Genomic DNA, 56,520 nt, shown 5'->3' with positions numbered 1-56,520 from the left:
TCGTCCGGGCTGGCGGTCACCGGGTTGGTGATCATGCCGGACTCGGAGCGCTTGACCAGGTCGACCTGGAGCGCCTGGTCCTCCAGGGACAGGTTGCGGTGCAACACGCCGATGCCGCCCTGGCGGGCCATGGCGATCGCCATCCGGGCCTCGGTCACCGTGTCCATCGCGCTGGAGAGCAGCGGAATCGACAACTCGACGTTGCGGGTGAGCTTCGTCCGGGTGTTGACCCGGCTGGGCACCACGTCCGACTCGCCCGGCTGCAACAGCACGTCGTCGAAGGTGAGGCCGAGCGGAACCACCCGGGCGGAGCCGGCCGGCAGCTCGGGCAGGTGGCCGCCCAGGTCGGCGTGCTCGGCGCCGGCCGGAAGATCGGTGCTGGGCGAATTTTCCACGATTGCTCCCCTGAGCTGCTCGGATGGGCTTCAGCGAGGTGGCGCGGGCGGGCACCGGAGCGCGCCACGGTGCCGGCACGTCGCCTCATCGTACCCAGTGAGCTGGGCGACCCGTCCGTGGCGGCCCGGCCCGGCGCGCGGCCGGGGGGCGGACGTCCGCGCCGCGTTGGGTCTACGGTGAAGGGGTGCACGACGAGCCCATCGACCCGTTCAATGGCGACCCGGCCGATCCCACAGCGGATCTGGACGACCCGGGCGATGACGCGACGCCTGATCCACTGACCGACGTCGAGCGGCAGGATGTGCTGGAAGACCTCGCCGACCTGGAGATCTACCAGGCCCTGCTGGCCCCGATCGGGGTTCGCGGGCTGGTGATCGAATGCGAGGACTGTCGAGAGCCGCACTACTTCGACTGGGACCTGCTCCGGGGCAACCTGCGCCACCTGCTCAACTCGGGTCGCCCCCGGGTGCACGAGCCCGCCTACGACCCCGACCCGGACCACTACGTGACCTGGGACTACGCCCGGGGGTACGCCGACGGCGTGCACGACACCCTCTCCGAGGGCACCGAGGACGAGCCGGGCACCCCGACCGCCGCCGGGTGACGCCGCCGTTCGGTCAGGCGACCAGGCCGGCGCGGAAGCCCGCCGCCACCGCGTGCGCCCGGTCCCGCGCGCCGAGCTTGCGGAACAACCGCCGGGCGTGGGTCTTGACGGTGTCCTCCGAGACGAACAGCTCCCGGCCGATCTCCGCGTTGCTCTTGCCCTCGGCCATGCCCAGCAGCACCTGAAGCTCACGCTCGGTGAGGCCGATCGACGCACGGCTCGGGCGGGCGTTCGGGGCGGGGCGGGGCGGATCGGTCTGGTCCGTCGACGACTCGCCGGTGGCCGACTCGGCCTCGTCGTCCCCCCGCTGCACCGGTACCGACGGCACTCCCGCCGCCCCCTCGCCGGGCGTGGCCGCCCAGCCGGGCTCACCGGAGCCACGCGGCGACGGCCCGGAGCGACCGGACCCGCCCACCGCCGCGGCGTTGCGGGCCGGGTCGGTGATCCGCTGCCGGGAGGCCCGACCGGGCGCGGTGAGCAGCAGCAGGGCCTTGGCCACCGCGCTGGTCAGGTCGTGGTCGACGTTCTGGATGAGGCCCCGGGCACCGGCGCTGATGGTCGCCGCCGCCGCCTCGGGCTCCTCGGTACCGAGCAACAGCACCGCGGCCTGCGGCGCCCGGGCCAGGACCCGACGAACGAAGCCGGCACTGTCCGGCCGCGTGAGGGCCGTGTCGGCCAACACCACGTCCGCCGGCCGCTCGGCCAACCGCAGCATCACCTCAGGATCGGAGACGGCGGTACGAACGATTGCTGACAACCCCAGCCGCGCGGCAGCAGAAGTAAGGTGCTGGGCCGCGAGTGGTGTCCGAACGCACACAAGGACGCTACGCACTGTGGTCTCCTCTCCGCCAACGAGCAGACCATGACGGGGTCGGCTGGGGAGGGGGTTCCCGGCAATCCTTCGAACTTTTCCGACAGATGGGGCAAAAGCCGCAATTTGCGGGACGTTTTCGATCACACACGTGTGAGGTGACGACAGCCCGGGTACCGGGAGGTCCAGGCCGGGAACGGTGCGCCTGCGCGGCCCGCCGCCCGGACACCGGCCACAAGGATTTCTCGCGGAGCCGCGCGGGAGGAGGGGTGCTGATGTCGAACGTACGTAGACTGCCCGGACCCATCGTCGATCTCTGGGACTGGCAGCGGCTCGGTGCCTGCCGAGGGCGGGACAGCGCCCAGTTCTTCCACCCCGACGGCGAGCGGGGCTCCTCCCGACTGCGTCGCGAATCCGCCGCCAAGTCGGTGTGTCGCGCCTGCCCGGTCCGGGCCGAATGCGCCGCGCACGCACTGTCGGTTCGCGAACCGTACGGCGTGTGGGGCGGCTTCAGCGAGTCGGAGCGCCTGCGACTGCTCGCCGTCGGCTGGGAGGACCTGGCAGACCGCCGACACGCCCGGGTCGACGTCGCGCGGCTGGAGGCCCGACTGGGCCACCCGCACAAGTCGACCATTCCGATCCAACGCAACGTGGCCTGACCGACACACACCCGACACACGGAACGCGCCCCCGGTTCGGGGGCGCGTTCCGGCGTTTCCGGGTGCATCGTGCGGCGGGGTTTCGCCGGCACCGGCGCCTCGGGCTGACCTGGATCGCGGCACTCGTGATCGCTGTCCGTTATGTCCGGTCTGACGCGCTCCGTTCTGTCTGATGCGCTCGGGCGTGGGTCCCGCGCATTCACGTCCGGCCGCCGGTCGCGTTTGCGGGGTTCCGGCAACCTCGTCCTGTGACCGGTCGCACCCGTGGGCCGGAATCATGGCCGGGCCGGAGTCGTTACATAACCTGACGATCGCAGTACCAGGGCCCGCCGGCCGAACCCCAGGGTTGGAATGGCGGCCACCGGGCGGTCGTTACAGTCCCCACGAGCGATCCCCACGGAGGCGCCTCAGCGCCCCACCCGGCCCCAGGCACCACCTCCCGATGGTGCCGACGGATCGGCCCGGGAATGGGCCCCGGCCCCCGGTCGTTACACACGGACCCGGCACCCACCGCCTGGTAGGTCGCCGATCCCGGCACCACGGGCCCCGCCCGCAGGTAGCCGAACGAGCGCCGCGAGCAACCCCCGCCCGCAGGCGCGACCCCCTGAAGACTTCCCCCTTTAGCAGCGCCGGACGAGGTGCTCACACCCGCGGCATCACTGCGGGTGTCCTTACCCCCGAAGGAGCTACCCCCATGAACACGATCATGCGTAAGAGCGTGCTGTCCGTTGCTGGTCTCGCGTTCGCCGGTGGTGTGTTCGCCGGCCCGATCGCCGCGCACAACATCCACGACGCCAAGCCTGTCGCGGTAGCGGTGCAGGCCGACAAGCCGGACACCGCCAAGCTGATCCCGCACGGCACCCAGGGCAACCAGTCCCACATCGACCTGAACGACGAGCAGACGGCCAACGTCAAGGCGATCATCGCCGCGACGAAGAAGGCCGGTCTCCCGGAGCGCGCCGCGGTGATCTCGATCGCGACGAGCTTGCAGGAGTCGAAGCTGGAGAACCTGGGCCACCTCGGCGACATGAACGACCACGACTCGCTGGGCCTGTTCCAGCAGCGCCCGTCCAGTGGTTGGGGTACGCCGGAGCAGATCACCGACCCCGAGTACTCCACGACCGCGTTCCTCAAGGGCCTGCGTCAGGTCGACGGGTGGCAGGACATGCCCCTGACCGAGGCCGCGCAGACCGTGCAGGTCTCCGCCTACCCGGACGCGTACGCCCAGTGGGAGCAGCAGGCTGCCGACCTGGTCGGCCAGTACTGGAACAGCTGACCCCACCGAACAACCCGACCGATGGCCGGCACCCCACCCGGGGTGCCGGCCATCGTTGGTGGTCGGCTCGTAGATCTTGGACAGTTTCCGTTCAGGCAGGACGGAAACTGTCCAAGATCTCCACGATCGGACCCGCACAGGTCAGGCGGACGGCCGTGCGCTGGCCAACCGAGGCCGTCAGCGGACGGTGACGGTCACCGTGTGCCAGCCGGTCGCGCCGTCCGGGACGACGCCCTGCGTACGCTCGGTCTGGGTCTCGCCGGTCGCGTCCGTCGCCCGGACCTGGAGGCGATGCTCGCCCGGCGTGGCGTCCCAACTCCACGACCACTGCACCCAGGTGTCCACCGACACCGTCGGAGCCAGTGTCGCCTCCTGCCAGGGCCCGCCGTCGACGCGTACCTCGACGCGGCGGATGCCCCGGTGCTGCGCCCACGCCACCCCCGCGACGGTGATCGGGCCGGGGGTCAACCGGTTGCGTCGGCGGGGCGCGTCGATCCGGGACTGGGTCTTGATCGGGCCCTGGGCGGACCAGCCGCGCGGCACCCAGTACGCGTCGAAGTCGGCGAACCGGGTCAGCTCCAGCTCGGTCACCCACTTGCACGCCGACACGTAGCCGTAGAGGCCGGGCACCACCATCCGGACCGGGAAGCCGTGCTCGACCGGCAGCGGCTCGCCGTTCATGCCGACCGCCAGGAGGGCGTCCCGCCCGTCGCGCAGCGCGGCGGTGGGGGTGCCGCAGGTCCAGCCGTCGACCGACCGGCCAACCACCTGGTCGGCGTCCTCGTCCGGGTCCACCTCGTCGAGCAGTTCCCGCAGGGGTACGCCGAGCCAGCGGGCATTGCCGATCAGGTCCCCACCCACCTCGTTGGAGACGCACGCCAGCGTGACGTACCGCTCCACCAGCGGCCGGGCCAGCAGGTCGGCGTACGTGTAGGTGCGCTCGGTGCCGACCCGACCGTGGATCCGCAGCCGCCAGGTGTCCGGATCGACCTGCGGTACGACCAGCGCGGTGTCGATCCGGTAGAAGCCGAGGTTCGGAGTGACGTACGGCGCGAGTTGCGCCAGCGAGAGGTCCGCGCCGGCCGGCACGGCCGGCGCGGGGGCGACCGGTGCGGGTAGTCGGATCGCGTCCCGGGCGGCGGAGACGCCGCGTCGTCCCGCCAACCAGCGCCCACCGAGACCGGCCACCACTGCGGTGCCGAGCAGCACCCCACTGCCGGTGAGGAACCGTCGCCGGGACTCGGGGTCGACCTCGGCAGGGCCGTCCGCCCCGACGGGGGCCACCGGCACGGGCGCGGCGGGCGGCACGGTCGGGGTGGGTGGCGACCAGGGCCACGGGTCCAGTTCGAACGGCCCGTCGATGAACAGCCAGAGCACCAGGGCGCCGAGGCCGGCGCCGACCAGCGACGGCAACGCGTCGAAGGCGTCCGCACCGGAGCGGGTCACCGCGGCGGCCACGCCGATGACACCGAACGCGGCGATGCCGGCCAGGCCGAACGCCAACCGACGGACCGCCAGCACACCGAACAGCGCGGCGAACCCTGCCAGCAACAGGCCCGTGCCGACCAGCAGCGCAATCTTGTCGGCGGTGCCGAAGATGTCGATGGCCAGTTGCTTCAGCGACTCGGGGACGGCGTCCACGACCGCCCCGCCGACCGCTACCAGAGGCGCCGACCGGGGACCGGTCAGCACCGCCACCGGTTCGGCGATCCCGATCGCGACGGCGGCGGCGGTCACTCCGGCCAGCGCGGCGTAACGCCGCGACGTGGTGCTCATCGGCCCAGTGTGCGCGATCATCTCGCCCCGTCGCCAACAACGTCAGCGTTCGGTAATGACCTGGAAAGCGCGAGAACGGACCGGGGCACACCGCCGTACGACGGTGTGCCCCGGAACAGGTGTCGCTACCGGGTCAGAAGCCCGGGCCGTGCTGGTGGCCGTGACCGTGGCCGTGCCCACCGGCGGCGGCCGGCTCGGCCTGCTCCGGCTTGTCCACCACGAGGCTCTCCGTGGTGAGCAGCAGACCGGCGATCGAGGCGGCGTTGGTGACCGCGTTGCGGGTCACCTTCACCGGGTCGATGATGCCGGCCTTGACCAGGTCGACGTACTCGCCCTTGGCGGCGTCGAGGCCGTTGCCCCAGTCGAGGTCGGCGACCTTCTGCGTCACGACGTAGCCGTCGTGACCGGCGTTCTGGGCGATCCAGCGCAGCGGCTCGACGAGCGCCTTGCGGACGACCGAGACACCGACCTTCTCGTCACCGGTGAAGCCCAGGTCGTCGTCGAGCACCGAGAGGATCTGCACCAGAGCGGCACCGCCGCCGGGGACAGTGCCCTCCTCGACCGCTGCCTTGGTCGCCGCGATGGCGTCCTCGATGCGGTGCTTGCGCTCCTTCATCTCGACCTCGGTGGCCGCACCAGCCTTGATGACGGCGATGCCACCGGAGAGCTTCGCCAGCCGCTCGGCCAGCTTCTCCCGGTCCCAGTCGGAGTCGGAGGCCTCGATCTCCTTGCGGATCTGGGACACCCGGTCGGCGACGTCGGCCTTCTGGCCGCCGCCGTCGACGATCGTGGTGTTCTCCTTGTCGACCACGACGCGCCGAGCGGTGCCGAGCACCTCCAGGCCGACCTGGTCGAGCTTGTAGCCCAGCTCCGGGGCGACCAGCTCGGCACCCGTGGAGATCGCGATGTCCTGGAGCATCGCCTTGCGCCGGTCACCGAAGCCGGGGGCCTTGACCGCGCAGACCTTGAGGGTCTTGCGCAGCGAGTTGACCACCAGGGTGGAGAGCGCCTGGCCGTCCACGTCCTCGGCGATGATCAGCAGGGGCTTGCTGTTCTGCAGGACCTTCTCCAGCAGCGGCAGCAGCTCCTCGATCGCCGAGATCTTCTGGGTGGTGACCAGGATGTAAGCGTCCTCGAGGACGGACTCCTGGCTCTCCAGGTCGGTGACGAAGTTCGGCGAGATGAAGCCCTTGTCGAACTGGAGACCCTCGGTCACGTCCAGCTCGGTGGTCAGCATGGAGCCTTCCTCGACGGTGATGACACCGTCGCGGCCGACCCGCTCCATCGCCTCGGCGATCAGGTCGCCGATCGTGGCGTCCTGCGCGGAGATCGTCGCCACGTTCGCGATCGACTCCTTGCTGGTGACCTCGGCGGCACGGCCGAGCAGCGCCTCGGAGACCTTGACGGCCGCCGCGTCGATGCCCCGCTTGAGGCCGGCCGGGTTGGTCCCGGCGGTCACGTTGCGCAGACCCTCGCGAACCATCGCCTGGGCCAGCACGGTCGCGGTGGTGGTCCCGTCGCCGGCGACGTCGTTGGTCTTGGTCGCCACCTCCTTGACCAGCTGCGCGCCAAGGTTCTCGTACGGGTTGGTGAGCTCGATCTCCTTGGCGATGGTCACACCATCGTTGGTGATCGTCGGCGCACCGAATTTCTTGTCCAGGACGACGTTGCGCCCGCGCGGGCCGAGGGTGACCTTGACCGCGTCCGCGAGGGCGTTGACACCGTGCTCCAGCAGGTGCCGGGCGTCGTCCGAGAAGCTCAGGATCTTCGCCATTAATGTCCCTTCGAAGCGCCATTGCCCCGGCCCGGCGAGCCGGACCGGGGCAATGGAACTGATCGGTTGCTTACTTCTCGATGACCGCGAGGACGTCGCGGGCGGAGAGCACCAGGTACTCCTCGCCGGCGTACTTGACCTCGGTGCCGCCGTACTTCGAGTAGAGGACGGTGTCGCCGACCTGCACGTCAACCGGAACCCGGTTGCCGTTGTCGTCGACGCGCCCCGGGCCCACAGCGAGGACGGTGCCCTCCTGCGGCTTCTCCTTGGCGGTGTCGGGGATCACGATGCCCGACGCCGTGGTGGTCTCAGCCTCGTTCGCCTGGACCACGATGCGGTCCTCGAGCGGCTTGATCGCAACCTTGGTCGCGGTAGTCACGGGCATACCCTCCTGGGGTACTGGTTTCGTTGCTGGCCGGCGGGGCCGACCAGCGTCAATCTGCCTCATGCCACCGGGCGGGGCCGTCGTCGCGGGTGCCGGTCCGCCTGGCGTTGCGCACCCGGGTCGTGAGACCCGGAAGCTGGCACCCTCAGGGTGAGAGTGCTAATCGCAGGTTATTCCGTGGCTAGCACTCCGTCAAGGAGAGTGCCAGCGCGTCGCGCCCCGCCAGCCAGGATTCTTGGTTCGACCGGGAGAATGACCGGGTGGATCTCGATCAACTGGCGGCGCTGCGTACCCCCGAGGGGTCGGCCGCGCTCACGGCGGCGGCCGGTCTTGCCGGCGGTGATCCACTGGCCGCGGCCTCGGCGTTGCGCGCCGCCGGAGTGCCGCCGACGCTGGCCGCTGCGGCGCTCACCCAGGCCGAGCTGCGTCACCGGGCGGTCGGCAAGTTCGGCCCGGCCGCCGCCGGGATGTTCCTCACCCGCCCCGGCCTGGAACAGGCCACCCGCCGGGTCGTCGCCGACCGTCGGGCCGCCCGGCTGCACGCCGCCGGTGTGCGCACCCTGGCCGACCTCGGGTGCGGCCTCGGCGCCGACGCACTGGCCGCCGCCCGCGCCGGCATCCGGGTGTACGGGGTGGAGGCGGACCCGGTGACCGCCGCGATGGCCGCCGCCAACGCCGCGGCGGCCGGCCTGGCCGACCTGTTCACCGTCGAGTGCGGAGATGCCACAGCGTTCGACGTCTCCCAGGTCGACGGGGTCTTCTGCGACCCGGCCCGCCGCACGACCGGCACCGGCCGACGGATCTTCGACCCGCGCGCCTACTCGCCGCCGTGGGATTTCGTGACGGGGTTGGCCGAGCGGGTGCCGCACACCGTCGTGAAGGTGGCACCGGGCCTGGACCACGGGCTCATTCCAGCTGGCGCGGAGGCGGAGTGGGTAGGTGTGGACGGCGACCTGGTCGAGGCCGCGCTCTGGTGCGGTGAGCTAGCCGAGGTGCCCCGCCGCGCCACCCTCTACCGGCAGCAGGGCGGCGAGACCCGCCGCTACCAGCTCACCGGCTCGGGCACCGACGAGGCACCTGTCGGGCCGACGCGTCGCTACCTGTACGACCCGGACCCGGCGGTGGTCCGGGCGCACCTCGTCGCCGAACTCGCCGCCGAGCTGGACGCCACCCTCGGCGACCCGAGCATCGCCTACCTCTATGCCGACCGCCCCACCCGCACCCCGTACGCGCGCTGCCTGGAGATCACCGACGTGCTGCCGTTCTCGCTCAAGCGTCTGCGGGCGCTGTTGCGCGATCGCGGGGTGGGTCGGGTGGAGATCCTCAAGCGGGGTTCCGCGCTTACCCCGGAGCAGCTTCGGCGGGACCTGCGGCTGACCGGCGACGCCTCGGCCAGCCTGGTGCTCACCCGGGTCGCGAACGCACCGACAGTGCTGATCGGGCAGCCGGTGGTCTAGCGTCGTCGGTGTGGCGGGACAAGGCACTCCGGCAACGGCACTGTTGGTCAAGCGCGGGATCGCGCATCGCACCCATCCGTACCGGGTGTCGCCGGACGCCCCGAACTACGGCGCGTTGGTGGCGGTGGCGCTCGGCGTGGCACCGGAGCGCGTCTTCAAGTCGCTGGTGACCGAGGTCGACGGTGGGCTCACCGTCGCGGTCGTCCCGGTCACGGGTGAGGTGGACCTCAAGGCGCTCGCGGCGGCGGTCGGCGGCAAGCGGGCGACGCTCGCCGAGCGGGCGGTCGCCGAGCGGGCCACCGGCTACGTACGCGGGGGGATCAGCCCGCTCGGGCAACGCCGCCGGTTGCCGACCGTGCTGGACGAGTCCGCGCTGGACCTCCCGACGATCTACGTCTCGGCTGGTCGGCGTGGCCTGCAGCTCGAACTGGCCGCGGCCGATCTGGTGGCGCTGACGGACGCGCGCACCGCGCCGCTGCAGACCCGCTGACGACATCCATGACGGCCGACCCGTTCCGGGATGGCCGGGGAGTAACAGTCGCGTTGCTGAATTGTTATCGCTCCCAACAAACTTGGCACCTGCGCGGTCTTGTGGAGCCGGTGTGACGCGAAATACGTTGCCGGACACAACAAAACGACACCTCCCCCACCCGAAAGGACCCTGCACATGCGTAAGGGGCTCCTCACCATCGCCGCCGTGGGCCTGCTCACGACCGGTGGATTGACCGCCTGCGGCGACGACGCCGGCTCTGGTTCGACCGACTCCAAGAAGACCCCCAAGATCGGCGTGATCCTCCCGGACAGCAAGTCCTCCGCCCGGTGGGAGACCGCGGACCGTCGCTTCCTGGAAGAGGCGTTCAAGGCCGCCGGCGTCCAGTACGACATCCAGAACGCCCAGAACGACAAGACCGCCTTCCAGACCATCGCCGACCAGATGATCACCAGCGGCGTCACCGCCCTGATGATCGTCAACCTGGACTCCGGTACCGGCAAGGCCGTGCTCGACAAGGCCAAGTCGCAGGGCGTCGCCACCATCGACTACGACCGGCTCACCCTCGGCGGCTCCGCCCAGTACTACGTCAGCTTCGACAACGAGACCGTCGGCAAGCTCCAGGGCGAGGGTCTGTCGAAGTGCCTGACCGAAAAGGGCGTCAAGAACCCTGTCGTGTCGTACCTGAACGGCTCCCCCACCGACAACAACGCCACCCTGTTCAAGGCCGGCTACGACTCGGTGCTCAAGCCGAAGTTCGACTCCAAGGAATACGTCAAGGGCCCTGAGGACGCGGTGCCGGCGTGGGACAACGCGCAGGCCGCGACGATCTTCGAGCAGCAGCTGACCAAGGCCAACGGCAAGATCGACGGCGTGCTCGCCGCCAACGACGGTCTCGGCAACGCGGCCATCTCGATCCTGAAGAAGAACAAGCTCAACGGCAAGGTGCCGGTGACCGGGCAGGACGCCAGCACCGAGGGCCTGCAGAACATCCTCGCCGGTGACCAGTGCATGACCGTCTACAAGGCCGTCCGGGAAGAGGCCAAGGCCGCGTCCGACCTGGCCATCGCGCTCGCCAAGGGCGAGAAGAAGGACACCGGCCAGTCGGTGAAGGACGGTGACCGGGACGTCCCCTCGGTCCTGCTCACCCCGAAGGCCATCTACAAGGACACCGTCAAGGACGTCATCGCCGACGGCTACGTGACCAAGGAAGAGGTCTGCGCCGGGGCGTACGCCAAGCTCTGCGCCGACGCCGGCATCAGCTGACCGACGCCGCAGTACCCGCCGGGACGACAATCGCCGCCCGGCACGGGAGCACCTCTCCCGTGCCGGGCGGCGCCCGCCGGACGGGCCCCGACACTCCCTTAAGAAGGAGACCCCCGTGTCCGCGACCCCCCTGCTGGAACTCCGCGGGATCGACAAGAGCTTCGGTCCCGTCCAGGTGCTCCGCGACGTCGCCCTGACCGTCCACCCGGGCGAAGTCACCGCACTGGTCGGTGACAACGGCGCCGGCAAGTCGACCCTGGTGAAGTGCATCAGTGGCATCCACCCCACCGATGCCGGTGAGTTCCTGTTCAACGGTGAACCAGTGCACATCGGCAGCCCCCGCGACGCCGCCGCGCTCGGCATCGAGGTCGTCTACCAGGACCTCGCGCTCTGCGACAACCTGGACATCGTGCAGAACATGTTCCTCGGCCGGGAGAAGCGCAGCGGCATCGTCCTCGACGAGCCGACCATGGAACAGCTCGCCGCCGAGACGCTCGCCGGGCTATCCATCCGCACCGTCACCTCGCTGCGCCAGCACGTGTCCAGCCTCTCCGGTGGTCAGCGTCAGACCGTGGCCATCGCCAAGGCCGTGCTGTGGAACAGCAAGCTGGTCATCCTGGACGAGCCGACCGCGGCACTCGGCGTGGCACAGACCGCCCAGGTGCTCGAACTGGTCCGCCGTCTCGCCGACAACGGCCTGGCCGTGGTGCTCATCTCGCACAACATGAACGACGTCTTCGCCGTCTCCGACCGGATCGCCGCGCTGTACCTCGGCCAGATGGTCGCCCAGGTGAAGACCACCGACATCACCCACGCGCAGGTGGTCGAGCTGATCACCGCCGGGCGCTCGGGCGGGCTCGGCATCGCCGCCGACCCGGGCAGCAACGGCGACGGCCCGCAGCCGGCCGACTCGATCTCAGGAGGCGCCCGATGACCACCACCGCCGTGCGGAAGGACGGCCCCGCGGCCGTCACACCGCCGCCGACCGTCGGGGGCCACGCCCGCAACTACCTGAGCCGGGTACGCGGCGGCGACGTCGGCGCGCTACCGGCCGTGCTCGGCCTGATCGTGCTCTGCACCGTCTTCGCGATCATGCGGCCGTCGTCGTTCCTGTCGGCCGGCAACTTCGCCAACCTCTTCACCCAGGGCGCGGCGGTCACGCTGATCGCGATGGGTCTGGTCTTCGTGCTGCTGCTGGGCGAGATCGACCTCTCCGCGGGCTTCGCCAGCGGCGTCTGCGCGGCGGTACTGGCCAATGTGGTCACCGTCCTCGGCTACCCCTGGTGGGTCGCCGTGCTCGCCGGGATCGCCACCGGCCTGGTCATCGGCACCAGCCTCGGCCTGCTCGTCGCGAAGATCGGCATTCCGTCCTTCGTGGTCACCCTCGCCGGCTTCCTCGCCTTCCAGGGCATCGTGTTGCTGCTGGTGAAGGAGGGCACCAACATCTCCGTCCGCGACGAGGTGCTGGTCGCCATCGCCAACCGCAACCTCACCCCCACCCTGGGCTGGGCGCTGGCAGTGCTCGCGATCGTCGGCTACGCGGCGGTGCAACTGCTGCGCCACCGCAACCGGGTGGCCCGCGGTCTGATCACCGACCCGATCGCGGTGGTGGCGCTGCGGATCGGCGGGCTCGCCGTCATCCTCGCCACCGCGGTGTACGTGCTCAACCTCGAACGCAGCCGCAACGTCCTGATCAGCTCACTCAAGGGCGTGCCGATCGTGGTGCCGATCATCGCGGTGCTGCTGATCGTGTGGACCTTCGTGCTCCAACGCACCAGCTACGGTCGGCACATCTACGCCGTCGGCGGCAACCGGGAAGCGGCCCGCCGGGCCGGCATCGACGTCGACCGGATCCGGATCTCGGTCTTCATGATCTGCTCGTCCATGGCGGCTGTCGGCGGCATCGTGGCGGCCAGCCGGGCCAACTCGGTCGACCCGAACACGGGGGGCAGTAACGTACTGCTCTACGCGGTCGGCGCGGCGGTGATCGGCGGCACCAGCCTCTTCGGCGGCAAGGGCCGGGTCCTCGACGCAGTGCTCGGCGGCGCGGTCGTCGCGGTCATCGAAAACGGAATGGGCCTGATGGGGTACAGCGCAGGAGTCAAGTACGTGGTCACCGGCGTCGTCCTGCTGCTCGCTGCCAGCGTCGATGCTCTCTCCCGCCGCCGCGCGGCAGCCACCGGCACCCGCTGACCCCGCGCGGGAGGTAGCACCACGATGCGCCCAGGACCTAGCCAGGACGACGTCAGACGGCAGAACCTCGGGGCCCTGCTGAGACACGTGCACGTCCACGGGGCGACCACGCGGGCCGAACTGACCACCACACTGGGCCTCAACCGCAGCACCATCGGCGCGCTCACCGCCGACCTGTCCGCGGTGGGGCTGGTCAGTGAGGGGGCACCGAAGGAGACCGGCCGGGCCGGACGACCGTCACTCGTCGTCCGGCCCGAGTCGGCCCGGGTCTACGCGTACGCGTACTCGGTGGAGGTGGACCGGTTACGCGCCGCCCGGGTCGGTCTGGGCGGCGCGGTCCTGGACCGCCGTGAACTGGACCGACCGCGCGGGTTACTGGCCGCCGAGGCCGCGCCGCTGTTGGCCGGCGCGGTCAAGGAGATGCAGCAACTGGTCCCGGCCGACGCGATCTGCGTCGGCGCCGGTGTCGCCGTCTGCGGCATGGTCCGTCGAGACGACGGCCTGGTGCGGCTCGGTCCGACCACCGGCTGGGTGGACGAGCCGATCGGCGCGGCAGTCGCCGACGAGTTGGGCATCGACGTACCGGTCACGGTGGGCAACGTGGCCGACGTCGCCGCGTTCGCCGAGCACGCCCGGGGTGTGGCGGCCGGCTGCGACAACGTCCTCTACCTGTACGGGGACGTCGGCGTGGGTGCCGGCATCATCGCCGGTGGACGGCGGCTGACCGGGCACGGCGGGTACGGCGGCGAGGTCGGACACATGAAGGTGGTCCGCGACGGCAGGCCCTGCGAGTGCGGTGCCCGGGGCTGCTGGGAGACCGAGATCGGCGAGCACGGTCTGCTGCGCGCCGCCGGACGGTCCGACGCGCGGGGCCGCGACGCGTTGCTGGAGGTCTTCGACGCCGCCGACCGGGGTGACGCGCGGGCACAGACGGCGGTCCGCCAGGCCGGCGACTGGCTCGGCTTCGGAGTCGCCAACCTGGTGAACGTCTTCAACCCTGAAATGGTGATCTTCGGCGGCACCATGCGCGACCTCTACCTCGCCGCCGCCGCCCAGATCCGTAGCCGGCTCAACTCCAACGCGCTGGGCGCCTGCCTGGAACACGTCCGGCTGCGTACGCCCAAACTGGGCGAGGACGCCCCGCTGATCGGGGCCGCCGAACTGGCCTTCGAACGGCTCCTCGCCGACCCCCTCGACGTGGGCTGACCCGCGTACGCTGTCCGGCGTGGATGTCGAGTTGCGCGCCTCGGACGACGACCGTAACCGGGTGGTCGCCGAGCTGCACCGGCACACTGCGGCGGGGCGGCTGACCCTCGACGAGTTCTCCGACCGGGCCGGTGCAGTGTGGACGGCACGCACCCTCGGCGACCTGGCCGCGCTGACCCGCGACCTTCCCGCTCTGTCCGACCCGGTTGTCGGCAGCGACACCGTCGGGCACGGGCGTCGCGAGCTGCTGATGCTCTTCGCCGCCGCAGCTATCACTCTGCTGCTGCTCGGCGGCTTCCTCGCCATCACGCGCTGATCCACGTCGCCAACCGGTGAACTGATCACGCGATCGGTCCGTACCAGTGGGCGGACGGGCAGCCGGGAGCGTACGGCTGGCCGGTCCAGACGCGATCCGGTCCGGACCGAGGAGGCACCACAGACATGGCACCGCTCAGATCCGCCCATCGCCGACTGGGCAACCGGACCCACCGAGCGGCGATGCTGCTCATCGCGATCATCGCGGGGGTCGGTGTCCTACCCGGCGCTGCCATCGCCGCCCCCGCCGGCGGGCGACAGCTCAACGCCGCCGACATGACACTGCTCAACGGCGTGCGGTTGGCCGGGCTGTGGGAGATGCCGGCCGGCCAGATGGCCGCCGAGAAGGGACAGTCGGCAAAAGTACGGGAGATCGGCGCCGGCATCGCCGGTGAGCATCAGCGGCTCGACGAACTCGTCGTGGAGGCGGCCAACAAGCTGGGCGCGACCATCCCGAGCGAGCCGACGGCCCAACAAAAGGGCTGGCTGACGGAGATGAAGGACGCCTCCGGCGCTCGGTTCGACCAGATCTTCGTGACCCGCCTCCGGGTCGCCCACGGCAGCATTCTCCCGGTGATCAGCGCAGTACGGGCCAGCACCCGGGACGCCACCGTCCGCAAGCTCTGCGAGGACGCCACCGGCTTCGTCACGCATCACATGCAGATGCTGGAGTCCACCGGCCTGGTTCGGTGGCCGGAACTGCCGCCGGCCGCGCTGCCCGCCCCCGGTGAGGACGGGCTGCTGGCCGCCGCCTCGGCCAACTCCGGTCCTCAGGTCGGCGTCAGCAGCACAGTCGTCTGGCTGGTCTTCCTCGCCGCGCTGGGCACCGGCGGCATCGCCACCTACCGGATGCTGCGCCGCAGCTGACCTTGCTCCCGTTTGGTGGCCCGCGTCAGCGGTCGACCTGGGTGAAGTCCCAGGAGTGCGGGGCGCGGGCCACCAACAGGGCGGGCGGATCCGGCAACGGACGCGGGTTGCTGCGCCACTTCGAGATGACCACCACCCGATGGTCGGTGGAGGAGAAGACCTCGCTGGAGACGTGCAGCGGGTCGTGCTCCAACTCGGGCAGGGCGGTGTCGCACACCCAGGTGATCAGATCCGCGACGCCGTACGCCTCGGCGCGCGCCTCCCACATCCGCACGATCATGTCCGCCGCCCCCGTCACACGCTGACCGTGGTCAACGGCAGCGCCGAGTCGGCCGGCAGGTCGAGTCGGCTCGGTGCGACCCCCGCGGCGACCAGGTGCGAACCAAGTGCGGCCACCATCGCGCCGTTGTCGGTGCACAGCTTGGGCCGGGGCACCCGGACCTGGATGCCGTACTTCTCGGCCCGCTGCTCGGCCATCGCCCGCAGCCGCGAGTTCGCCGCCACTCCCCCGCCGATCACCAGGGTCTCGATGCCCTGGGCACGGCAGGCGGCGAGTGCCTTGTTGGTCAGGACGTCACAGACCGCCTCCTGGAAAGACGCGGCCACGTCGGCCACCGGCACCGGCTCGCCGGCACGCTGACGGGCCTCGACCCACCGGGCCACCGCCGTCTTCAGCCCGGAGAACGAGAAGTCGTACCGGTGGGCGGCGAGATCCTTCGCGGCGGTCAGACCACGCGGGAACGCGATCGAGGCGGCGTCACCGGCGCGGGCCTCCCGGTCGATGGGCGGGCCACCCGGGAACGGCAGCCCGAGCAGCCGGGCGACCTTGTCGAACGCCTCGCCGGCCGCGTCGTCGATGGTGGCGCCCAGTGGGGTGACGCCCCGGGCCAGGTCGTCGACGAGCAGCAGGGACGAGTGGCCACCGGATACCAGCAGCGCGATGGCGGGCTCGGGCAGGGGGCCGTGTTCGAGGGTGTCCACCGCGACGTGCGCGGCAAGGTGGTTCACGCCGTACACGGGCTTCTCGGCGGCGAGCGCGTACCCCTTGGCGGCGGCGACACCGACCAGCAGCGCGCCGGCCAGACCGGGCCCGGAGGTGACAGCGATCGCGTCGATGTCGGCCAGGGTGACGCCGGCCTCGGTCAGGGCACGGTCCATGGTCGGCACGATGGCCTCCAGGTGTGCCCGGCTGGCCACCTCGGGGACCACACCCCCGAACCGGGCGTGTTCCTCGACGCTGGAGGCGAGCGCGTCGGCCAGCAGGGTGTGCCCCCGCACGATGCCGACGCCGGTCTCGTCGCAGGAGGTCTCGATACCCAGGATCAGCGGTTCGTCAGCCATGGTCGTGTGGTCCGTCCCCGGTCGGCTCGGCGTCGCGCCGCATGACCAGCGCGTCGGTGTTGCTCGGTTGGTAGTAGCCGCGCCGCACGCCGATCGGCTCGAACCCGTACGTCGCGTAGAGCCGCTGGGCGGCGGCGTTGTCCACGGCGACCTCCAGCAGGGTGCTGCGGGTTTCGCGCCGGGCCGCCTCGGCGAGCAGGTCCTCCAGGAGGGCACGGCCCACACCGCGCCGCTGGGCGTCCCGGCGGACGGCGATGTTCTGCACCCACACCTCGTCCGGGGGAACTCCGGCGAGCCCGGCGTAACCGAGTACGGCACCGTCCTCGTCGACGGCGACCCGGTAGTGGTGCCCGTTCGCCAACTCGCTCCAGAACATGCCGGGCGACCACTGCTCGGCCCCGAAGAGGTCCGCCTCGATCGGCAGCACGTCGTCGATGTGCCACCAGCGGAACGGGACGAGCCGTACCGCCGTCATGGCAGGACCGGTTTACGGCCGGTCGCGGCCACCGCGTCGGGGCGGCGCAGGTAGAGCGGGGTGAGCCGCTCGCCGGGCGCACCCGCCCGGATCCGCTCGGCGGCGAGCAGCGCCAGCACCGTGGCGTCCGGGTACCGGGGCTCGACCCGAACGGGCAGGTCCAGGGTCTCGGCGTACCGGTGCGCTCCGTCGCCGACCGCGATCGTCGCACCCAACTCCCGGGCGCGCACAGCGGCCACCGCCGGGGTCGACACCTCGGGCCCGACGATCCGCTGGCCGGCGCCGTCGTAGACGGCCCAGTAGAGCTCCTTACGCCGGGCGTCGCTGGCGGCCAACACCGGCTCACCGGACGCCGCCGGGTAGCCGATGGCGTCCAGCGAGCAGACGCCGTACGTGGGGATGCCGAGCACCTGCCCCATCGTCGCGGCGGTGACCAGGCCGACCCGCAGCCCGGTGAACGGCCCTGGGCCGAGCCCGGCGACGATGGCGGTCAGGTCACGTGGGCGCGCGTCGGCGTCGGCGAGGACGGCGTCCACCTGGGGGGCGAGCAGTTCGCCGTGCGCGCGGGCATCGACCGTGCACCGGTGCGCCCGGGACACCACACCGTCCGCCGAGACATCCACCAGCGCTGCGGTCACCGCAGGGGTCGAGCTGTCCACCACGAGTACGAGCACGGTAAGCCAGCCTAGCCGCCCCCGCCGCAGCCCTCCGTCACGCCCCGCCCTCACCCGCCGCCCGGGAGCGGCTGGCGGGCGGGCGGCGCACGCTGATCCCCCGGGGGGCAGGACTCGCTGTTGAGCGTGATTCCGCTGTGGCATCTAGATGCCACAGCGGAATCACGCTCAACAGAACAGGGCACCCCCACCCGAGACGCCGACACAGTCAGCAATCCGGCTCAGCGATGTCGCTGCTGGTTCGGCTGGTTCACCATGCCAGGATGCCGTCCACTCGCCTCGTCACCCTGCTCGGCGCCACGGTGCGACGCGAGCGGCAGCTGCGCGAACTGACCCAACGTCAACTCGCCGAACTCGCCAAGGTCAGTCAGACAGCGATCGCCCGGATCGAGCGCGGCGACCGTGCGCCAAACATCCCGGTGCTGGAACGACTGCTCGCCGCGATGGACGTGCAGTTGGTGGTCGGGGTCGAACCGCTGGACGCGCACCTCGATGCCCGCATCGACGACCTGGCGGTGCGTCCCATCGCGGAGCGGATCGAGGAGCTCGGCCTGGACGAGCTGTTGGACCGGCTTCCCGACTTCCCGCAGGTGCTCACCGGAAGCACCGCCGCGTTGCTGCAGGGCGCGCCGGTGCCGGTCGACGCGCCGGAGATCGCCCTGCGCTGGCAGGACTCCAAGCTGTTCACCCGCTGGCTGGAGACGAACTACGGCCAGCGGTGGAACGCCCGCTGGAGTGAGTTCGGCGGAGTGTGGTTGGAGCCGGAGGAGCCGGGCGAGCACCGGTGGTCGACCACGTACGGCGAAATCAGGGCCACCATGTGCGACGAGCTGCCCGAGACGATCGAGGTGCGCCACGGTCGGCGGAGTTACCAGGTGGTGCCGCTGGTCGAGCTGGAGCTGACCGACGCCCGGGCCGCCGAGTTGCTGCGCCGCTATCGGGACCGCCAGCTGACCAGCGGCGGCTGAGTTCAGCCGGCGGTGCGCTCCCAGTCGATGGTGGGCAGGCCGGCATCGGCGAGAGCCTTGTTGGCCGCGCTGAACGGTCGGCTGCCGAGGAAGCCGCGCGGGTTCATCGGGCTGGGATGGCCGGCCTCCAGCACCACGTGCTGCGGGTTGGTGACCAGGGCGGCCTTCTTGCGGGCGTAGCCACCCCAGAGCAGGAAGACAACCCGGTCCGGTGACGCGTCCAACGCCCGGATGGTCGCGTCGGTGAACTCCTCCCAGCCGGCGTTGGCGTGCGAGCCCGGGGTGGCCTGACGGACGGTCAGCACCGCGTTGAGCAGCAACACACCCTGGGCGGCCCAACCGTCGAGGTTGCCGCTGCGCGGCTTGGGAACGCCGACGTCCTCGCCCAACTCCTTGAAGACGTTGCGCAACGACGGTGGCACCGTCACACCGTCGCGGACGCTGAAGCTCAACCCGTGTGCCTGCCCGGCCCGGTGGTAGGGGTCCTGACCGAGGATCAGCACCCGGGTGGCCTGCGGCGGGCACAGTCGATAGGCCGAGAACAGGTCCTCCACCGGCGGGAAGACGGTCTGCGTCGCGTATTCGCGGGCGACGAACTCGCCCAGCGCGGCAGTGCGCGCCGCGTCCAGGTGCGGGGTGAGCACGGCACGCCACTGCTCCGGCAGCAGGGCCAACAGATCCAGGGCGGGGGCGTCGTCGGGCATCAGGAACCTCTCACAGCGCGGGTCGGTCCCCCGCACTCTAGGCATCGGGTACGACAGCGGCCGCCCTAGCCCAGGTCGGCGAGCCGCCGAGCCCAGTCACCACCGACCGGGTCCAGCTCGATGACGCGGGTGTCGTCGTCGCGGCGGTCGATCCGAACCCGCAGGTGCGCGTCGACCAACTGCTCGACCAGGCCCTCGCCCCACTCCACAACTGTCACCGAGTCGTCCACCGAAGCGTCGAGGTCCAGGTCGTCGATCTCGGCACGCGGATCGGTGGCAGCCCCCAACCGGTACGCGTCGGCGTGCACCAGCGCCACCCGACCGTCCCGGGCCGGGTCGGGCCGGTGCACCCGGGCGATCACGAACGTCGGCGAGGTGACGTCTCCGAGCACACCGAGCCCGGCGCCGATGCCCTGCGTGAGCGCTGTCTTGCCGGCGCCCAGCGGGCCGGTCAACAGCACCAGGTCGCCGGCGCGCAGCAGCCCGGCCAGGCGGCGGCCGAACTCCCGGGTGTCCTCGACGGTCGGCAGCTTGACGACGTGACTCACCGTTCCTCCGGCTCTGCGATCGACTCGAGGAACCGCGCGAGCGCGGCGTTGACCTCGTCGGCGTGCTCCAGCATCACCACGTGACCACTGTCTTTGATCTTCACGAACTCGGCGTGCGGCAGCCGCCGGACGATCTCCTCGGAGTGGGTCACCGGGGTGATCATGTCCTTGTCGCCAACCACCACCAGGACCGGGGTCGCCGCCAGTGCCGCCAGCGCCGGGAAGCGCGAGTGGGTGGCCAGGGTACGCAGATAGCGGGTGACAGTGTCGGCCGACGTCCGGGAGTTCATCGTCTCCACGTACGACACCAGCGCCGGGCTGGGCTTGCGGGTGCCGAAGCCGTACTTGCGGGTCAGCAGCCAGGCCACGTTCGACGTCGACTTGCGGGCCTTGTCGATGACCGGCCCGCCGTACCGGGTGGCGTTGCTGACCATGTACAGCACCGGGCCGCCGACCCGGCCGAGCAGCGCGGGTGCGACCAGCTTGGTCTCCGCGATGAGCCCGCCCGACGTGGCCATCAGGACCGTGCCCACCACCCGGTCACCGAACAGCTCCGGGAACAACTCGGCGAACGCCATGATGGTCATGCCGCCCATCGAGTGACCGACCAGGATCAGCGGCCCGTCCGGCGCGGTCCGGTCGATCACCTGGCGCAGCGTCCGGCCAAGCACCGCGAGGTCGTACTCCCCGGTCTCCAACCGGCCGGATCGGCCGTGACCAGGCTGGTCGTACGCCACGATCCGGTAGTCACCGCGCTCGGCGAGCATCTGACGTTGGAAGTGGAACGTCCCCATGTCCAGGCAGAAGCCGTGCACCAGCACCACGGTCGGGTGCCCCGACACCGGCCGGGTCGGCTCGACCACCTCGACGTGGATGTCCGTGCCGTCCGGCAGCTCCAGACGAAACGCGTCGTCGTACCGCTGCTCGCCGAACGTCTCATGCGCGTAGCGGTCGGTCGGGTCGGCCTTGAAGCGGCGGACCAGTGTGCGTTCGGTCGCGACGCCGGCCGCCAGGCCTGCCGCGGCCACCCCCACCGCGGCGCCGACGATGCCGGCGACCCGACCCGCCGCCGTGCGCGGACGCGGGATGCGGTAGCTCATGGCCGTTCGCCGTCATAGATCCGAGGCACGCGCGTGCTGCCGAAGCGGGTGACGATCTCGTAGTTGATCGTGCCGACCGCCTCGGCCCAGTCGTCGGCCGTCGGTTCGCCGTCGACGCCGCTGCCGAACAGGGTCGCCACGTCGCCGTCGGCCACCGGGTCGTCACCGCAGTCGATCACGAACTGGTCCATGCAGACCCGCCCCGAGATGGTCCTTCGCGCTCCGGCGAGCTGCACCGGCCCGGTGTTGGACGCATGCCGGGGAACCCCGTCGGCGTACCCCAGTGGGACCACTGCCAGGTTCGCGTCGGCCTCGGTGGTGTAGGTGTGCCCGTAGGAGACACCGGTGCCGGCGGGCACCCGTTTGGTGAGCATCACCCGGGCACGGGCGGTCATCGCCGGCCGCAGCCCGTACGTCTCACCGGCGACCGGGGAGAGGCCGTAGATGGCAATGCCGGGGCGGACCAGGTCGAAGTGGGTGTCCGGGCGGGTCAGGGTGGCCGCCGAGTTGGCGAGGTGCCGCCAGCGCGGCCGTAAACCGGCCCGCTCGACCATGGCCAACCCCTCGTGGAAGACGGCCAGCTGACGGTCGGTGGTGGGGTGGCCGGGCGAGTCCGCGTACACGAAGTGGCTCCACACACCGACCACCTCGACCAGGCCGTCGGCCTGCGCCTTCGTGGCGGCGTCCAGCAGCGCCGGCCAGTCGGCGACGGTCGCGCCGCCCCGGGACAGCCCGGTGTCGATCTTCAGGTGTAGGCGGGCGGGACGCCCGGCGAGCCGGCTCGCCTCGATCATCTCGTCCAGTTGCGGCAGGCTGGCGGCGCCCAGGTCCACCCCGGCGCTGATCCCCTCGTGCAACGGCAGCCCCGGCGCGAGCAGCCAGGCCAGCACCGGCGCAGTCACCCCTCCCCGCCGCAGGGTGAGCGCTTCGTCGAGGGTGCAGACACCGAGCCAGTCCGCGCCGGCGTCAAGCGCAGCGCGGGCGGCCGGGAGCATGCCGTGGCCGTACCCGTCGCCCTTCACCACAGCCATCAGCTCGGCGGTGGTGCCGGAGCGGAGTCGGCTCACGTTCTCGCGGATGGCGTCAAGATCGACGCGTACCTCGGCCTGCCACATGCACCCAGCCTACTTTCCGCCGTGATCACCGGGGGCGGCGACGCACGCCCCCGGGTGCCGACCCGACCGGGACGGCACGATCAGCCCAGCCGGGCGACAACCGGGCGAAGCGCGGTGACCACGTCGGGCGCGGTCACCGGCCCGCCCCGGGCCGCCTCCCGGCCGGCGAGCCCATGCAGGTACGCGGCCGAGGCCGCAGCCCGGTCGGCGGGCACTCCGGCGGCCAGCAGCGAGCCGAGCAGCCCGGCCAGCACGTCGCCGGTGCCGCCGGTGGCCAGCGCCGGGGTGCCGGTCGGGTTGACGTACGCCCGACCGTCTGGGGTGCCGATCACCGTGCGATCCCCCTTGAGCAGCACCACGGCGTTCATCCAGGCGGCCAGCCGCAGCGCGGAGCCGACCCGGTCGGTGCCAGGCTCCTCCCCGCAGAGTCGGGTGAACTCCCGGTCGTGCGGGGTGACCACGATCGGCGCGTCCCGGCCCCGCAGCCGGTCGGCGAGCGAGCCGTCCACCAGCAGGGTCAGCGCGTCGGCGTCGAGCACCACCGGCACCGGGGCGGCCAGTACGGCGCGCAACTCGGCTGCCGCGTCCGCGCCGGTGCCCAACCCGGAGCCGCAGACCCAGGCCTGCACCCGGCCCGCGTCGGCGACCCGCCCGCTGGCGATCACCGAGGGGTGCTGGTGCAGCACCTCGGCGCGGGCGCTGCCGGCGTAGCGGACCAGGCCGGTCGGCCCGGCCAGAGCCCCGCCGACGGAGAGCACCGCCGCGCCGGGGTAGGTCTCCGAGCCGGTGGCGACCCCCACCACACCCCGGGTGTACTTCTCCGACGCCGGTCCCAGCTCCGGCCACCATTCGACCAGGTCGGACCACTCGGTGACCCGTAGCGCGGGGGTGCCTCGCAGCCACGGCCGCAGCCCGATGTCGACCAACTCCACCTGCCCGGCCAGGGCGGCGGCCGGCCCGACCACCAGTGCGGGCTTCAGCGCGCCGAACGCCACCGTCACGTCGGCCCGCACGGCGGTCGGTCGCCCGGACGCGGACAGCGGAACGTGGCCGGTGTCCACCGCGACCCCGCTCGGCACGTCGACCGCCACGACAGTCGCCCGCTCACCGTCCCGCCCCCGCAGCTCGCCGAGACGTTGGACCACCTCGTCCGCGTTAGCCCGCAGGCCACCGGTGCCACCGATGCCGACGATCCCGTCGAGGACCAGGTCGACCGGGCCGGTGGGCTGCGGCACCAGCCGACCGCCGGCCGCTCGCAGCGCGGCCAACCCGGCGGGGTGCGCGCGCCCGGGGGTGAGCAGCAGGGCGGACACGTGGACACCCCGGCGGGCCAGCCGCTCCCCCGCGTACAGGGCGTCGCCGCCGTTGTCACCGGAGCCGACCAGCAGCAGCACCCGGCCGCCGTAGACCCCGCCGCGCTCGTCGAGCAGGAGAGCGGCCCGACGGGCCAGCCCGGCGGCGGCGCGCTGCATCAGCGTCCCCTCCGGCAGTGTGCCCATCAGCCCTGCTTCTGCCGCCCGTACGTCGGCAACCCGCCACACCGATCTCATGCCACCGTGTCCCATCCCGTTCGCGGGTGGACCGGATCGGCCCGCCCAGCCGACGTCACCGTTCCGCGACCACCATCGCCGACGCGATCCCCCCGTCGTGCGACAACGACAGATGCCAGTGGTTGACTCCACGCGCCTCGGCCGCCGCGGCGACAGTGCCGGAGACGGCGAGCCGGGGGCGGCCGTCCGGGTCGGACACGATCTCGCAGTCGTGCCAGTTGAGCCCGGCCGGCGCACCGAGCGCCTTGGCCACCGCCTCCTTGGCGGCGAAGCGGGCGGCGAGCGACTCCGACGAGCGTGGGGCACCGGCGCGGGTGTGTCGCTCGGCCGTGGTGAAGAGCCGATCGGCGAGCAGCGGCGTCCGGGCCAGCGCCCGCGCGAACCGGTCGACCAGGACCACGTCGATGCCGACGGCGACGATCACCACACCACCCTACCGGCGGTCGCGGCCGCAGATTAGCCGTCGGGTCCGCGCCGGGCAACGCCTGTGGACAGGCCGGGGTACGCCTCACCGCGGGCTGTCCACAGGGCACCTGACGGCCACCGGTACGGGCCTAGCGTCAGCGCGTCGAAGCCGATCGTCCACGGGGGTGGGGTCATGACCGATGAGTTGTTCGTTGTCCGGCCAAAGGAGTTGCGGGCGCTCGCCGGCACGCTCGACGGCGAGGCGCACCGGCTAGCGCTGGGCCTCGCGGGGAGGCCCGGGTTGCTGGTCGCGGCGCCGGAGTGGCGAGCCGGCACGGCGCTGGCCGGTCTGGAGGCGGCCGCGCACACCTGGCTGTGCCGGCTGGGCGCCCGGGTCGCGGTGACCTCGCAGGGGGTGCGGGCGGCAGCCGAGGCGTACGAGACGGTGGACGATCGGGCGGCCGACCGCTTCGCCGCCCTGCCCCGGTGAGCGGCGTCGGTTACCGGCAACTGTGGGCGGCCGACCCGAGCGGGTGGCGGGCCGCCGGGGTGGCCTGGGCCGGGTTGACCGAGCAGGTCGACCGTCGCGCCGGTGAGCTGCGGGCGGCGGGCGGCCGGTTGCGGGATGGTTGGTCCGGCGCGGCGGCCACTGCGGCGGGCTCCCGGCTCGTCGCTCTGCGGGACGAGCTGACGTCGGTCGCGCCCGCACTGATCGAGGCCGATCAGGTGCTTGCCGAGCTGGCCGGACGACTGACGGTGGCGAAGGCGCGGCTCGCCGACGCGGTCGCCCAGGCGGGCGCGGCCGGCCTTCTGGTGGACCGCTCGGGCGGGGTGCACGTCGATCCCGCCCGGTCCCTGTCCACCGAGCGGGATGGCGCGGCGGCGGCGCGGGTGACGGCCGCCCTGCGGGACGCGCTCGACGGGGCGGGCGTCGCCGATCGGCTCGCCGCCGACCGGTTGGACGAGCTGGCCCGGGCCGCCGGCACCGGGTGGGCGTCCCCGCCACCGCCGGGCCGACCGGCCCTGGATGCCACGCCGACTCTTGTCCACGCCTGGTGGTCAGGCTTGACACCGGCGCAGCGACGGTGGCTGATCGGGCACGAGCCGGCACTGGTCGGCAGGTGGGACGGCGTGCCGGCGACCGACCGCGACCAGGCCAACCGGCTGCACCTCGGGGTGTGGCGGGAGGAACTGCTGGCCGAGCGGCGCGAACTGCTGTCCCGGGTGCCGCCCCTGCCACTCACGTCGCTCCGGCTGCGTGGCGTCGCCGGTCGGTTGGCCGGCCTGGACGCGCTGGCCGGACGGCTGGCGGCCGGCGGGGAGCCCCGGGCGTACCTGCTCGGGTTGGATCCGGCCGGTGAGGGCCGGGTGGTGATGGCGCTCGGCGACCCGGACCGGGCTGACCGGGTGCTGACCTACGTGCCGGGGATGACCGCCGGCCTGGACGACGCCCCCGGTGAGCTGGGCAGGGCGGCGCGGGTGCTGGACCGGTGCGCGGCGCTCGCCCCGGGTGAGCGCAGCGCGGCGGTGCTCTGGTTGGACTACGACGCTCCGGACTCCCTGACCGAGGCTGCCTCGGCGGGTCAGGCGCGTGACGCCGGTCCGGCGCTGCACCGCTTTCAGGAAGGGTTGCGGGCCACCCACGAGGGGCCACCGGCCCGGCAGACCGTGCTCGGGCACAGTTACGGGTCGCTGGTGGTGGGTGTGGCCGCCCGGGAGCACGGGCTGGCCGCCGACGCGCTGGTCTTCGTCGGCTCGCCCGGGGTCGGCGCGGCGCACGCCACCGAGTTGGGCGTGCCGCCCGGGGAGGTCTGGGCGAGCAGCGCTTCCGGCGACGTGATCCGCGCGGCCCGGTCGGCGGACGAGCTGGGACACCGGGCCCTGCTGGGTGCGGCGCCGCTGGCCGCAGTGCTCGGCTGGCCCGACCGCACCGGGCATGAGCTGTGGTTCGGTCACGACCCGTCGGACCCGGGGTTCGGCGGCCGGGTCTTCGACGGCGGGCGGGGCGGCCACACCGGTTACTGGGACCCGGGCAATCCCGCGCTGGACGGGATGGCCCGGGTCGTGTTGGGTCGCTGAGCGGCTACTCGACGGTGACCGACTTGGCCAGGTTGCGGGGCTGGTCCACGTCGTGCCCGCGAGCGGCGGCGATCTCGGCGGCGAGCACCTGCAACGGCACAGTGGTGACGAGCGGGGCCAGCAGGGTCGGCGTACGCGGCACGTAGATCAGGTGGTCGGCGTACCGCACGACGGCCTCGTCGCCCTCCTCGGCGATCACGATGGTCCGCGCACCGCGCGCCCGAACCTCCTGGATGTTGGAGACGACCTTGTCGTGGAGCATGCCCCGGCCGACCGGCGACGGCACCACGCAGATCACCGGGGTGCCCTTGTCGATCAGAGCGATCGGGCCGTGCTTCAGCTCGCCGGCAGCGAAGCCCTCGGCGTGCATGTACGCCAACTCCTTGAGCTTCAGCGCACCCTCCAGCGCCACCGGGTAGCCGACGTGCCGGCCGATGAACAACACTGTCGGCTCGGACTTCAGGTCCCGGGCCAGCTCGCGAACGGGCTCGATCCGGTCGAGCAGCTCACGCAGCTTGCTCGGGATCTCCTGCAACTGGGCGACGACCGCGCCCACCTCGTCGGCGAACTTGATGCCGCGCACCTGGGCCAGGTGCAGGCCGATCAGGTAGCAGGCGACGACCTGGGTGAGGAACGCCTTGGTGGAGGCGACGGCGATCTCCGGCCCACCGTGGGTGTAGAGCACGGCGTCCGACTCGCGCGGAATGGTCGAGCCGTTGGTGTTGCAGATCGCCAACACCCGGGCCTTCTGATCCTTGGCGTGGCGCAGCGCCATCAGGGTGTCCATCGTCTCGCCGGACTGCGAGATCACCACGATCAGCGTGGACCGGTCGAGCACCGGGTCGCGGTAGCGGAACTCGCTGGCCAGCTCCACCTCGCACGGGATCCGGGTCCAGTGCTCGATGGCGTACTTGGCGACCATCCCGGCGTGGTACGCCGTGCCGCACGCCACGATGAAGATCTTGTCGACGTCGCGAAGGTCCTGGTCGCTGAGGCGGACCTCGTCGAGGGCGATCTCACCGGTCTCGGTGAGCCGGCCGAGCAGCGTGTCGGCGATGGCCTGCGGCTGCTCCTCGATCTCCTTGAGCATGAACCAGTCGTAGCCGCCCTTCTCCGCGGCCGAGGAGTCCCAGTCGATGTGGAAGTCCTTGCCGGCGGCAGGCTGGCCCTCGAAGTCGGTGATCTCGATGCTGTCACCGGTGATCAGGACGATCTGGTCCTGACCCAGCTCGACCGCTTCCCGGGTGTGCTCGATGAACGCCGCCACGTCACTGGCCAGGTAGTTCTCCCCGTTGCCCCGACCGACGACCAGCGGGGAGTTACGCCGGGCGCCGACGACCGCGCCGGGCACTGCGGCATCCACAGCGAGCAGGGTGAACGCACCCTCCAGTCGCTGGCAGACCACCCGCATACCGGCGGCGAGCAGCTGCGGGCCGTCCGGCTGACCGGCGGCGCGCAGGTCAGCCAGCGCGGCGGAGAGCAGGTGGGCGGCGCACTCGGTGTCGGTGTCGCTGGCGAACTGGACCCCGTCGGCCTCCAGCTCGGCACGCAGCTTGGCGAAGTTCTCGATGATGCCGTTGTGGATGACCGCGACCCGGCCGTCCGGTGCGACGTGCGGGTGGGCGTTGCGGTCGGTCGGGCCGCCGTGGGTGGCCCAGCGGGTGTGGCCGATGCCGGTGGTGCCGTCACCGATGCCGATCGGGCTGGCCGCGCAGGAGGTCGGGTCGTCGGCGGCCCGCTCGGAGAGCACCTTCTCCAGGTTGGCCAGCTTGCCGGCCTTCTTCTCGGTCAGCAGTTGGTCGTCGCAGACGATCGCGACGCCCGCCGAGTCGTAGCCGCGGTATTCCAGCCGCCGCAGTCCGTCGAGCACGATGCTCAGTGCGGGGCGCGCGCCCGCATATCCCACGATTCCACACATGGCCCGCAGCCTAACCCAGTTTCACTCACGTTGGGTGCTCGAAAGTCGGGTTATCGATCACCGAATTTGAGCGATAGGTGGTTGGCGGGTCGCAACGGGACGAGCGTCACAGCCCGCTCGGGGGACAGCGCGGGACAGACGGGGTTGCGGCACGCCTGGAGGTACGAAAGTCTCTCGGCGGGTTACGCGCGCCTGCCCTCGGCCCGTTCGTCCCATACCCGATCCCGTCCGGAGCAGCCATGTCCGACGCGCCGCCGCCCGATCCGTCCCCCTCCTCGCCGCCGGACCCGTTTCCCAGCCCGCCACCGTCGGATCCGACGGCGTCCCCGTCCTCGGCTTCGCTGCCGGCACCCGACCCGCTCGCCCCGGGCCAGCCGTGGGCGCCACCGGCCCCCTGGACGCCCGCGCCGTGGACGCCGCAACCGCCCACGACCGAGTGGACGCCGCAGCCGCCCACCACCGGGTGGACGCCCGGATCACCCACGTCCCCGTGGACGCCCGGGTCACCAGCGTCCCCGTGGACGCCGCCCCAGCCCGACACCTCGGACCCGACGTACGCGGCGGATCCGACGCACGCCGGTTCGCCCCCGTACGCCGGATCGCCCCCGCCCGCCGGCTGGCCGCCCCACGCCGGCTGGCCCCCGCCTCCCGGGGAGCCGCCGCAAGCTGGATGGCCACCGCAGGTAGCGTGGCCGCCCCACGGTTATCCGCCGCCGTACGCCTACCCGGGTTATCCGCAGTTCAGCGGCGGCCGGAGCACGAGCGCCGGTCGGATCGTGGGGATCGTCGTCGCGGCCTTCGTGGTGCTGGTCGTGCTCGTCTGTGGCTGCCTCTGCGCGGGTGGTTTCCTGCTCGACGAGCCCGGCTCGGACCCGGTCGCCGGGGAGCCGTGGGTCGTTCCTGACGACGGTTGGACCGCACCCACCACACGTGCGCCCATTCCGGAGCGGTCCGGCCCCGCGGCCTCGACCCCGAGCAAGCAGCCGATCACCCGGCCGACGTCGGGGCCGGCCCCGGTGACTGTGGTCTACGAGGTCACCGGCTCGGGTACCGCGGACATCGCGTACTACGACGCCGAGAGCGATCTCATGCATGTCGACGGCGCGACGCTGCCGTGGCGCACCACCATTCGGACCAACGGCCAGACCAGGGTGATGGTCGAGGCCACCGGGCCCGACATCAACAACGCCACGCCAATCGACTGCACCGTCACGATCACCGGCGTCGGCAGGCCGGTGGTCATCAAGGAACAGGGGTACTACGGCATCTCCTGCGCACCCGAATGAGGCTGGGCGTGGCCGATCCCGCTTGATCGACACCGGTTCGCCGAGGTGGGGGTATCCGGATGCCGTCGATACCCCGATATCGGCGATCTCGTGTCGATCAAGCGGGCGCGAGGGCGGGCGTGGGCGTGAGGCGGGCGTGGGCGTGGGCGAACGCGAATGAGCCCGACGGGTCTGGGGTTCGACCCGTCGGTGGCCTTAGGCTGGCGCAGGTGACGAGCACCGATGTCGACCCGCTGGTGGCCCGGATGCGGCCGTTCGGCACGACGATCTTCGCCGAGATGTCCGCCCTCGCCGTGCGCACCGGAGCGGTCAACCTCGGCCAGGGGTTTCCCGACACCGACGGACCACCGGAGATGTTGGCCGCCGCCGCCGAGGCGCTGCGCGGCGGGCACAACCAGTACCCGCCCGGCCCGGGTATCCCCGCCCTGCGCGCGGCGGTCGCCGCCCACCAGCAACGATTCCAGAACCTGACGTACGACCCGGACGGCGAGATCGTCATCACCGCGGGGGCGACCGAGGCTGTCGCGGCGAGCATTCTCGCGCTCTGCGAACCGGGCGACGAGGTGGTCTGCTTCGAGCCGTACTACGACTCGTACGCCGCCTCGATCGCACTGGCCGGGGCGGTCCGGCGACCGGTGACCCTGCGCCCGACGGCCGACGGCAGGTACGCCTTCGACCCGGCGGCGCTTCGCGCGGCGTTCGGCCCGCGCACCCGGTTGGTGCTACTCAACTCACCACACAACCCGACCGGCAAGGTCTTCACCCCGGCCGAGTTGGCCATGGTGGCCGACCTGTGCCAGGAGTTCGACGCGTACGCGGTCACCGACGAGGTGTACGAGCACCTCGTCTTCACCGACGCGGCGAGCCCGCACGTGTCGCTGGCCACCCTGCCGGGGATGCGGGAGCGGACGCTGCGCATCTCGTCGGCCGGCAAGACGTTCTCCTGCACGGGCTGGAAGGTCGGTTGGGCGAGCGGTCCGGCGGCGCTGGTCTCGGCGGTGGTGCGGGTGAAGCAGTTCCTCACGTACGTGAACGCCGCGCCGCTGCAACCGGCGGTGGCCGTGGCGCTGGCCCTGCCGGACGACTACTACACCGGCTTCCGGGACGGGCTTCAGCAGCAACGTGACCAACTCGTCGACGGTCTCACCGACGCCGGGTTCGACGTGCTCGGCTCGGAGGGGACGTACTTCGTCACCGCCGACATCACCGCCCTCGGCGGCCGGGACGGAGTGGAGTTCTGCCGTTCCCTGCCGGAGCGTTGCGGTGTGGTGGCGGTGCCCACGCAGGTCTTCTACGACGACATCGACGCCGGCCGGCGGCTGGTCCGCTTCGCCTTCTGCAAGCGCCCCGAGGTGCTGACCGAGGCGGTCACCCGGCTGCGCACGCTGCGCCGCTGAGCTGGACGGGCCGGGGCTGTGGAGCTGACGCTTCAGCTCCACAGCGCCCATCCGACCTACGACGTGGCAGGGCTGGCGGTGCGAACCTGCTCGGCGATCCGTTCGGCGACCTCGCGGGCGGTCGCCTCGGTGGCGGCCTCGACCATCACCCGCACCAGCGGTTCGGTGCCCGACGGGCGCAGCAGCACCCGGCCGGTCTCACCCAGCTCCGCCTCGGCGCGCTCAGCCTCGGCGCGGACGGCGGGCGCGTTGGCGCCGACGGTCCGGTCGCCGACCGGCACGTTGATCAGCACCTGGGGCAGCTTGGTGACCACCGAGGCCAGCTCGGCGAGGGACTGGCCGGTGGCCGCCATCCGGGCCATCAGGTGCAGGCCGGTGAGCACACCGTCGCCGGTGGTGGCGTGTGCGGGCATCACGATGTGACCGCTCTGCTCACCGCCGAGCGCCAGACCGGAGGCGCGCAGCTCCTCCAGCACGTACCGGTCGCCGACCTTGGTCTCGATCAGGCGGATGCCCTGCGCGGACATCGCGAGCCGTAGTCCGAGGTTGCTCATCACGGTGGCGACGAGGGTGTCCTGCGTGAGCGTGCCGGCCTCGCGCATGGCCAGCGCCAGGATCGCCATGACCTGGTCGCCGTCCACCTCGTCGCCGTCGGCGCTGACCGCGACGATGCGGTCGGCGTCGCCGTCGTGGGCGATGCCCAGGTGGGCGCCGTGTTCGACAACGGCCTCGCGCAGCGCCTCGATGTGGTTGGAGCCGCATTCGTCGTTGATGTTCAGGCCGTCGGGCTCGGCGTTGATCGCGACGACCTCCGCGCCGGCCTCCCGGTAGGCGACGGGAGCTACCTCGCTCGCCGCGCCGTTGGCGCAGTCGACCACGACCTTGATGCCCTCCAGCCGGTGCGGCAGGGCGCCGACCAGGTGCTGGACGTAGTGGTCCGCACCGTCGAGCAGGTCGTGCACGCGGCCGACGCCGGCACCGACCGGGCGCTCCCAGGCGGTGGTGCTGTTCGTCTCAACGGCCGCCTCGATCTGCATCTCGATCTCGTCGGGCAACTTGTGCCCGCCGGCGGCGAAGAGCTTGATCCCGTTGTCCGGCATCGGGTTGTGCGACGCGGAGAGCACCACGCCGAGGTCAGCCTTGGCCTCGGCGGTGAGGAACGCCACCGCGGGGGTGGGCAGCACGCCGACCCGCACCACGTTGGCACCGGCGCTGGTCAGGCCGGCCACCACGGCGGCCTCCAGCATCTCGCCGCTGGCCCGGGTGTCCCGACCGACGACGGCGAGCGGCGGGTGGCTGCGGTCTGTCTCGGCGAGTGTGTGCGCGGCGGCCACGGCGAGCGCCAACGCCAACTCGGGGGTGAGATCCGCGTTCGCTCGCCCGCGTACGCCGTCCGTGCCGAACAACCGACCCATACCCGCCAACCTCCGAATGAGCACGACCAATGAGGAGAAAGCGGAACGGCCGACCCACCTCCCCGAGCGGGGAGGCGGACCGGCCGTCCGTCAGAAGTACAACGCGCTGGGAAAGATCAGCGCTTCGAGTACTGGGGAGCCTTACGGGCCTTCTTGAGGCCGTACTTCTTGCTCTCCTTGACCCGGGCGTCCCGGGTGAGGAAGCCGGCCTTCTTCAGGGCCGGGCGGTCGTCCGGCTCGTTGACGATCAGCGCACGCGCGATGGCCAGCCGCAGCGCACCGGCCTGGCCGGTGGTGCCGCCGCCACGCAGGTTGGCGATGACGTCGAACGCCTCGGGCTTCTCGGCGGTGACCAGCGGGTCCTTGATGAGCTGCTGGTGCACCTTGCTCGGGAAGTAGGCCTCGAGGTCGCGACCGTTGCAGGTGATCTTGCCGGTGCCCGGGACGATACGGACCCGGACGATGGCCTCCTTGCGCCGACCCACGGTCTGGATCGGGCGGTCACCACGCGGCGCGCGGGCGACGGGCGCCGGTGCCTCGGTGACCTCGGGGGCGACCTCGGTCTCGGTGATGTCGGTCATGCTGCTTCCTTCGCCCGCGCTCACTGCGCGATCTGCTTGATCTCGAACGGCACCGGCTGCTGCGCGAGGTGCGGGTGCTCGGCACCGGCGTAGACCTTCAGCTTCTTGATCAGCTGACGGCCGAGCTTGTTGTGCGGGAGCATCCCCTTCACCGCGAGCTCGATGGCCCGCTCGGGGCGCTTGGTCAGCAGCTCGTCGTAGCCGACCTGCTTAAGACCACCCGGGTAACCGGAGTGGCGGTAAGCGACCTTGGTGTGGCGCTTGTTGCCGGTCAGCGCAACCTTGCCCGCGTTCACGATGACGACGAAGTCGCCCGTGTCGACGTGCGGCGCGAAAGTCGGCTTGTGCTTACCACGCAGCAACGTGGCGGCGTGGGTGGCCAGGCGGCCCAGCACGACATCAGAGGCGTCGATGACGTGCCACTGACGCTCGATCTCACCCGGCTTCGGGCTGTACGTACGCACAGGTCTACCTTGTCTCGTCGTCGGTCTGGGGTCGCGCGCCGAGGTGACCAGATCTTGCAGGCCGGACCAGCGCGCACGAACGACCAAGCGTACCTGATGGGGCACGCCTCTGGATGTCGTACAACAGCAGGCAACGATACCCGGCGCCCCGTCCGCAGGTCAAAACGGGGGTACGGTCCGCCGCACCGACACGCCGTACGTGGCCCAGCTCACACGTTGGCCAGCCGATTGGCCCGGGGCCGCAGGTAGACCACCCAGGTGACAGCGAAGCACAACGCGTACCAGCCGATGAAGGCCAGATAGGCGGCGTCGGCGTTGCCGGAGCCGAGGAACGACTGACGGAACGAGATGTTGACCAGCACCCCGCCGGACGCGCCGACGGCACCCGCGATGCCGATCAACGAGCCGGTCATCCGCCGCGCCCACCGGGCGGCCGCCTCCGGATCGCGGCGACCGGTGGCCACGGCGTCCGCCGCCCGGGCCCGGAAGATCGCCGGGATCATCTTGTAGGTGGAGCCGTTGCCGATGCCGGAGAAGACGAAGAGGGCGATGAACCCGGCGAGGTAGAGCCCGAACGAGCGCTCCCGGGCCGCGTACAGCACGGTGCCCGCGCCGGCCGCCATTGCGACGAAGTTCCAGAAGGTCACCCGGGCCCCGCCCAACCGGTCGGCCAGGTGCCCGCCGAGCGGGCGGATCAGCGAGCCGACGAGCGGACCGAGGAAGGTCAGCCAGGCGGCGTCGACCGGGGTGGGGAACCGCTCGGCGAACTGGAGCTGGAGCACCTGGCCGAAGGCGAAGCCGAAGCCGATGAACGAGCCGAAGGTGCCGATGTAGAGCAGTGACATGACCCAGGTGTGCGGGTCGCGGGCCGCCTCGCGCAGCGCGCCGGGCTCGTTGCGCGCGCCGGGCACGGTGTCCAACCAGCGGGCCGCCGCCAGCGCCGCCAGCACGATCAACGGCAGGTAGACCGCCGGGACCAGCCGGGGGTACGCGGCACCGGCGGTGGCGAGGACGGCCAGCCCGACCAGTTGCACAGCGGGTACGCCGAGGTTGCCACCGCCCGCGTTGAGCCCGAGGGCCCGGCCCTTGAGCCGCTCCGGGTAGAACAGGTTGATGTTCGCCATCGAGGAGGCGAAGTTGCCCCCGCCCACGCCGGTCAGGCAGGCGAGCACCATCAGGGTGGAGTAGGACACCCCGGGTTCCAGCAGCACCGTCATCGGCACCGTGGGCACCAGCAGCATGAGTGCGCTGATGATCGTCCAGCGCCGTCCGCCGAAGCGGGCCACCGCCAGCGTGTACGGCAGCCGCAGCACCGCGCCCAGCGCGGCGGGTACGGCGGTGAGCAGGAACTTCCCGGCCGGGTCGATGCCGTAGGCCGGGCCGAGGAAGAGCACTGTGACCGACCAGAGGCTCCAGACCGAGAAGCCGACGTGCTCGGCGAAGATCGAGACCCAGAGGTTGCGCCGGGCGATCGGCGCGCCCGTCGTCCGCCAGAAGTCGGGGTCCTCGGGGCGCCAGTCGTCGAGCCGGCGCGCACGGCCGGTGGTGGCCGGCGGCCCGGGGGCGACTGCGGTGCTGGTGAGCGTGCTCACGGCGGCTCCTCCTCGTCGGTGTGACGAGGAGGAACGCTAGGAACGCCGGGTTACCTGACAGTGCCCGTCGCGGGTCGGCCCGGAAACGTGGACCGCACCACGGGTCGGCGGCGGTGGTGAGGTGCCGCTCAGAGTTGCTGGAGGATGCGCAGCGCGCGGCCGACCCGGAGCATGGTGTCGGTGTCGGCGACGTCCACGCATTCGGTGAACCACTTCTTCATCGGCGAGGAGATGCGGTCGGGCATCACGACGTACCGACCCATCGACACGGCGAGCGGCGAGTCACGCAGCAGCGATTCCTCGACGACCTCGACCACGATCACGATGGGTACGTCGGTGGAGTTGTAGACGTCCGAGCTGACCACGAGCCCGAGGCGTTCCCGGGCGCCCTCGATGCGCCAGACCTCTCCCCTACGCAGCACGCGGCCGTCCGCCGGAGAGCAGGTCGTTGACCATGCCCACCTCGCGGGCGTCGGCGAGAGCGGCGGACTCCAGGTCCAGACCGGCTCGGCCCACGGCGGCGGCGTGCTGGGTGAAAACCTCGCGCAGCGCCTTCTCGCGGGCGGCCTGGTCCATCCACGCGGAGAGCGACAGGCCCTCGCGCTTGGCGAACCGCCGGGCCTCCTCGATCGTCTCGTCCGTGAACGAGAGAGTCACCTTGGCAGTCATGCCGAGCAGATTACCCAGAGGTATGACCGACAGTCATCCCTGCCCTCACCTGCTCGCCCTCGGGCGGCGAAACGCACAAAACGGTTGTCTTCACGCGGCACGACCGCCGAACACCGCGAAACGCCACTCCTTGAAGTAGCAGTCGACGTCAACCAGGCCGGCCTCGGCGAGCCACCGGCACTGGTCGGCCACGGTCGCCGGCCGATCGTGGCGCATCCGGCCCCGGGAGCTGGCGATCTCCTCGGGGGACGCGCCCAGTTCGGTGATCTGCTCCATCCACACCTCGTCGTAGCGCCGGTCCAGCTCCGGGGTCGGGCCGGCGACCTGCTCGGCGTTGACGAACACCCCACCCGGCGCCAGCGCGGCAGCGGCCCGCCGGTAGAGCGCACGCTTGCCGGCGTCGTCCAGGTGGTGGATCGCCAGCGCGCTGACCACCGCGTCGTACCGGCCCGGCGGCAGCTCGTCGGCCAGGTCGGCGTGGACCGTCAGGTATGGCACGGACCGCGCGTCCAACTGGTCGGCGGCGCGGGCGAGCATCGCCGGCGCTCCGTCCACCAGGGTCAGCCGGACTCCGGGCACCGCCGCAGCGAGCAGCAACGAGAGCAGGCCGGTGCCCGCGCCCAGATCCAGAACCTCCGGGGTACGCCCCGCGGCGAGCGCGGCCCGCAACGGCGGCGCGGCGACCTGGACGGCGGTGCCGTAGAAGCTGTCGAAGCAGGGCACCAACCGCCGGCGCGCCTCGTCGTAGGTGCCGGCCACCGCGTCGAAAACGTCCGTCACGCTCATCGCCATCTCCCAAACTTTGAGACAGTTTTCCCACATTATAAGCGCTGCACGGTGAGCGGACCTCATCCTGGACACACGAAAAGCCCCCGGGTTTCCGTGGAACCTCCAGGACACCGGGGGCGGTTTGTGCTGCACTGGTCAGCCGACGGGGCCGATCACCTTCGCCAGGTCGACGAAGCCGGCCCATGCTGCCGGCTCGAAGGTCAGCGTCCCGCCGTCGCGGTCTTTGGTGTCGCGGACGAGGACGACGCCGGGGAGATTGTCAGCGACCTCGACGCACGAGCCTCCGTTGTTTCCGCTCTTTGTGCTCTTACGCCACTGCGCGCCGGTCAGGTCCATGATCCCGCTGCTTTCCTGATCAGGTCGAGGGACTGTTGACGGGAAAGAGCCTCACTTCTGATGCGTTCCCACCTGTGATTGAGCGTAGCAACGTCCGCAGCTCCATTAAGGATCTGCGCCCGCACCTGGCTGTCGATATGTGCGACCTGCCCGCCGTCGGGCAGCTCGGCCACGATGAACCCCCCGCCGAGGCCCGGATACATCCCGACGTCCTGCGGCACTACGAGCACCTGAACAGCGGGCAGTGCCGCGCATTGCGCAAGGTGGGCGACCTGCTCACGCATCAATGACCGGTCGCCATACGCCGATTGGTACAGGACCAGTTCGTGGACGACTGTGACCAGAAGGGGTGGACGTTCGCGGCGAAGGATGGCCTGGCGGTCGATGCGGGAGGCGACCACATCGTCAACTTCGTCAAGCGTCAACGCTTCGCCCGTCAACGTCGCCCGCGCATACGCGTCCGTCTGCAGAAGGCCGGGCACCCAGGTGTGCTCGAACCACCGGATCGCAACGGCTTCACGTTCCCAGTCGACCCACTCGCGCAGCCATTGCGGCTCGCGCCGCTTAAGGACATCCGGCCAGAGGTCCCCAACGTCCCTCCCGAGGAGCGCAGCCAGCTTTGCGCGCCGACGGGGCTGCGGCACGCGTCCCGGGCTTATCCACCGCGCTGCCGTTTTCGGATCCACCCCCGTCTGAGCTGCAAGACTCTCGGCTGTCTCACCAGCTTCGGCCATGGCTAATTGAAGTGCATGGTTCATCCCGCCTCCACGAAGAACGTCCCGAACGTCCCCGGGAATAGAGCTACGTCGTGTACTGATCCCATCGCTCTCGGCAATGTAACCGGCAGACGGCGCGGCCGGTAGGGACCCGAGACCCGGCGGACGCGTTCGTGTCGGGGCCGCCCTTGGCCTGCCGCAGATCTTGGACAGTTTCCGTTCTCGCGTAACGGAAACTGTCCAAGATCTCCACGGGTGCACCACGGGCGGCCCTTCCCACAGTGACGACCAGGGGAGAGCGCGCCGTGCCGGATGAGCCGCACGATCGGAGACCCGAGCCGAAGCCCACGCCACGGCGACCGCACACGGGTGAAGTCCTACACCTGACCCGCGCGGCGAGTGTGCAGTTCATGCGCCCGATCTTCGTCCGGGTGATTCGCGTACTCGACTGGCCGACGTACGACGGGTGGCTGTGGATCGACGGTTACCAGCTGGCCGCGAAGGGTGCTGCGGTCGCGCGCCGGAGCCTGTTCGTGATGTCGGCGGGCCTGATCTGGCCGGACCCGCCCGCCCCAGCAGCCCGTCGCCCGACCACCGGCGCGCCAATCAAGCGCGGTCCGGTGAGGGTCGGATGAGCCGCCGACCTCGCCCGCACCAGCCGATGCGCCCGGCGTGGCTCTGCCGTAACTGCGCGGCGCCCTGGCCGTGTGCACCGGCTCAGCTTCACCTGGCGACCGAGTTCTACGGCCATTCGGTCGCCCTGGCGTTCTACCTGGCAGCGAACATGCAGGATGCGGTTCACGACCTGTACTCCCTGGGCGTTCATCCTGACCCGCGGGCACTCCACGCCCGGTTCCTCGGCTGGCTGTCACTGACCCGCCGACCACACCGCTACGACGTGCGCTGACCGACCGTGGGGTGACGTGCGCTGCCGCTGTGGAGCTGATGTCGCAAACGAATCAACAGTCGATGTCGTAAACGATTCAGCTCCACAGGCTCGAACCCGCACCCTCCAACGGGCTCGCTGCCCCGGTGCGGTGTGAGCCCCACTTGACAGGACCGAAACAGAAGGGACCCGGACCGGAAACCGCTCGGCGGCACGCTTTCCCGACATGACAGACGGTGCACAGTCGGCAACTCGACCGGGGTTCACGCCCCGGGAGGTGGCGACGCACTGCCCGTACTGCGCCTTGCAGTGCGGCATGACGCTGCGCGAGGACGACACCGGTGTGACGGTCCACCCCCGCCAGTTCCCCACCAACCGGGGCGGGCTCTGCCAGAAGGGTTGGACCGCCGCCGAACTGCTCGACCACCCGGAGCGGCTGACCAACCCGCTACTGCGCGACCCGGCCACCGGCGAGCTGCGCCCGGCGAGCTGGGACGCCGCGCTCGACCGGATCGTCACCGGCATCCGCGCGATCCAGGACGACGCCGGCCCGGACGCGGTGGCCGTCTTCGGTGGCGGTGGCCTGACCAACGAGAAGGCGTACGCGTTGGGCAAGTTCGCCCGGATCGGGCTACGCACCCGGCACATCGACTACAACGGACGGTTCTGCATGTCCTCGGCCGCGGCCGCCGGGATGCGGGCCTTCGGCATCGACCGGGGGCTGCCGTTCCCACTCGCCGACCTGGGCCGGGCTGACACGCTGCTGCTGGTCGGTGCCAACCCGGCGGAGACCATGCCACCGCTGGTGCGCTGGCTCACCGAGCAGCGCCGCAACGGCGGACAGCTGATCGTCGTCGACCCCCGCGTCACCGCGACCGCCCGTCAGGCCGACCTGCACCTGCAACCGCTGCCCGGCACCGACCTCGCGGTGGCCAACGCGCTGCTGCACATCGCGCTCACCGAGGGGTGGGTCGACCGCACCTACGTGGCCGAGCGCACCAGTGGTTTCGAGGCGGTACGCCGGACCGTCGCCGCCTGGTGGCCGGCCCGCGCGGAACAGCTCTCCGGGGTGCCGGTGGCCGACCTGGAGGCGACCGCCCGCGCGTTGGGCACCGGCGGACGCGTGATCATCCTGACCGCGCGCGGCGCCGAGCAGCACGCGAAGGGCGTCGACACGGTCACCGCGTACGTCAATCTGGCTCTCGCTCTCGGCCTGCCCGGCCGGGACGGTTCGGGGTACGGCTGCCTCACCGGTCAGGGCAACGGCCAGGGCGGGCGGGAGCACGGGCAGAAGGCCGACCAGCTCCCCGGCTACCGGAAGATCGACGATCCGGCGGCCCGGGAGCACGTCGCCGAGGTCTGGGGGGTGACAGCCGACGAGCTGCCCGGCCCGGGTGTGCCGGCCTACCAGTTGCTCGACTCGCTCGGCACTCCGGACGGCCCCCGGGCGTTGCTGGTCTTCGGCTCCAACCCGGTGGTCTCCGCGCCCCGGGCGACCCGGATCGAGCGGCGATTGCGTGACCTCGACCTGCTGGTCGTCGCCGACCTGCTGCTCTCCGAGACGGCCGCGCTGGCCGACGTAGTGCTGCCCACCGCGCAGTGGGCCGAGGAGGACGGCACGATGACCAACCTGGAAGGTCGGGTGCTGCGTCGTCGCGCGCTGCGCAACCCCCCGCCGGGCGTACGCACCGACCTGGCCATCATCTCCGACCTCGCCGCCCGACTGGCGACCGCCGAAACGGCCGTCATCGGAACGGCCGGCACCGGGTCACCCGGCGCGCGGCCGGAAGCCGTTGCGGCAGCACGGTTCCCGGCCGACCCGGCCACCGTCTTCGCCGAGCTGCGTCGGGCCTCCGCCGGTGGGGCGGCCGACTACGCCGGAATCAGTTGGGCCCGGATCGACGACCAAGACGGCGTCTACTGGCCCTGCCGCACCGAGGACGGGCCGGACACACCACGGCTCTTCGCCGACCGGTTCGCGACCCCGGACGGAAGGGCCCGGTTCCACAGCGTCGACCATCGGCCCGCCGCCGAGGAAGTCTGCGCGACGTACCCGCTGCACTTCACCACCGGCCGGGTGCTGACGCAGTACCAGTCGGGCACCCAGACCCGCCGGGTACCCGCGCTGCGGCGGGCCGCCCCGGAGGCGTTCGTCGAGTTGCACCCCGATCTGGCCGCCCGACTGGGCGTCGACGACGGCGACCCGGTGCGGGTCACCTCGCGTCGGGGCGAGTTGTGCGCCCCGGCCCGGCTCAGCGCCGGGATCCGACCGGACACGGTGTTCGCCCCGTTCCACTACCCGGGGGCGGGACGGGCCAACTCGGTGACCAACGACGCGGTCGACCCGATCTCCGGGATGCCCGAGTTCAAGATCTGCGCGGTCCGGGTGGAGAAGGCATGACCGCCCGGGTGGTGATCGTCGGCAACGGCATGGCGGGCGCCCGCCTCGCGGGCGAACTGCACGCCCGGGAGGGGGACCGGAAGGTCACAGTGCTCGGGGCGGAGCCGCACCGCGCGTACAACCGGATCCTGCTCTCCACACTGCTGGCCGGACGCATCGACGAGCCGGACGTGGAGCTGACCGAGGCCGCCGGGCACGGCATCGACCTGCGCACCGGCGTACCGGTGACCGCGATCGACAGGTCCGCGCGGGAGGTCCACACCGACGGCGAACGCATCGGGTACGACCACCTGGTGCTGGCCACTGGCGCACGAGCCGTGGTGCCGCCACTGCCCGGCCTCGATCCGGCGGACCTCCCGGAGCGGGTGGTTCCCTTCCGGACCCTGGACGACTGCCGGCGGATCCTCGCCGCAGCGGACGGCGCACGCAGCGCCCTGGTGCTGGGCGGCGGTCTGCTCGGCCTGGAGGCCGCCCGGGGCCTGGCCAGCCGGGGGTTGACCACCACAGTGGTGCACCCGAGAGAGCACCTGATGGAACGGCAGCTCGACCCGGCGGCCGGTGCGGTGCTCGCCGGCACGCTCGCCGGATTCGGCGTCACCGTGCAACTCGCGGTGCCGGCGACCGGCGTGGCCGCCGACGCCGACGGTGTTCGCCTCGACCTCGCCGACGGCCGGACGTTGCACGCCGACCTGCTGGTGCTCTCCTGCGGCGTACGCCCGGACACCGCCCTGGCGCAGGCCGCCGGGCTGACCGTCCGGCGCGGGGTGGTGGTGGACGACCGGCTCCGCACCGACGACCGCTCCATCTCGGCGATCGGCGACTGCGCCGAGCACGACGGTGTGCTCAGTGGGCTGGTCGCGCCCGCCTGGGCCCAGGCGCGGGTGCTCGCGGACGTGCTGACCGGGACGGACCCGTTGGCGCGGTACCGCCCCCAGCCGGTGGTGACCCGGCTCAAGGCCGCCGGGATCGACCTGGCCTCGATGGGTGACCCGGTCAGCGGCGGGCCGGGCGAGGAGCTGACCTTCACCGACCCGGCCCGGGGCACGTACGCCCGGCTGCGGATCCGCGACGAGCGGCTGATCGGCGCGATCCTGCTCGGCGACAACCCGGCCGTCGGGACGGTGATCCAGCTCTTCGACCGTGGTCACCCGGTCCCGGCCGACCGGCGGGCACTCCTGTTGGGCCGGGCCCTGGGCACGACCGGCGCGACCCCGGCCGCGTCACCGGCGCTGATGCCGGACGCGGCCACTGTCTGCCAATGCAACACGGTGAGCAAGGGCGCACTCGTACGCAGTTGGCGCTCCGGAGCCCGGACTGTCGACGCGGTCGTGGCGGCGACCCGGGCCGGCACCGGCTGCGGCGGGTGCCGGGACGCGGTGGGCGGCATCGTCGACTGGCTGAGCCAGGCGGAATCGGTGGAGGTGACGCGATGAACGGCGGCGATCTGGTCGTCATCGGCAACGGCATGGTCGGGCAGCGCTTCGTCGACGCGCTGCGCGCACGCGACCCGGAGGGCCGCTGGCGGGTGACAGTGCTGGCCGAGGAGCGACGCCCGGCGTACGACAGGGTGCGGCTCTCGGCGTACTTCGATGGCGTCAGCGAAAGCGAACTCAACCTGTACACACCGCACGACGGGGTGCTGCTGCGTCTGGGCGAACCGGCCACCGCCATCGACCGGGCGCGGCGGGTGGTGACCACCGACGTCGGCGAGTACCAGTACGACGCGCTGGTGCTGGCCACCGGGTCGTACGCGTTCGTGCCGCCGGTGCCCGGCGCGGAGCTGCCCGGGGTCTTCGTCTACCGGACGCTTGACGACCTGGCGGCGATCCGGTCGTACGCGGAGGGCCGGCGGGTCGGCGCGGTCATCGGTGGCGGGTTGCTCGGGTTGGAGGCGGCGAACGCGCTGCGGCTGCTCGGCCTGAGCACCGACGTGGTCGAGTTCGCGCCCCGGCTGATGCCGGTGCAGGTGGACCAGGCCGGCGGCGCGATGCTGCGGCGCTACGTCGACGAGTTGGGCGTACGGACCCATCTCGGGGTCGCGACCAGCGCGATCCGACCAGGCCCGGACGGCGCGGTGGCCGCGCTGGAGCTGTCCGACGGCGGCGCGCTCGACGCCGAGCTGGTGGTGGTGGCCGCCGGTATCCGGCCCCGGGACCAACTGGCCCGGGACGCCGACCTGCCACTGGGTCCGCGCGGCGGGGTGCTGGTCGACGAGACCTGCCAAAGCGCCGACGAGCGGATCTGGGCGATCGGTGAGTGCGCGGCGGTCGACGGCACCTGTCACGGGCTGGTGGCGCCGGGGTACGCGACGGCTGAGGTGGTGGCCGACCGGCTGGTCGGCGGCGCGGCGACGTTCCCGGGCGCGGACACCGCCACCAAGCTCAAGCTGCTCGGGGTCGACGTGGCCTCGTTCGGGGACGCCCACGGTGTGACCCCCGGTTGCCTGGACGTCACCTTCACCGACCCGGCCACGCGGGTCTACGCGAAGCTGGTCCTCTCCGACGACGCGCACACCCTGCTCGGCGGAGTGCTGGTCGGTGACGCCAGCGCGTACCCGACGTTGCGGGCCAGCGTGGGGGGCCCGCTGCCGGCGGCCCCGCTGGCGCTGCTCGCCCCGGACGGTGGCGGGGCGGACGCCGGGGCCCTGCCCGCCGAGGCTCAGGTGTGCTCCTGCAACGCGGTGACCCGGGGCGACGTGGACGCCGCCATCGCCGGCGGCTGCGCGGACGTGCCGGCGTTGAAGGCGTGCACCCGGGCCGGCACGAGCTGCGGTTCCTGCGTGCCGATGCTGAAGCAGCTCCTGGACGCGGCCGGCGTGGCGCAGTCCAGCGCGCTCTGCGAGCACTTCGACGTCAGTCGCCGGGAGTTGTTCGAGATCGTCCGCGTACGCGGCATCCGCACGTTCTCCCGGCTGGTCGCCGAACACGGTCGGGGGCGCGGCTGCGACATCTGCAAGCCGGTGGTGGCGTCGATCCTCGCGTCGCTGGGCAGCGGGCACGTGCTCGACGGTGAGCAGGCGTCGTTGCAGGACACCAACGACCACTTCCTCGCCAACCTGCAACGCGACGGCAGCTACTCGGTGGTGCCGCGTATCCCGGGCGGCGAGATCACCCCGGAGAAGCTCATCGTGATCGGCGAGGTGGCCCGAGACTTCCAGCTCTACACGAAGATCACCGGCGGGCAGCGCATCGACCTGTTCGGGGCGCGGGTGGAGCAGTTGCCGCAGATCTGGCGACGACTGGTGGACGCCGGCTTCGAGTCCGGTCACGCGTACGGCAAGGCGCTGCGGACGGTGAAGTCCTGTGTGGGCGAGACCTGGTGCCGGTACGGCGTACAGGACTCGGTGGGGTTGGCCGTCGCCCTGGAGCTGCGCTACCGGGGGCTACGTGCCCCGCACAAGCTCAAGTCGGCGGTCTCCGGCTGCGCCCGCGAGTGCGCGGAGGCCCGCAGCAAGGACTTCGGCATCATCGCCACCGAGACCGGCTGGAATCTCTACGTCGGTGGCAACGGCGGCTTCCGGCCCCGGCACGCCGACCTGTTCGCCACCGACCTGTCCACGGAAACGCTGATCACGCTGATCGACAGATTCCTCATCTACTACATCCGCACTGCCGACCGGCTGCAACGCACCGCCGGCTGGATCGAGGCGATGGACGGCGGCCTGGACCACCTGCGCTCGGTGATCGTGGACGACTCGCTCGGGCTCTGCGCCGAACTCGACGCGGCGATGGCCCAGCACGTGTCGTCGTACTCCGACGAGTGGCGCGACGTGCTCGACGACCCGGACCGGCTGCGCCGCTACACCTCCTTCGTCAACGCCCCCGACGTACCCGACCCGTCGATCACCTTTGCCCTGGAGCGCGGCCAACCGGTGCCGGCACGGGGCGACACCCCCGCCGACGGTCACCGCCGTCGGCCGGTCACCCTCGGCCTACCGGAGGTACGGCGATGAACCAGACCATCACGCTGAGCTGGACAGCTGTCTGCACCCTCGACCGCCTCGAACCGGACCGGGGGGTCGCCGCCCTGGTCGACGGCGCACAGATCGCACTGTTCCGGACGGCGGACGGGCTGTTCGCGATCGACAACCGCGATCCGGTCTCCGGGGCGTACGTGCTGTCCCGGGGCATCGTCGGCAGCCGCGGCGGTGTGCCGACGGTCGCCTCGCCGCTGCACAAGCAGGTGTACGACCTGCGCAGCGGGCACTGCCTCGACCTGCCCGGGGTGGCCGTGGCCCGGCACGACGCACGGTGCCGCGACGGTCTGGTCGAGGTGCGGCTGCGACAGGAGGGTTGATGCGGGAGGAACTGGCGGGCTTCACCATCGGGGTGACCGCCGACCGGCGGCGCGACGAATTGGCCGCGTTGCTCGAACGGCGGGGCGCCCGGGTCGTGCTCGCCCCGGCGCTGCGGATCGTGCCGCTGTCTGACGACACCGAGCTGCGCGAGGCGACCCGCGCCTGCCTCGACCAACCGCCGGACATCCTGATGGCGAACACCGGCATCGGCATGCGGGGGTGGTTGGAGGCGGCCGAGGGCTGGGGGCTGGGCGAGCCACTGCGCTCGGTGCTGGCCAGCTCGTACGTGGTGGCCCGCGGCCCGAAGGCGCGCGGCGCGATCCGTGCGGCCGGGCTGCACGACCAGTGGTCGCCGGCCTCGGAGAGCTGCGACGAGGTGGTGGACCACCTGCGTCGGCGGGGCGTGGCCGGGCAGGTGATCGCCATGCAGTTGCACGGTGAGCGGCAGCCCGACTGCACGATGGCACTGGAGGCGGCCGGCGCGACGGTGATCGAGGTGCCGGTCTACCGCTGGGCTCCGCCGACCGACCCGGCGCCGCTGCACCGGTTGATCGACCTGATCGCCGGCCGGCTGGTGGACGCTGTCACCTTCACCTCGGCGCCGGCGGCCGAGGCGCTGCTGCGGGCAGCCGGGGACCGCACCGACGCGCTGCTCTCCGCGTTCCGCAGCGACGTGCTCGCCAGCTGTGTCGGCGCGGTGACCGCCGAGCCGCTGCTCCGACGCGGGGTGCCGGTGAGCGCGCCGGGTCGGGCCCGACTGGGGGCCCTGGTGCGGACCATCGTCGACGAGCTGCCCCGCCGGACCGTGACGTTCAAGGCCGGCGGGCACCTGCTGACGCTGCGCGGGCACGCCGCCGTGATCGACGGCGAGTTGCGGCCACTCGCCCCCGCGCCGATGGCGGTGCTACGGGCCCTGGCCCAGTCCCCCGGCCGGGTGCTGTCCCGCACGGCGTTGCTGCGCACGCTGCCCCGAGGGGCGGACGAGCACGCGGTGGAGATGGCCGTCGCCCGCCTGCGGGCCGGCCTGCGCGCGCCCCGGGTGGTGCAGACCGTCGTGAAGCGCGGCTACCGCCTCCGGGTGGACTGACGCGTCGCGGCCAGCCGGTGGACACCGGCCGGCCGGGACACGACAGGTCAGCCGACCGGTGCGGCGAAGCCCCGGCCGTGCTCTGCCTCGAGGCGGAGCATGGCGTGCTCGACCACCGTCACCAGCACCTGCTTGACCGACTCCCGGTGCCGGGCGTCCGTCATCACCAGCGGCACCTGCGGCGAGATGGCCAGCGCCTCGCGGACCTCCTCCAGCTCGTACTGGGGAGCGCCGTCGAACCGGTTCAGAGCCACCACGTACGGCAGGTTGCGGTTCTCGAAGTAGTCCAGCGGGGCGAACGCGTCGGTGATCCGGCGCGTGTCCACCAGCACGGCGGCACCCACCGCACCTCGGATGATCTCGTCCCACATGAACCAGAACCGGGTCTGACCGGGTGTACCGAAGAGGTACAGGATCAGGTCCTGGGCCATGGTGATACGGCCGAAGTCCATGGCGACCGTGGTGGTCTCCTTGCCCGGCACCTTGGACGGGTCGTCGATACCGACGCCCGCCGCGGTCATCAACGCCTCGGTGGTCAGCGGTGTGATCTCGGAGATCGCCCCGACCAGTGTCGTCTTACCAACGCCGAAGCCGCCCGCGACGACGATCTTCGCGGAGACGATTCCCCGGCCCGGCCGCCCCCCAGCGGGGTCATAGCCTGCGAAGTCCACTTAGCACCCTTCCAAGCAGTTCCATCCGCTCCTCGAACCCCTCGGCGGGAGCAGCAGTGTGTAACGTCAGCAGGCTCTCGGCCACCATGTCGGCGACCAACACCCGGGCGACGCCCAGCGGCATCCGGGTGTACGCGGCGATCTCCGCCAGCGACTGTGCTCGGCCCTCACAGACCGTGGCGATGCGGTGCTTGTCATGCCCGGCGAAGCGGGACTCGGCGACCTGGGTGAGAGACGCGGTGAGGACGGCCTCGAGGGCGATGTCCTGCCGGGGCTCGGTACGACCGCGGGTGACCGCGTACGGACGCACCAGCGCCCCGCGTGGGTCAACGCGCCGTTGGTCCATCCCCGATCACCTCCTCGTCCCCCGTGGAGTCGGCGGATGCCGGCTCCGGTCTCAGGCTCGGCGCACCGATCGCGCGCCGATTCACCGGTGCTAGGACCGCACCGCGTCCCGCGGCAGCGGCACCAGCGCGGCGCCCACCCGCTCGACCAGCAGCGCCATCTCGTAGCCCACCTGGCCCACGTCGCAGCTCCGCGCGGCCAGCACGGCCATCGACGAGCCGTCGCTGATCGACATCAGGAAGAGGTACCCGCTGTCCATCTCGATGACTGTCTGCAACACCCCGCCCGCGCTGAACATCCGGGCCGCGCCCTCGGTCAGGCTCACCACGCCAGAGGTGATCGCGGCGAGCTGGTCGGCCCGGTCCCCCGGAAGATCCCGGGAGGACGCGAGCAGCAGCCCGTCGGCGGACACCGCCACCACGTGGGCGATACCCGCCACGCTGTCGGCGAAGTTGGTGAGCAGCCAACCCATGTCCTGCATGGCAGCTGGCCTGTTCATCGGCTCTCCTTGGTCGAGGTGCTGTTCAGGTCCGTTCCGGCCGTCCGACCGCGCTGTACGCCGCGGTGGTAGGCCGACAGCAGACCACGTACTTCATCCGGGGTCCGCCGGCTGCGGTCCCGGCCGCTCTTCGGTTCGATGCCGCCCGGCACGAGCTGTGCCTGTGGCACCCGCTTGGGCAACCCGGATCGGGTGGTCCCGGCCGGGGCCGGCTCGGCGGCCCGGCTGGCCCGCGACCAGCCCTCGTCCGCGGCCGTCCGCCAGGCCTGCGGGTCCGCCGACGGCGCGCTGGGCGCCGCGGTCGGCCGGGCAGCCGGAGGCGGAGTGTACGACGGGGGTGCCGAGGGGGGTGTGCCGAGCCCGCCCGCTGTCGCGCCGCCGAGACCCCCGCCGCCCGAAGCGGCGGCACCATCGGTGTTGGAGGTGCCCGGGGTACGGGTCGGCAGCTTCGGCCGGGCCGGCGCGGCGGCCGGCACGGGAGCGGCAGTCGGCCGGGAGTCGCCGCGCGTACGCGGACCGGCGTCGGCCGAAGCTGCGGTGGTCGGCGGCGGCTCGTCGAAGTTCGGCCTGGTGAAGATCGCGGTGGCGTCGTCGCCGTGCGACCGGAACCAGACCGCCTCCATCTCCCGGAAGATCGGCGCTTCGGCGGGGAAGTCCGGACGGGTGCTGACCGGCGCGGCGGGCACCGACGGGGCGGCGGGCGGTGCCACCGCGCCGAGTCCGGCGACGGGCCCGACCGGCAGGCCCGGGTTGGCGGCGCGCCCGTCCTCTGCGTCCGAGGTCGAGCCACGCCGGGGCAGCGGGTCGATGGTCGGGTAGGCCACCGTGGGACTGCCCGTCGAGGCGCCCAGTCCGTTGCCGTACGAGGGCCGCGCCGGCGGGAGCGGTGCCACGGGTGCCGGGGCTGCGGGTGCCGGCGGCACCGTCGAGCGCGTGCCGGCGTACCCACCCGCCTGCACGGCCGGAGTGGTGTCCCGCGAATCCAGTGGGGACTGCCACTGCGTGGTTGCCGGTGTGTTGGTCCGCCACTGGTCCGGCAGCGTCGCCGCCGAGGTCGCGGCGCCGGCGAACTGCTCGGCGTGCCCGGCCGGCGTGAGCGGCGTCTGCTCAACGGCCATCGGCTGACGCGGGCGGGTGAGCGCCTGGTCGCGTCCCCGGCTGCTGGGCAGCACCACGGTGGCGGCGGGCAACGTCACCTGGGCGACGGTGCCGCCCTCCACGTTGCGACGCAGCTCCACCCGGATGCCGTAGCGGGAGGCGAGCCGGCTGACCACGGCCAGACCCATCAACCGGAACGCGGCGACGTCGACGCTCGGCGGTGCGGCCAACCGGCGGTTGAGCGAGTCGAGCTGCTCGTCGGTGAGGCCGAGCCCACGGTCCTCGATCTGGATGAGGACGTAGTCGCGGATCCGGCGACCATCGGCGACCACAGTGGTGTTCGGCGGCGAGAACCGGGTGGCGTTGTCGAGAAGCTCGGCGACGAGGCGTACCACGTCGTTGACCGCGTGCGCGGCCACCGAGATGTCGGTGTCCACCGTCCCGAACTCGATGCGGTTGTACAGCTCCACCTCGGACTGGGCGGCACGCAGAACGTCGACCACCAGCGCGTCGTCGCGACGCGGTACTGCCGAGTCGGCACCGGCCAGGACCAGCAGGTTCTCGTCGTTGCGGCGCATTCGGGTGGCCAGGTGGTCCAGCTCGAAGAGCTGCGCGAGCCGCTTCGGGTCCTCCTCGCCACGCTCGATCGCGTCCAGCTCACCGATCATCCGGTCGACCAGGGTCTGACTACGGCGGGCCAGGTTGAGGAACATCGCCGAGACGCTGGTACGCAGCGCCGCCTGCTCGGCCGCGACCCGTACCGCCTCGCGGTGGACGACGTTGAAGGCCACCGCGACCTGACCGACCTCGTCGCGGCTGTTGAGCTGGATGGGGTCCCGGACCTGGCGGACGATCTCGTCCACCCCGCCGTCGCCCACGCTGCCCATGGTCTGCAACCGCTGCACGGCGTCCGGCAGGTCGTGGTTCGCCACCGAGAGGGCGCCCTCACGCAGCCGGCGCAGCGAGTGGTTGAGCGAGCGGGCCAGCACCACGGCCAGCGTCACGGCGATGATCAGCGTCAGCAGCACCAGTACCGACTCGACGACGGCCTGCCGGATGACGTCCGAGCGCGCCTCGTCGGCCTGCTGAAGCAGTCGGTCCTGAAGTTGGATCTCGGCCCAGCGCATCAGGTCGTTCACCGCGCCGATGGCGGCGGTGGCGTCCTGCGCGGTGACCAGCGGGCGCTGCCCGACCGAGCGGGTGATGTCGGTGGCCACCCGGTCGGCCAGACCGACCGCGTCACCCGAGACGGTGCTGTCGACGAGTGCGCGCTGTACCGGGTCGGCGGCCAGGGAGAAGGCGACCAGGGACTCCTGCTGACTGGTCAGGGTCGCCACGAAGGAGGAGAACTGCTCCGAGTCGAGCTGACCCGCCGTCAGCGCGGTGAAGGCGACCGCCTGCTCCTCGGCCACGGAGGCCTTTGCGCGGGCGAAGGCGGCAACCGCGCGGCGGCTGTCCGCCAGGCTTTCGGAGCCGGGCAGCTGGGCCAGACCGTCGCCGTACGCGACCAGGTCGGTGAGGATGACGCCGTAGCGGAGCACCGCCTCGGCGACCGCCATCTGCCGGCGGTCCAGAACCTCCTGGCGGGTGCCGTCCAGAGTGGCCAGGTGCTCGTCGATGACGGCGAGTCGCTCGCGCAGGGCCGCCGGCACCTCGCCGACCCGGCCCCGCTCGGCGCGGTACTCGTCCACCTGCTGCTGCGTCTGACGGACCCGCAGGTTGTACGCGTCCGCCGGCTGCTGCGGCGTGGCCAGGTAGGCCGCCGCGGCCATCCGCTCGCTCTGGAGATCCTGCGTGAGGGCGCTGACGTCGACGGCGAGCGCCGTCAACGAACGGGCCCGGGTGGCGTCGAGGGCACCCTCACCAACGGTGATCAACCGGACCGTGGCCAGCGCGATCACCGCCGCCACCGGAACGACCAGGATCAGCGCCAGCTTGGACCGGATTCGTGCGTCCCGCAGTCTGGGCAACCGTCGGCTCGGACGCCGAGTGTTGTCGCCGAGCGCGGGCAGGGCCGTCGGTCCGGTGCTCACGACATCGCCTCCGTCGTTTCTTCCCCGCCTGACCCGCCGAGCCATGCCGTAAGCGGAGGGGACCACGCGCGGCACGGCCGCGATTTCATCAGAGAAGATCGGATTTGGGAAGCCGCAGTGAGGTAGGAAACGGTCGGACGGAGCGCATCCCGTGTTCCGGGCAACTGATACCTTCATTTCCGCAAGCCCCTGAACAGGGCATGTGACTCCAGAGTGGTCACGCGTGTGTGCAAAGTGAGGTTTTGCAAACATTGCGTTACCCCAGCATGTGGGATGACCGTCCCGAAAGCGATGCCGGGGTCCGCGCTTGACCACAGCGCCGGCCATTGGCAAGGTTTTGCAGGCTTCGCGCACACCGTACGGCAGAGAAGATCCCGCCCTCCACTGAGGACGGTTTAGCGGCGATGACCGGGCAGCGCCCGCGCCCGCACCTGGAGGACTGAGTTGAGCCCCATCCGCTCCGCGACCATCGCGGCGCTCGCATCGGCCGTAGTGGCCACCACGCTCACCGGCTGCCAGTTCGGTGAAGCGGACACGGACACGAGTCCGATCGTGATCGCCGTCGACCTCGAACTGTCCGGCGCCGCGGCACCCGTCGGCCGGACATACCAGCGAGCCCTCGAACTCAAGCGCGATCAGTTGAACTCCTCCGGAGCACTGAACGGCCGGAAGATTGAACTGAAGTTCAAGGACAACCGTTCCGACGCCGCCGAGTCGCTTCGCAACATCGCGGACTTCAGCAGCGATTCTCAGGTCACCGCCATCATCATGGGCGGCTGCAACGAATGCGCGCTCGGCGCCGTGGGGACCATCAACGAGAAGCGGATTCCCACCATTGCGCTCGCCGCTTCCGGCGGGGTCGCCAGCCCGGTCGCCGACCGGCGCTACGTGTTCAAGCTGGGCCCCAACGCCGCCGACAGTGCCGCCGCACTCACCACCGAACTGCGACGCAACAACGTCCGCAAGGTGGGGGCGCTCGTCAGCGACGACGACTACGGCCGGGAGGGCATGGCCGCGCTCAAGAGCGAGTTGGACAAGGCCAACATCACGCTTCGCGAGCAGAAGGCCAAGATCACCGACACCGACGTGAACCAGCAGGTCCGGCAGCTCACGTCGAACAAGCCGGACGCACTCGTCTTCTGGACCCCGCCGGAGCAGGCGACGCTGGCCGCGACCAGCGCCCAGCAGACCACCTTCCGTGGGTCGCTCTTCTTCGACGCCGGCGCGGCCGGAAACCTCTTCCTCGGCGGCGCGGCCAAGGCCACCGAGCGTGCGACGCTGATCTTCACCCAGACGATGGTGATCGACGACGTGATCGCGACCACGCCGGCCAAGGCAGCGCGGCGGCAGTGGTTCCAGGACTACACGGCACGCTTCGGCGGCTACAACGGGGCGTCGTCCTTCGCCGCGGACGCCGTCCAGCTCATCGCCGACGCGGAACTGCGGGCCGGCGGTGAGATCGGCAAGGTCGACCGCGACGGCCTCCGGGACGTGCTCGAAACCTCCCAGATGGACGGCCTGTCCGGGCCGATCCGGATGACGCCGGACAACCACAGCGGCCTGATGCCGCAGGCGCTCACCACGCTGGTCGCCCGCAACGGCCGCTGGCGGTTGGCGGGGTAACGTTCGGGCCTTGTGCTTCCTTCCGACCGGCGGTCTTCGTCGTGCGCCAGGCGGGGGGTGTGGCCGACCGTCCCCGGCTCCGGGCGGTCAGGCTTGATCCCTCCGCCGGGCACGGTCGGCCACACCCGACTCGCCTGCGGCTTCGACGAAAGGGCCGGCCTCCAAGTGGGGGGCCGGCCCTTCGCGTTTCTGGGGATGGTCTTGATCTTGCTTGCTTCTCTGTGTCAGCGGCTGCTGGTGGTTTCGCGGACCCAGGGCAGGGCCAGCCGCTCGGTCAGCAGGAGCGCCGAGTAGAGCAGGATGCTCACCAGCGCCACCAGCATGATCGCCGCCCACGCGGTGGCGGTGTCGCCGACGCCGGCGTACTGCGTGATGACGTAGCCGAGGCCACTCTCGCCGGCCTGGAACTCACCGATCACCGCGCCGATCGCGGCCAACGGCATGGCCACCTTGAGCCCGACGAAGATCTGCGGCAGCGCGGCCGGGAAGCGCACCTTGCGGAACGCCTGCCAGCGGGACGCGTTCCAGGACCGCACCAGTTCGGCCAGGTCCGCCGGAGTGGTGGTGAGGCCGGTGGCGGTCGACAGCACGATCGGGAAGAAGCAGAGCAGGAACACCATGGTGAGGATCGGCGTCTGGCCCCAGCCGAACGCCACCACCAGCAGCGGGCCCAGCGTGATCTTCGGCACCGCGTTCACCGCGACCAGGAGCGGGGTGAACATCCGCTCGACCGTGCGGGAGCTGGCCAGGGAGAGTCCGAGCAGGACACCGGCGGCGACCGAGAGGGCGAAGCCGTACAGGATCTCCAGCATCGTGTCCCAGGTGTGCCCCAGCATCTGGACGGGCTTATCGACGAACGCGGTGAGCACCTCGCCGGGCGGCGGCAGCGCCGCGGGGTGGATCAGTTCCAGCCGGGCGGTCAACCACCACACCGCCAGAGCAATCAGGAGGCCGACCGCGGGCAGCGCCGCCCCGGCTCCGGCCCGGAGACCGGCACCTCGACCCGCACGCCCCGACTCGGGGCCGGCACCCGGGGCCGGGGTCGCCGCCACCGCCGGGTCCGCTGACCGGACGTCGGTCATCTTGTCCTCCTCGAAATCTCACGGCCCCGGTGGGGGCCGACGAGCGACGGGGGTACGCCCCACCGGATCGGCGGAACGTACCCCCTGGTGACGACCGGACGATCAGGCCTTCGGCGCGAGGCTGAAGTCGATGATCTGCTCGGGGGTGATGTTCTGCTTCAGCGCGCCGGCGCCCTGCAGGATCGCGATGCTCTTGGCGACCCGGCCGCTGTCCAGGGTGCCGATCGCGGTGCCGGTGTTGCCGGAACGGACGTACGCAGCCATCAGCTCGAGCTCGGCGGCGGCGGCGACCGGGTTGGAGGCGTCGACGTTCTTCTTCAGGATCTCGCCGGCCTCCTTGGAGTTGGCCAGGCTGTACTCCAGGCCCTTGAGCAGCGCCGCGGTGAACCGCTTCACCATCTCGGGCTTCTCCTTGGCGATCTTCGAGGAGGTGATCAGCACGTTGCCGTAGAGGTCCTGCATCACGTTGCTGTACGGCAGCATGATGGCCTTCTTCTTGGCCACCGCCTCGATGGTCGGCTGACCGACGACGAACTGGCCGATGCCGTCCACCGAGCCGGAGCCCAGCATGCCGATCAGGCCCTGCGCCTCACCGTTGACCCAGGTCACCTTGTTGACGTCCACACCGGCGAGCCGGGCGTACGTCGGGAACAGGTTGCGGACCACGGACCCGGGGGTGTCGGCGAGCTTCTTGCCCTCCAGGTCCTTCGGGGAGGCGATGTTCTTGCCCTCGACCGAGGCGATGCCGGCCATGGTGCGCTGCTGGATCGCGGCCACCACAGTGAAGTCCTTCGCCTGGCCGTTGCCGACCTGCAGCAGACTGCCGGTGAGGTCGACCGGGCCGAACTGGGCCTGGCCACCGACGATGGTCTGGATCACGCCGCCGGTGCCCTGACCGGGCTTGATCTCGACGTCGAAGCCGGCCTCCTTGAAGAAGCCCTTCTCCTTCGCCACCCAGGCGTAGGAGTCACGGCCGAAGTTGCCGAAGGAGGTGAGGTAGATCACCTTCTCCAGGTTCTTGCTGTCGCCGCCCTTGGCGTCGTCGGCCGAGTCCGACCCGCTGCTGCAGGCGGAGACAAAGGCGAGGGCGGTGGCCAGCGCGGCCGTAGCGACCGTACGGGTCAGCCTTCTCATCAAAGCACCATGTCCTTTCCGACCGGGCCTGACAGGCACCGGAGGGGTTGTCATGACGGGCCAGCGTGAGGGGTGGAAGCCGGCACCGCCGTCGTGGGGGGACTCTTCGCGGGCACAGCGTACGAGAAACCCACACTTGCGACGCCAGGTGCATCGGGTTGCGGAACGGAAACAACCTGACGACCACCCCGGACGGTGCGTTACGTCCACGCGCCAGCTAGCCTTTGTCGGATTCCTGACCGTCCACTCAGCGGAGGCCGCCGGAGATGATCCGACTGTCCGGAGTGTCCCGTACCTTCGAAGGCCGTTCCGGCCGGGTGGAGGCGCTGCGCGGCATCGACCTCGACGTCGCCGAGGGCGAGTTCGTCGCGGTGGTCGGCCGGTCCGGTTGCGGAAAGTCCACGCTGCTGCGGCTGATCGCCGGGCTGCTCCCGCTGACCGCCGGCGAGATCACCGTGGCCGGCACACCGATCGCCCGCCCGCGCCAGGACATCGCCATGCTGTTCCAGAAGCCGGCGCTGCTGCCCTGGCGCACAGTGCTGGACAACGTCCTGCTGCCCGTGGAGATCTTCGGCTGGAGCCGCGCCAAGCACCGCGAGCGAGCCCGACAACTGCTCGACGTCGCCGGCCTGGCCGGCTTCGAGAAGCGCCTGCCGCACGAACTCTCCGGCGGCATGCAGCAGCGGGTCTCGCTGTGCCGGTCGTTGATCGGCGAGCCCCGGGTGATGCTGATGGACGAGCCGTTCTCCGCGCTCGACGCGCTCACCCGCGAGGAGCTGTCCGGCGAACTCCAGCGGGTGCACATGGAGAACAAGCCGACGATCGTCTTCGTCACCCACTCGATCGACGAGGCGGTGCTGCTCGCCGACCGGGTGGTCGTGCTGAGCCCTCGCCCCGGCCGGATCCGCAAGGTGCTCGACGTCGACATCCCCCGACCTCGCACCCTGGGCCGCAACGCCCACCTGGCCGACGTCGCGCGGGTCAGCGCCGACCTCCACGAGCTGTTGATGGAACGTGACGAGCCGGCGGCGGCCGGCGCGGAAGGACGATGAACATGCGGGTGTCGGTCTTCACCGAACCCAACCGGGGCGCCACCTACGACACCCAACTCCGGTTCGCCCGACTGGTCGAGGCCTGCGGTTACGAGGGTTTCCTCCGCGCCGACCACTACCAGTCGATGGGCGCCGACCCGGGCCTGCCCGGGCCGACGGACGCCTGGCTGACCCTCGCCGCGCTGGCCCGGGAGACCGAACGGATCCGGCTCGGCACCCTGGTGACGTCGGCCACCTTCCGCCTGCCCGGCCCGCTCGCGGTGATGGTCGCGCAGGTCGACCAGATGAGCGGCGGCCGCGTCGACCTGGGCATCGGCGCCGGCTGGTACGAGCGCGAGCACACGTCGTACGGCATTCCGTTCCCGGCGGTCGGCGAACGCTTCGACCGGCTGGCCGAGCAGCTCGAGGTGATCACCGGGCTGTGGGGAACCCCGTCCGGCGAGACCTACAGCTTCACCGGCGACCACTACCGGTTGGTGGACGCGCCCGCCCTGCCCAAGCCGGTGCAGGTGCCCGGGCCGCCGATCATCGTCGGCGGTCGCGGCCCCAAACGCACCCCGGAGCTGGCCGCCCGGTACGCCGACGAGTTCAACATGCCGTTCAAGTCCGTCGCGGAGACCGCCGAGGCCTACGACCGGGTACGGGAGGCGTGCGAGCGCACCGGGCGGACGGAGTCCGGACGGGCACCGCTGGTGCTCTCCGCCGGAATCGTCGT

Annotated in this window: 56 protein-coding genes and 1 pseudogene (2 of these 57 only partly in view); 26 read left to right on the top strand and 31 right to left on the bottom strand. The window is 71.5% G+C overall.

The annotated features are described in order from the left end of the window. Positions 1–395, bottom strand: the start of a protein-coding gene (gene guaB, locus FHU34_RS05465; RefSeq protein WP_145778968.1) for an IMP dehydrogenase. The gene continues 1,168 nt to the left of window position 1, outside the view; only the first 395 of its 1,563 coding nucleotides appear in the window; it begins with the start codon at positions 393–395; its stop codon lies off the left edge, out of view. Between the two features lie 185 nt (positions 396–580). Here guaB and FHU34_RS05460 point away from each other — a divergent pair, with 185 nt between their 5' ends. Beyond that, positions 581–1,000, top strand: a complete 420-nt coding sequence (locus FHU34_RS05460) for a DUF5319 domain-containing protein (RefSeq protein ID WP_145778967.1) — start codon at positions 581–583, stop codon at positions 998–1,000. Positions 1,001–1,013: 13 nt separating this feature from the next. On the opposite strand, the gene FHU34_RS05455 is transcribed toward FHU34_RS05460, so the two are convergent. Next, on the bottom strand, positions 1,014–1,832 hold the full coding sequence (locus FHU34_RS05455) for a helix-turn-helix transcriptional regulator (protein WP_145778966.1): 819 nt from the start codon (positions 1,830–1,832) through the stop codon (positions 1,014–1,016). 254 nt (positions 1,833–2,086) lie between these two features. On the opposite strand from FHU34_RS05455, the gene FHU34_RS05450 reads away from it, so the two are divergent. Both FHU34_RS05450 and FHU34_RS05445 read left to right on the top strand, forming a co-directional pair. Next, positions 2,087–2,470: a WhiB family transcriptional regulator gene (locus tag FHU34_RS05450; protein ID WP_088991383.1), complete on the top strand. Its 384-nt coding sequence runs from the start codon at positions 2,087–2,089 to the stop codon at positions 2,468–2,470. Between the two features lie 694 nt (positions 2,471–3,164). Continuing rightward, the gene (locus tag FHU34_RS05445) at positions 3,165–3,746 is read left to right on the top strand and encodes a hypothetical protein (protein ID WP_145778965.1); all 582 of its coding nucleotides are present in this window, start codon (positions 3,165–3,167) and stop codon (positions 3,744–3,746) included. A gap of 177 nt (positions 3,747–3,923) precedes the next feature. On the opposite strand, the gene FHU34_RS05440 is transcribed toward FHU34_RS05445, so the two are convergent. From FHU34_RS05440 to groES, 3 genes are all read right to left on the bottom strand, one after another. Next, positions 3,924–5,522 (bottom strand): molybdopterin-dependent oxidoreductase, encoded by a 1,599-nt coding sequence (locus FHU34_RS05440; protein ID WP_145778964.1) that lies wholly within the window; start codon positions 5,520–5,522, stop codon positions 3,924–3,926. 133 nt (positions 5,523–5,655) lie between these two features. After that, the gene (gene groL, locus FHU34_RS05435; protein ID WP_145778963.1) at positions 5,656–7,296 is read right to left on the bottom strand and encodes a chaperonin GroEL; all 1,641 of its coding nucleotides are present in this window, start codon (positions 7,294–7,296) and stop codon (positions 5,656–5,658) included. 70 nt (positions 7,297–7,366) lie between these two features. Beyond that, a complete protein-coding gene (groES, locus tag FHU34_RS05430; protein WP_030330046.1) occupies positions 7,367–7,681 on the bottom strand; it encodes a co-chaperone GroES in 315 nt (104 codons plus the stop codon). A gap of 260 nt (positions 7,682–7,941) precedes the next feature. Between groES and FHU34_RS05425 the strand changes: the two genes are divergently transcribed. The 8 genes from FHU34_RS05425 (at position 7,942) to FHU34_RS05390 (ending at position 15,475) form a co-directional block, all read left to right on the top strand. Then, positions 7,942–9,138, top strand: a complete 1,197-nt coding sequence (locus tag FHU34_RS05425; RefSeq protein WP_145778962.1) for a THUMP-like domain-containing protein — start codon at positions 7,942–7,944, stop codon at positions 9,136–9,138. Between the two features lie 10 nt (positions 9,139–9,148). Beyond that, on the top strand, positions 9,149–9,628 hold the full coding sequence (ybaK, locus tag FHU34_RS05420) for a Cys-tRNA(Pro) deacylase (RefSeq protein ID WP_145778961.1): 480 nt from the start codon (positions 9,149–9,151) through the stop codon (positions 9,626–9,628). Positions 9,629–9,805: 177 nt separating this feature from the next. Further along, on the top strand, positions 9,806–10,894 hold the full coding sequence (locus tag FHU34_RS05415; protein ID WP_145778960.1) for a sugar ABC transporter substrate-binding protein: 1,089 nt from the start codon (positions 9,806–9,808) through the stop codon (positions 10,892–10,894). Positions 10,895–11,009: 115 nt separating this feature from the next. Next, positions 11,010–11,828, top strand: coding sequence for an ATP-binding cassette domain-containing protein (locus tag FHU34_RS05410; protein ID WP_088987645.1), 819 nt, complete (start codon positions 11,010–11,012; stop codon positions 11,826–11,828). After that, positions 11,825–13,087, top strand: coding sequence for a sugar ABC transporter permease (locus FHU34_RS05405; protein WP_145778959.1), 1,263 nt, complete (start codon positions 11,825–11,827; stop codon positions 13,085–13,087). The genes FHU34_RS05410 and FHU34_RS05405 overlap by 4 nt, the downstream gene beginning before the upstream one ends. A gap of 24 nt (positions 13,088–13,111) precedes the next feature. Beyond that, positions 13,112–14,293 carry an ROK family protein gene (locus tag FHU34_RS05400; RefSeq protein ID WP_145778958.1) on the top strand — a complete coding sequence of 394 codons (1,182 nt, stop codon included), beginning with the start codon at positions 13,112–13,114 and terminating at the stop codon, positions 14,291–14,293. Positions 14,294–14,312: 19 nt separating this feature from the next. Continuing rightward, positions 14,313–14,609, top strand: coding sequence for a DUF1707 SHOCT-like domain-containing protein (locus tag FHU34_RS05395; RefSeq protein ID WP_145778957.1), 297 nt, complete (start codon positions 14,313–14,315; stop codon positions 14,607–14,609). A gap of 125 nt (positions 14,610–14,734) precedes the next feature. Further along, positions 14,735–15,475: a DUF4142 domain-containing protein gene (locus tag FHU34_RS05390; RefSeq protein ID WP_145778956.1), complete on the top strand. Its 741-nt coding sequence runs from the start codon at positions 14,735–14,737 to the stop codon at positions 15,473–15,475. Positions 15,476–15,500: 25 nt separating this feature from the next. On the opposite strand, the gene FHU34_RS05385 is transcribed toward FHU34_RS05390, so the two are convergent. Genes FHU34_RS05385 through tsaB form a run of 4 tightly spaced genes read right to left on the bottom strand, consistent with a single transcriptional unit; the run spans position 15,501 to position 17,965 of the window. Further along, the gene (locus tag FHU34_RS05385) at positions 15,501–15,755 is read right to left on the bottom strand and encodes a hypothetical protein (RefSeq protein WP_053660576.1); all 255 of its coding nucleotides are present in this window, start codon (positions 15,753–15,755) and stop codon (positions 15,501–15,503) included. A 14-nt stretch (positions 15,756–15,769) separates the two neighbouring features. Then, on the bottom strand, positions 15,770–16,816 hold the full coding sequence (tsaD, locus tag FHU34_RS05380) for a tRNA (adenosine(37)-N6)-threonylcarbamoyltransferase complex transferase subunit TsaD (RefSeq protein WP_145778955.1): 1,047 nt from the start codon (positions 16,814–16,816) through the stop codon (positions 15,770–15,772). After that, positions 16,809–17,291: a ribosomal protein S18-alanine N-acetyltransferase gene (gene rimI / locus FHU34_RS05375; RefSeq protein ID WP_145778954.1), complete on the bottom strand. Its 483-nt coding sequence runs from the start codon at positions 17,289–17,291 to the stop codon at positions 16,809–16,811. Before rimI ends, tsaD begins: the two co-directional genes overlap by 8 nt. Next, entirely contained in the window at positions 17,288–17,965 is a 678-nt protein-coding gene (tsaB, locus tag FHU34_RS05370; RefSeq protein ID WP_145778953.1) for a tRNA (adenosine(37)-N6)-threonylcarbamoyltransferase complex dimerization subunit type 1 TsaB, read from the bottom strand. Before tsaB ends, rimI begins: the two co-directional genes overlap by 4 nt. A gap of 263 nt (positions 17,966–18,228) precedes the next feature. Here tsaB and FHU34_RS05365 point away from each other — a divergent pair, with 263 nt between their 5' ends. Then, the gene (locus FHU34_RS05365) at positions 18,229–18,933 is read left to right on the top strand and encodes a helix-turn-helix domain-containing protein (RefSeq protein WP_244311557.1); all 705 of its coding nucleotides are present in this window, start codon (positions 18,229–18,231) and stop codon (positions 18,931–18,933) included. A 2-nt stretch (positions 18,934–18,935) separates the two neighbouring features. Here FHU34_RS05365 and ung read toward each other — a convergent pair whose 3' ends face one another. The 6 genes from ung to FHU34_RS05335 form a co-directional block, all read right to left on the bottom strand. Further along, positions 18,936–19,637 carry a uracil-DNA glycosylase gene (ung, locus tag FHU34_RS05360; RefSeq protein ID WP_145778951.1) on the bottom strand — a complete coding sequence of 234 codons (702 nt, stop codon included), beginning with the start codon at positions 19,635–19,637 and terminating at the stop codon, positions 18,936–18,938. A 65-nt stretch (positions 19,638–19,702) separates the two neighbouring features. Then, the gene (gene tsaE, locus FHU34_RS05355) at positions 19,703–20,185 is read right to left on the bottom strand and encodes a tRNA (adenosine(37)-N6)-threonylcarbamoyltransferase complex ATPase subunit type 1 TsaE (RefSeq protein ID WP_145778950.1); all 483 of its coding nucleotides are present in this window, start codon (positions 20,183–20,185) and stop codon (positions 19,703–19,705) included. Further along, complete coding sequence (locus FHU34_RS05350; protein ID WP_145778949.1) at positions 20,182–21,285, bottom strand: alpha/beta fold hydrolase; 1,104 nt, start codon at positions 21,283–21,285, stop codon at positions 20,182–20,184. Before FHU34_RS05350 ends, tsaE begins: the two co-directional genes overlap by 4 nt. Further along, a complete protein-coding gene (alr, locus tag FHU34_RS05345) occupies positions 21,282–22,400 on the bottom strand; it encodes an alanine racemase (protein ID WP_145778948.1) in 1,119 nt (372 codons plus the stop codon). Before alr ends, FHU34_RS05350 begins: the two co-directional genes overlap by 4 nt. A gap of 80 nt (positions 22,401–22,480) precedes the next feature. Beyond that, complete coding sequence (locus FHU34_RS05340) at positions 22,481–23,950, bottom strand: NAD(P)H-hydrate dehydratase (protein WP_145778947.1); 1,470 nt, start codon at positions 23,948–23,950, stop codon at positions 22,481–22,483. 55 nt (positions 23,951–24,005) lie between these two features. Continuing rightward, complete coding sequence (locus FHU34_RS05335) at positions 24,006–24,374, bottom strand: holo-ACP synthase (RefSeq protein ID WP_145778946.1); 369 nt, start codon at positions 24,372–24,374, stop codon at positions 24,006–24,008. 174 nt (positions 24,375–24,548) lie between these two features. Here FHU34_RS05335 and FHU34_RS05330 point away from each other — a divergent pair, with 174 nt between their 5' ends. Next, positions 24,549–24,845: a type VII secretion target gene (locus FHU34_RS05330; RefSeq protein ID WP_145778945.1), complete on the top strand. Its 297-nt coding sequence runs from the start codon at positions 24,549–24,551 to the stop codon at positions 24,843–24,845. Then, the gene (locus FHU34_RS05325) at positions 24,842–26,434 is read left to right on the top strand and encodes an alpha/beta hydrolase (protein ID WP_145778944.1); all 1,593 of its coding nucleotides are present in this window, start codon (positions 24,842–24,844) and stop codon (positions 26,432–26,434) included. The genes FHU34_RS05330 and FHU34_RS05325 overlap by 4 nt, the downstream gene beginning before the upstream one ends. Positions 26,435–26,438: 4 nt before the next feature. Here the strand turns inward: FHU34_RS05325 and glmS are convergent, their stop codons facing one another. Beyond that, complete coding sequence (glmS, locus tag FHU34_RS05320; protein WP_145778943.1) at positions 26,439–28,352, bottom strand: glutamine--fructose-6-phosphate transaminase (isomerizing); 1,914 nt, start codon at positions 28,350–28,352, stop codon at positions 26,439–26,441. A gap of 776 nt (positions 28,353–29,128) precedes the next feature. On the opposite strand from glmS, the gene FHU34_RS32840 reads away from it, so the two are divergent. Both FHU34_RS32840 and FHU34_RS05310 read left to right on the top strand, forming a co-directional pair. Next, positions 29,129–29,638, top strand: coding sequence for an MmpS family transport accessory protein (locus tag FHU34_RS32840; RefSeq protein ID WP_167524764.1), 510 nt, complete (start codon positions 29,129–29,131; stop codon positions 29,636–29,638). A gap of 209 nt (positions 29,639–29,847) precedes the next feature. Then, positions 29,848–31,035: a pyridoxal phosphate-dependent aminotransferase gene (locus FHU34_RS05310; protein ID WP_145778941.1), complete on the top strand. Its 1,188-nt coding sequence runs from the start codon at positions 29,848–29,850 to the stop codon at positions 31,033–31,035. A 56-nt stretch (positions 31,036–31,091) separates the two neighbouring features. Here FHU34_RS05310 and glmM read toward each other — a convergent pair whose 3' ends face one another. The 9 genes from glmM to FHU34_RS05265 all read right to left on the bottom strand — a co-directional run bounded on the left by glmM (position 31,092) and on the right by FHU34_RS05265 (position 37,639). Then, positions 31,092–32,450, bottom strand: a complete 1,359-nt coding sequence (gene glmM, locus FHU34_RS05305) for a phosphoglucosamine mutase (RefSeq protein ID WP_145778940.1) — start codon at positions 32,448–32,450, stop codon at positions 31,092–31,094. Positions 32,451–32,566: 116 nt separating this feature from the next. After that, the gene (rpsI, locus tag FHU34_RS05300; protein ID WP_145778939.1) at positions 32,567–33,031 is read right to left on the bottom strand and encodes a 30S ribosomal protein S9; all 465 of its coding nucleotides are present in this window, start codon (positions 33,029–33,031) and stop codon (positions 32,567–32,569) included. 20 nt (positions 33,032–33,051) lie between these two features. Further along, on the bottom strand, positions 33,052–33,495 hold the full coding sequence (gene rplM, locus FHU34_RS05295; RefSeq protein ID WP_088987625.1) for a 50S ribosomal protein L13: 444 nt from the start codon (positions 33,493–33,495) through the stop codon (positions 33,052–33,054). 209 nt (positions 33,496–33,704) lie between these two features. Then, a complete protein-coding gene (locus FHU34_RS05290) occupies positions 33,705–35,087 on the bottom strand; it encodes a nitrate/nitrite transporter (RefSeq protein ID WP_145778938.1) in 1,383 nt (460 codons plus the stop codon). Positions 35,088–35,215: 128 nt separating this feature from the next. Beyond that, complete coding sequence (locus FHU34_RS05285; RefSeq protein WP_145778937.1) at positions 35,216–35,509, bottom strand: hypothetical protein; 294 nt, start codon at positions 35,507–35,509, stop codon at positions 35,216–35,218. Beyond that, a complete protein-coding gene (locus FHU34_RS05280) occupies positions 35,499–35,756 on the bottom strand; it encodes a DUF6364 family protein (RefSeq protein ID WP_145778936.1) in 258 nt (85 codons plus the stop codon). The genes FHU34_RS05285 and FHU34_RS05280 overlap by 11 nt, the downstream gene beginning before the upstream one ends. Before the next feature lie 90 nt (positions 35,757–35,846). Then, the gene (locus FHU34_RS05275) at positions 35,847–36,542 is read right to left on the bottom strand and encodes a class I SAM-dependent methyltransferase (protein WP_145778935.1); all 696 of its coding nucleotides are present in this window, start codon (positions 36,540–36,542) and stop codon (positions 35,847–35,849) included. 138 nt (positions 36,543–36,680) lie between these two features. Next, a complete protein-coding gene (locus FHU34_RS05270) occupies positions 36,681–36,881 on the bottom strand; it encodes a DUF397 domain-containing protein (RefSeq protein WP_145778934.1) in 201 nt (66 codons plus the stop codon). After that, positions 36,872–37,639, bottom strand: coding sequence for a helix-turn-helix domain-containing protein (locus FHU34_RS05265; RefSeq protein ID WP_145778933.1), 768 nt, complete (start codon positions 37,637–37,639; stop codon positions 36,872–36,874). Before FHU34_RS05265 ends, FHU34_RS05270 begins: the two co-directional genes overlap by 10 nt. A gap of 368 nt (positions 37,640–38,007) precedes the next feature. On the opposite strand from FHU34_RS05265, the gene FHU34_RS05260 reads away from it, so the two are divergent. The 7 genes from FHU34_RS05260 (at position 38,008) to FHU34_RS05230 (ending at position 46,268) form a co-directional block, all read left to right on the top strand. Then, positions 38,008–38,232, top strand: coding sequence for a hypothetical protein (locus FHU34_RS05260; RefSeq protein ID WP_145778932.1), 225 nt, complete (start codon positions 38,008–38,010; stop codon positions 38,230–38,232). Then, positions 38,229–38,504 (top strand): hypothetical protein, encoded by a 276-nt coding sequence (locus tag FHU34_RS05255; RefSeq protein WP_145778931.1) that lies wholly within the window; start codon positions 38,229–38,231, stop codon positions 38,502–38,504. Before FHU34_RS05260 ends, FHU34_RS05255 begins: the two co-directional genes overlap by 4 nt. A gap of 295 nt (positions 38,505–38,799) precedes the next feature. Next, entirely contained in the window at positions 38,800–40,884 is a 2,085-nt protein-coding gene (locus FHU34_RS05250) for a molybdopterin oxidoreductase family protein (RefSeq protein WP_425280562.1), read from the top strand. Further along, the gene (locus FHU34_RS05245; protein ID WP_145778929.1) at positions 40,881–42,317 is read left to right on the top strand and encodes an FAD-dependent oxidoreductase; all 1,437 of its coding nucleotides are present in this window, start codon (positions 40,881–40,883) and stop codon (positions 42,315–42,317) included. Before FHU34_RS05250 ends, FHU34_RS05245 begins: the two co-directional genes overlap by 4 nt. Then, complete coding sequence (gene nirB, locus FHU34_RS05240; RefSeq protein ID WP_145778928.1) at positions 42,314–44,836, top strand: nitrite reductase large subunit NirB; 2,523 nt, start codon at positions 42,314–42,316, stop codon at positions 44,834–44,836. The genes FHU34_RS05245 and nirB overlap by 4 nt, the downstream gene beginning before the upstream one ends. After that, positions 44,833–45,180 carry a nitrite reductase small subunit NirD gene (nirD, locus tag FHU34_RS05235; protein ID WP_145778927.1) on the top strand — a complete coding sequence of 116 codons (348 nt, stop codon included), beginning with the start codon at positions 44,833–44,835 and terminating at the stop codon, positions 45,178–45,180. The genes nirB and nirD overlap by 4 nt, the downstream gene beginning before the upstream one ends. Then, positions 45,180–46,268: a uroporphyrinogen-III synthase gene (locus tag FHU34_RS05230; RefSeq protein WP_145778926.1), complete on the top strand. Its 1,089-nt coding sequence runs from the start codon at positions 45,180–45,182 to the stop codon at positions 46,266–46,268. Before nirD ends, FHU34_RS05230 begins: the two co-directional genes overlap by 1 nt. 47 nt (positions 46,269–46,315) lie before the next feature. Here the strand turns inward: FHU34_RS05230 and FHU34_RS05225 are convergent, their stop codons facing one another. From FHU34_RS05225 to FHU34_RS05210, 4 genes are all read right to left on the bottom strand, one after another. Beyond that, on the bottom strand, positions 46,316–46,939 hold the full coding sequence (locus tag FHU34_RS05225; RefSeq protein WP_145778925.1) for a GTP-binding protein: 624 nt from the start codon (positions 46,937–46,939) through the stop codon (positions 46,316–46,318). Then, positions 46,920–47,285 carry a DUF742 domain-containing protein gene (locus tag FHU34_RS05220; RefSeq protein ID WP_088950207.1) on the bottom strand — a complete coding sequence of 122 codons (366 nt, stop codon included), beginning with the start codon at positions 47,283–47,285 and terminating at the stop codon, positions 46,920–46,922. The genes FHU34_RS05225 and FHU34_RS05220 overlap by 20 nt, the downstream gene beginning before the upstream one ends. 90 nt (positions 47,286–47,375) lie before the next feature. After that, positions 47,376–47,783 (bottom strand): roadblock/LC7 domain-containing protein, encoded by a 408-nt coding sequence (locus tag FHU34_RS05215; RefSeq protein WP_007465177.1) that lies wholly within the window; start codon positions 47,781–47,783, stop codon positions 47,376–47,378. After that, the gene (locus FHU34_RS05210) at positions 47,780–50,914 is read right to left on the bottom strand and encodes a sensor histidine kinase (protein ID WP_145778924.1); all 3,135 of its coding nucleotides are present in this window, start codon (positions 50,912–50,914) and stop codon (positions 47,780–47,782) included. Before FHU34_RS05210 ends, FHU34_RS05215 begins: the two co-directional genes overlap by 4 nt. A gap of 444 nt (positions 50,915–51,358) precedes the next feature. Between FHU34_RS05210 and FHU34_RS05205 the strand changes: the two genes are divergently transcribed. Beyond that, positions 51,359–52,537, top strand: a complete 1,179-nt coding sequence (locus tag FHU34_RS05205; RefSeq protein ID WP_145778923.1) for an ABC transporter substrate-binding protein — start codon at positions 51,359–51,361, stop codon at positions 52,535–52,537. A gap of 224 nt (positions 52,538–52,761) precedes the next feature. On the opposite strand, the pseudogene FHU34_RS05200 reads toward FHU34_RS05205, so the two are convergent. Continuing rightward, positions 52,762–53,502: pseudogene (locus FHU34_RS05200) on the bottom strand (ABC transporter permease); the annotation flags it as partial. A gap of 219 nt (positions 53,503–53,721) precedes the next feature. Beyond that, positions 53,722–54,753, bottom strand: a complete 1,032-nt coding sequence (locus FHU34_RS05195; RefSeq protein WP_145778921.1) for an ABC transporter substrate-binding protein — start codon at positions 54,751–54,753, stop codon at positions 53,722–53,724. A 266-nt stretch (positions 54,754–55,019) separates the two neighbouring features. On the opposite strand from FHU34_RS05195, the gene FHU34_RS05190 reads away from it, so the two are divergent. Together FHU34_RS05190 and FHU34_RS05185 are read left to right on the top strand one after the other, a co-directional pair. Then, positions 55,020–55,805 (top strand): ABC transporter ATP-binding protein, encoded by a 786-nt coding sequence (locus FHU34_RS05190; protein WP_145778920.1) that lies wholly within the window; start codon positions 55,020–55,022, stop codon positions 55,803–55,805. Positions 55,806–55,807: 2 nt separating this feature from the next. Then, positions 55,808–56,520, top strand: the 5' portion of a protein-coding gene (locus FHU34_RS05185; RefSeq protein ID WP_145778919.1) for an LLM class F420-dependent oxidoreductase. It continues 238 nt past the right edge of the window; the window shows 713 of its 951 coding nt (coding positions 1–713); it begins with the start codon at positions 55,808–55,810; its stop codon lies beyond the right edge, outside the window.

It is taken from the genome of Micromonospora taraxaci, assembly GCF_007830095.1.
GTDB classification, from domain to species: domain Bacteria; phylum Actinomycetota; class Actinomycetes; order Mycobacteriales; family Micromonosporaceae; genus Micromonospora; species Micromonospora taraxaci.
The sequence above is the reverse complement of the archived record's forward strand: the minus strand, read 5'-3'. Positions and strand labels throughout refer to the sequence as shown.

Coding starts and splice junctions, on each gene's coding strand:
- FHU34_RS05340 (WP_145778947.1), bottom strand. CDS start 23,950: ATGAGATCGGTGTGGCGGGTTGCCGACGTACGGGCGGCAGAAGCAGGG.
- FHU34_RS05385 (WP_053660576.1), bottom strand. CDS start 15,755: ATGATCGTGCGGATGTGGGAGGCGCGCGCCGAGGCGTACGGCGTCGCG.
- nirB (WP_145778928.1), top strand. CDS start 42,314: ATGAACGGCGGCGATCTGGTCGTCATCGGCAACGGCATGGTCGGGCAG.
- FHU34_RS05195 (WP_145778921.1), bottom strand. CDS start 54,753: ATGAGAAGGCTGACCCGTACGGTCGCTACGGCCGCGCTGGCCACCGCC.
- FHU34_RS05270 (WP_145778934.1), bottom strand. CDS start 36,881: ATGGACCTGACCGGCGCGCAGTGGCGTAAGAGCACAAAGAGCGGAAAC.
- FHU34_RS05330 (WP_145778945.1), top strand. CDS start 24,549: ATGACCGATGAGTTGTTCGTTGTCCGGCCAAAGGAGTTGCGGGCGCTC.
- FHU34_RS05390 (WP_145778956.1), top strand. CDS start 14,735: ATGGCACCGCTCAGATCCGCCCATCGCCGACTGGGCAACCGGACCCAC.
- FHU34_RS05260 (WP_145778932.1), top strand. CDS start 38,008: ATGCGCCCGATCTTCGTCCGGGTGATTCGCGTACTCGACTGGCCGACG.
- FHU34_RS05440 (WP_145778964.1), bottom strand. CDS start 5,522: ATGAGCACCACGTCGCGGCGTTACGCCGCGCTGGCCGGAGTGACCGCC.
- FHU34_RS05250 (WP_425280562.1), top strand. CDS start 38,800: ATGACGCTGCGCGAGGACGACACCGGTGTGACGGTCCACCCCCGCCAG.
- rpsI (WP_145778939.1), bottom strand. CDS start 33,031: ATGACCGACATCACCGAGACCGAGGTCGCCCCCGAGGTCACCGAGGCA.
- groL (WP_145778963.1), bottom strand. CDS start 7,296: ATGGCGAAGATCCTGAGCTTCTCGGACGACGCCCGGCACCTGCTGGAG.
- FHU34_RS05190 (WP_145778920.1), top strand. CDS start 55,020: ATGATCCGACTGTCCGGAGTGTCCCGTACCTTCGAAGGCCGTTCCGGC.
- glmM (WP_145778940.1), bottom strand. CDS start 32,450: ATGGGTCGGTTGTTCGGCACGGACGGCGTACGCGGGCGAGCGAACGCG.
- FHU34_RS05405 (WP_145778959.1), top strand. CDS start 11,825: ATGACCACCACCGCCGTGCGGAAGGACGGCCCCGCGGCCGTCACACCG.
- FHU34_RS05275 (WP_145778935.1), bottom strand. CDS start 36,542: ATGAGCGTGACGGACGTTTTCGACGCGGTGGCCGGCACCTACGACGAG.
- FHU34_RS05280 (WP_145778936.1), bottom strand. CDS start 35,756: ATGACTGCCAAGGTGACTCTCTCGTTCACGGACGAGACGATCGAGGAG.
- ung (WP_145778951.1), bottom strand. CDS start 19,637: ATGCCCGACGACGCCCCCGCCCTGGATCTGTTGGCCCTGCTGCCGGAG.
- nirD (WP_145778927.1), top strand. CDS start 44,833: ATGAACCAGACCATCACGCTGAGCTGGACAGCTGTCTGCACCCTCGAC.
- glmS (WP_145778943.1), bottom strand. CDS start 28,352: ATGTGTGGAATCGTGGGATATGCGGGCGCGCGCCCCGCACTGAGCATC.
- groES (WP_030330046.1), bottom strand. CDS start 7,681: ATGCCCGTGACTACCGCGACCAAGGTTGCGATCAAGCCGCTCGAGGAC.
- FHU34_RS05255 (WP_145778931.1), top strand. CDS start 38,229: ATGAGCCGCCGACCTCGCCCGCACCAGCCGATGCGCCCGGCGTGGCTC.
- FHU34_RS05230 (WP_145778926.1), top strand. CDS start 45,180: ATGCGGGAGGAACTGGCGGGCTTCACCATCGGGGTGACCGCCGACCGG.
- rimI (WP_145778954.1), bottom strand. CDS start 17,291: ATGACGGCGGTACGGCTCGTCCCGTTCCGCTGGTGGCACATCGACGAC.
- FHU34_RS05350 (WP_145778949.1), bottom strand. CDS start 21,285: ATGAGCTACCGCATCCCGCGTCCGCGCACGGCGGCGGGTCGGGTCGCC.
- FHU34_RS05450 (WP_088991383.1), top strand. CDS start 2,087: ATGTCGAACGTACGTAGACTGCCCGGACCCATCGTCGATCTCTGGGAC.
- tsaD (WP_145778955.1), bottom strand. CDS start 16,816: ATGGCTGACGAACCGCTGATCCTGGGTATCGAGACCTCCTGCGACGAG.
- FHU34_RS05415 (WP_145778960.1), top strand. CDS start 9,806: ATGCGTAAGGGGCTCCTCACCATCGCCGCCGTGGGCCTGCTCACGACC.
- FHU34_RS05445 (WP_145778965.1), top strand. CDS start 3,165: ATGAACACGATCATGCGTAAGAGCGTGCTGTCCGTTGCTGGTCTCGCG.
- FHU34_RS05365 (WP_244311557.1), top strand. CDS start 18,229: ATGCCGTCCACTCGCCTCGTCACCCTGCTCGGCGCCACGGTGCGACGC.
- FHU34_RS05265 (WP_145778933.1), bottom strand. CDS start 37,639: ATGAACCATGCACTTCAATTAGCCATGGCCGAAGCTGGTGAGACAGCC.
- FHU34_RS05220 (WP_088950207.1), bottom strand. CDS start 47,285: ATGGACCAACGGCGCGTTGACCCACGCGGGGCGCTGGTGCGTCCGTAC.
- FHU34_RS05400 (WP_145778958.1), top strand. CDS start 13,112: ATGCGCCCAGGACCTAGCCAGGACGACGTCAGACGGCAGAACCTCGGG.
- FHU34_RS05245 (WP_145778929.1), top strand. CDS start 40,881: ATGACCGCCCGGGTGGTGATCGTCGGCAACGGCATGGCGGGCGCCCGC.
- FHU34_RS05215 (WP_007465177.1), bottom strand. CDS start 47,783: ATGAACAGGCCAGCTGCCATGCAGGACATGGGTTGGCTGCTCACCAAC.
- alr (WP_145778948.1), bottom strand. CDS start 22,400: ATGTGGCAGGCCGAGGTACGCGTCGATCTTGACGCCATCCGCGAGAAC.